46 protein-coding genes, 2 tRNA genes and 3 rRNA genes (1 of these 51 running past the window's edge) are annotated in these 57,671 nt (G+C 47.6%); 37 read left to right on the top strand and 14 right to left on the bottom strand.

All coding sequences use genetic code 11. The features are described 5' to 3' along the window. The first annotated feature begins 98 nt into the window (after nucleotides 1-98). Both AC0KH7_RS08040 and AC0KH7_RS08035 read left to right on the top strand, forming a co-directional pair. Nucleotides 99-608: a hypothetical protein gene (locus AC0KH7_RS08040; protein ID WP_472372355.1), complete on the top strand. Its 510-nt coding sequence runs from the start codon at nucleotides 99-101 to the stop codon at nucleotides 606-608. Between the two features lie 123 nt (nucleotides 609-731). Further along, the gene (locus AC0KH7_RS08035) at nucleotides 732-1,775 is read left to right on the top strand and encodes an NADP(H)-dependent aldo-keto reductase (RefSeq protein WP_472372353.1); all 1,044 of its coding nucleotides are present in this window, start codon (nucleotides 732-734) and stop codon (nucleotides 1,773-1,775) included. Nucleotides 1,776-1,808: 33 nt separating this feature from the next. On the opposite strand, the gene AC0KH7_RS08030 is transcribed toward AC0KH7_RS08035, so the two are convergent. After that, nucleotides 1,809-2,345, bottom strand: a complete 537-nt coding sequence (locus AC0KH7_RS08030; protein ID WP_472372351.1) for a hypothetical protein — start codon at nucleotides 2,343-2,345, stop codon at nucleotides 1,809-1,811. A gap of 298 nt (nucleotides 2,346-2,643) precedes the next feature. Here AC0KH7_RS08030 and AC0KH7_RS08025 point away from each other — a divergent pair, with 298 nt between their 5' ends. Next, entirely contained in the window at nucleotides 2,644-3,030 is a 387-nt protein-coding gene (locus tag AC0KH7_RS08025; RefSeq protein WP_472372349.1) for a hypothetical protein, read from the top strand. A gap of 27 nt (nucleotides 3,031-3,057) precedes the next feature. On the opposite strand, the gene AC0KH7_RS08020 is transcribed toward AC0KH7_RS08025, so the two are convergent. Continuing rightward, nucleotides 3,058-3,492 (bottom strand): acyl-CoA thioesterase, encoded by a 435-nt coding sequence (locus AC0KH7_RS08020; protein ID WP_472372347.1) that lies wholly within the window; start codon nucleotides 3,490-3,492, stop codon nucleotides 3,058-3,060. Between the two features lie 110 nt (nucleotides 3,493-3,602). Here AC0KH7_RS08020 and aroC point away from each other — a divergent pair, with 110 nt between their 5' ends. The 7 genes from aroC to ppnP all read left to right on the top strand — a co-directional run bounded on the left by aroC (nucleotide 3,603) and on the right by ppnP (nucleotide 9,212). After that, complete coding sequence (aroC, locus tag AC0KH7_RS08015; RefSeq protein WP_472372345.1) at nucleotides 3,603-4,703, top strand: chorismate synthase; 1,101 nt, start codon at nucleotides 3,603-3,605, stop codon at nucleotides 4,701-4,703. Nucleotides 4,704-4,846: 143 nt separating this feature from the next. Beyond that, nucleotides 4,847-5,998: an MFS transporter gene (locus AC0KH7_RS08010; RefSeq protein WP_472372343.1), complete on the top strand. Its 1,152-nt coding sequence runs from the start codon at nucleotides 4,847-4,849 to the stop codon at nucleotides 5,996-5,998. A gap of 454 nt (nucleotides 5,999-6,452) precedes the next feature. After that, nucleotides 6,453-7,730 (top strand): O-acetylhomoserine aminocarboxypropyltransferase/cysteine synthase family protein, encoded by a 1,278-nt coding sequence (locus AC0KH7_RS08005; RefSeq protein WP_472372341.1) that lies wholly within the window; start codon nucleotides 6,453-6,455, stop codon nucleotides 7,728-7,730. A gap of 33 nt (nucleotides 7,731-7,763) precedes the next feature. Next, nucleotides 7,764-7,937 (top strand): hypothetical protein, encoded by a 174-nt coding sequence (locus tag AC0KH7_RS08000; RefSeq protein WP_472372339.1) that lies wholly within the window; start codon nucleotides 7,764-7,766, stop codon nucleotides 7,935-7,937. Between the two features lie 9 nt (nucleotides 7,938-7,946). Next, a complete protein-coding gene (gloA, locus tag AC0KH7_RS07995) occupies nucleotides 7,947-8,342 on the top strand; it encodes a lactoylglutathione lyase (protein WP_472372337.1) in 396 nt (131 codons plus the stop codon). Between the two features lie 34 nt (nucleotides 8,343-8,376). Then, nucleotides 8,377-8,832, top strand: a complete 456-nt coding sequence (locus AC0KH7_RS07990; RefSeq protein ID WP_472357080.1) for a DUF2721 domain-containing protein — start codon at nucleotides 8,377-8,379, stop codon at nucleotides 8,830-8,832. Nucleotides 8,833-8,897: 65 nt separating this feature from the next. After that, nucleotides 8,898-9,212: a pyrimidine/purine nucleoside phosphorylase gene (ppnP, locus tag AC0KH7_RS07985; RefSeq protein ID WP_472357089.1), complete on the top strand. Its 315-nt coding sequence runs from the start codon at nucleotides 8,898-8,900 to the stop codon at nucleotides 9,210-9,212. 79 nt (nucleotides 9,213-9,291) lie between these two features. On the opposite strand, the gene AC0KH7_RS07980 is transcribed toward ppnP, so the two are convergent. Next, entirely contained in the window at nucleotides 9,292-9,465 is a 174-nt protein-coding gene (locus AC0KH7_RS07980) for a hypothetical protein (protein WP_472357092.1), read from the bottom strand. 134 nt (nucleotides 9,466-9,599) lie between these two features. Here AC0KH7_RS07980 and AC0KH7_RS07975 point away from each other — a divergent pair, with 134 nt between their 5' ends. After that, complete coding sequence (locus AC0KH7_RS07975; protein WP_472372335.1) at nucleotides 9,600-11,180, top strand: SulP family inorganic anion transporter; 1,581 nt, start codon at nucleotides 9,600-9,602, stop codon at nucleotides 11,178-11,180. A gap of 422 nt (nucleotides 11,181-11,602) precedes the next feature. Here the strand turns inward: AC0KH7_RS07975 and AC0KH7_RS07970 are convergent, their stop codons facing one another. From AC0KH7_RS07970 to trpS, 3 genes are all read right to left on the bottom strand, one after another. Beyond that, on the bottom strand, nucleotides 11,603-14,755 hold the full coding sequence (locus AC0KH7_RS07970; protein ID WP_472372334.1) for an efflux RND transporter permease subunit: 3,153 nt from the start codon (nucleotides 14,753-14,755) through the stop codon (nucleotides 11,603-11,605). 2 nt (nucleotides 14,756-14,757) lie between these two features. Further along, nucleotides 14,758-15,978 (bottom strand): efflux RND transporter periplasmic adaptor subunit, encoded by a 1,221-nt coding sequence (locus tag AC0KH7_RS07965; RefSeq protein WP_472372332.1) that lies wholly within the window; start codon nucleotides 15,976-15,978, stop codon nucleotides 14,758-14,760. Between the two features lie 337 nt (nucleotides 15,979-16,315). Next, nucleotides 16,316-17,320: a tryptophan--tRNA ligase gene (gene trpS / locus AC0KH7_RS07960; protein ID WP_472372330.1), complete on the bottom strand. Its 1,005-nt coding sequence runs from the start codon at nucleotides 17,318-17,320 to the stop codon at nucleotides 16,316-16,318. Between the two features lie 297 nt (nucleotides 17,321-17,617). Here trpS and pcnB point away from each other — a divergent pair, with 297 nt between their 5' ends. The 6 genes from pcnB to AC0KH7_RS07930 all read left to right on the top strand — a co-directional run bounded on the left by pcnB (nucleotide 17,618) and on the right by AC0KH7_RS07930 (nucleotide 23,029). After that, nucleotides 17,618-19,060, top strand: a complete 1,443-nt coding sequence (pcnB, locus tag AC0KH7_RS07955) for a polynucleotide adenylyltransferase PcnB (RefSeq protein WP_472372328.1) — start codon at nucleotides 17,618-17,620, stop codon at nucleotides 19,058-19,060. Between the two features lie 11 nt (nucleotides 19,061-19,071). After that, nucleotides 19,072-19,563 (top strand): 2-amino-4-hydroxy-6-hydroxymethyldihydropteridine diphosphokinase, encoded by a 492-nt coding sequence (folK, locus tag AC0KH7_RS07950; RefSeq protein WP_472372326.1) that lies wholly within the window; start codon nucleotides 19,072-19,074, stop codon nucleotides 19,561-19,563. Between the two features lie 50 nt (nucleotides 19,564-19,613). Beyond that, complete coding sequence (gene panB, locus AC0KH7_RS07945; RefSeq protein WP_472372324.1) at nucleotides 19,614-20,405, top strand: 3-methyl-2-oxobutanoate hydroxymethyltransferase; 792 nt, start codon at nucleotides 19,614-19,616, stop codon at nucleotides 20,403-20,405. After that, on the top strand, nucleotides 20,402-21,256 hold the full coding sequence (panC, locus tag AC0KH7_RS07940; RefSeq protein WP_472372322.1) for a pantoate--beta-alanine ligase: 855 nt from the start codon (nucleotides 20,402-20,404) through the stop codon (nucleotides 21,254-21,256). Before panB ends, panC begins: the two co-directional genes overlap by 4 nt. Nucleotides 21,257-21,527: 271 nt before the next feature. Further along, nucleotides 21,528-22,292 carry a motility protein A gene (locus tag AC0KH7_RS07935; RefSeq protein WP_472372320.1) on the top strand — a complete coding sequence of 255 codons (765 nt, stop codon included), beginning with the start codon at nucleotides 21,528-21,530 and terminating at the stop codon, nucleotides 22,290-22,292. Next, the gene (locus AC0KH7_RS07930; RefSeq protein WP_472372318.1) at nucleotides 22,292-23,029 is read left to right on the top strand and encodes an OmpA/MotB family protein; all 738 of its coding nucleotides are present in this window, start codon (nucleotides 22,292-22,294) and stop codon (nucleotides 23,027-23,029) included. Before AC0KH7_RS07935 ends, AC0KH7_RS07930 begins: the two co-directional genes overlap by 1 nt. Before the next feature lie 77 nt (nucleotides 23,030-23,106). On the opposite strand, the gene panD is transcribed toward AC0KH7_RS07930, so the two are convergent. From panD to AC0KH7_RS07905, 5 genes are all read right to left on the bottom strand, one after another. Beyond that, nucleotides 23,107-23,496 carry an aspartate 1-decarboxylase gene (gene panD, locus AC0KH7_RS07925; protein ID WP_472372316.1) on the bottom strand — a complete coding sequence of 130 codons (390 nt, stop codon included), beginning with the start codon at nucleotides 23,494-23,496 and terminating at the stop codon, nucleotides 23,107-23,109. Nucleotides 23,497-23,620: 124 nt separating this feature from the next. Next, complete coding sequence (ppc, locus tag AC0KH7_RS07920; RefSeq protein WP_472372314.1) at nucleotides 23,621-26,410, bottom strand: phosphoenolpyruvate carboxylase; 2,790 nt, start codon at nucleotides 26,408-26,410, stop codon at nucleotides 23,621-23,623. 383 nt (nucleotides 26,411-26,793) lie between these two features. Continuing rightward, nucleotides 26,794-27,729 (bottom strand): LpxL/LpxP family acyltransferase, encoded by a 936-nt coding sequence (locus tag AC0KH7_RS07915; RefSeq protein WP_472372312.1) that lies wholly within the window; start codon nucleotides 27,727-27,729, stop codon nucleotides 26,794-26,796. Then, nucleotides 27,722-29,461 carry a lipid A export permease/ATP-binding protein MsbA gene (msbA, locus tag AC0KH7_RS07910; protein WP_472372310.1) on the bottom strand — a complete coding sequence of 580 codons (1,740 nt, stop codon included), beginning with the start codon at nucleotides 29,459-29,461 and terminating at the stop codon, nucleotides 27,722-27,724. The genes AC0KH7_RS07915 and msbA overlap by 8 nt, the downstream gene beginning before the upstream one ends. A 1-nt stretch (nucleotide 29,462) precedes the next feature. After that, a complete protein-coding gene (locus AC0KH7_RS07905; RefSeq protein WP_472372308.1) occupies nucleotides 29,463-30,125 on the bottom strand; it encodes a fused DSP-PTPase phosphatase/NAD kinase-like protein in 663 nt (220 codons plus the stop codon). 100 nt (nucleotides 30,126-30,225) lie between these two features. Between AC0KH7_RS07905 and rfaD the strand changes: the two genes are divergently transcribed. From rfaD to AC0KH7_RS07845, 12 genes are read left to right on the top strand one after another with little or no spacing between them, the layout of a single operon-like run. Further along, the gene (rfaD, locus tag AC0KH7_RS07900) at nucleotides 30,226-31,194 is read left to right on the top strand and encodes an ADP-glyceromanno-heptose 6-epimerase (protein ID WP_472372306.1); all 969 of its coding nucleotides are present in this window, start codon (nucleotides 30,226-30,228) and stop codon (nucleotides 31,192-31,194) included. Between the two features lie 14 nt (nucleotides 31,195-31,208). Then, nucleotides 31,209-32,243: a lipopolysaccharide heptosyltransferase I gene (gene waaC, locus AC0KH7_RS07895; RefSeq protein WP_472372305.1), complete on the top strand. Its 1,035-nt coding sequence runs from the start codon at nucleotides 31,209-31,211 to the stop codon at nucleotides 32,241-32,243. A gap of 8 nt (nucleotides 32,244-32,251) precedes the next feature. Continuing rightward, on the top strand, nucleotides 32,252-33,367 hold the full coding sequence (locus AC0KH7_RS07890; protein ID WP_472372303.1) for a polysialyltransferase family glycosyltransferase: 1,116 nt from the start codon (nucleotides 32,252-32,254) through the stop codon (nucleotides 33,365-33,367). Nucleotides 33,368-33,375: 8 nt separating this feature from the next. Continuing rightward, a complete protein-coding gene (locus tag AC0KH7_RS07885) occupies nucleotides 33,376-34,293 on the top strand; it encodes a glycosyltransferase family 2 protein (protein ID WP_472372301.1) in 918 nt (305 codons plus the stop codon). A gap of 18 nt (nucleotides 34,294-34,311) precedes the next feature. After that, the gene (locus AC0KH7_RS07880) at nucleotides 34,312-35,379 is read left to right on the top strand and encodes a polysialyltransferase family glycosyltransferase (RefSeq protein WP_472372299.1); all 1,068 of its coding nucleotides are present in this window, start codon (nucleotides 34,312-34,314) and stop codon (nucleotides 35,377-35,379) included. Beyond that, complete coding sequence (locus tag AC0KH7_RS07875; RefSeq protein WP_472372297.1) at nucleotides 35,372-36,397, top strand: polysialyltransferase family glycosyltransferase; 1,026 nt, start codon at nucleotides 35,372-35,374, stop codon at nucleotides 36,395-36,397. Before AC0KH7_RS07880 ends, AC0KH7_RS07875 begins: the two co-directional genes overlap by 8 nt. A 3-nt stretch (nucleotides 36,398-36,400) precedes the next feature. Beyond that, nucleotides 36,401-37,459 carry a lipopolysaccharide heptosyltransferase I gene (waaC, locus tag AC0KH7_RS07870; protein WP_472372295.1) on the top strand — a complete coding sequence of 353 codons (1,059 nt, stop codon included), beginning with the start codon at nucleotides 36,401-36,403 and terminating at the stop codon, nucleotides 37,457-37,459. Then, nucleotides 37,452-38,492, top strand: a complete 1,041-nt coding sequence (locus AC0KH7_RS07865; RefSeq protein WP_472372293.1) for a polysialyltransferase family glycosyltransferase — start codon at nucleotides 37,452-37,454, stop codon at nucleotides 38,490-38,492. The genes waaC (AC0KH7_RS07870) and AC0KH7_RS07865 overlap by 8 nt, the downstream gene beginning before the upstream one ends. 44 nt (nucleotides 38,493-38,536) lie before the next feature. Further along, complete coding sequence (locus AC0KH7_RS07860) at nucleotides 38,537-40,348, top strand: carbamoyltransferase N-terminal domain-containing protein (protein ID WP_472372291.1); 1,812 nt, start codon at nucleotides 38,537-38,539, stop codon at nucleotides 40,346-40,348. Beyond that, nucleotides 40,332-41,663, top strand: a complete 1,332-nt coding sequence (locus tag AC0KH7_RS07855; RefSeq protein ID WP_472372289.1) for an O-antigen ligase family protein — start codon at nucleotides 40,332-40,334, stop codon at nucleotides 41,661-41,663. The genes AC0KH7_RS07860 and AC0KH7_RS07855 overlap by 17 nt, the downstream gene beginning before the upstream one ends. 33 nt (nucleotides 41,664-41,696) lie before the next feature. Then, complete coding sequence (locus tag AC0KH7_RS07850) at nucleotides 41,697-42,869, top strand: nucleotide sugar dehydrogenase (protein ID WP_472372287.1); 1,173 nt, start codon at nucleotides 41,697-41,699, stop codon at nucleotides 42,867-42,869. Continuing rightward, on the top strand, nucleotides 42,869-43,879 hold the full coding sequence (locus tag AC0KH7_RS07845) for an NAD-dependent epimerase (protein WP_472372285.1): 1,011 nt from the start codon (nucleotides 42,869-42,871) through the stop codon (nucleotides 43,877-43,879). The genes AC0KH7_RS07850 and AC0KH7_RS07845 overlap by 1 nt, the downstream gene beginning before the upstream one ends. 24 nt (nucleotides 43,880-43,903) lie before the next feature. Here the strand turns inward: AC0KH7_RS07845 and AC0KH7_RS07840 are convergent, their stop codons facing one another. Continuing rightward, nucleotides 43,904-44,302, bottom strand: a complete 399-nt coding sequence (locus AC0KH7_RS07840; protein ID WP_472372284.1) for a hypothetical protein — start codon at nucleotides 44,300-44,302, stop codon at nucleotides 43,904-43,906. 114 nt (nucleotides 44,303-44,416) lie between these two features. On the opposite strand from AC0KH7_RS07840, the gene AC0KH7_RS07835 reads away from it, so the two are divergent. From AC0KH7_RS07835 to rrf, 8 genes are all read left to right on the top strand, one after another. Beyond that, entirely contained in the window at nucleotides 44,417-44,995 is a 579-nt protein-coding gene (locus tag AC0KH7_RS07835; protein ID WP_472372282.1) for a Maf family protein, read from the top strand. Nucleotides 44,996-44,997: 2 nt separating this feature from the next. Continuing rightward, nucleotides 44,998-46,470 (top strand): ribonuclease G, encoded by a 1,473-nt coding sequence (gene rng / locus AC0KH7_RS07830; protein ID WP_472372280.1) that lies wholly within the window; start codon nucleotides 44,998-45,000, stop codon nucleotides 46,468-46,470. After that, nucleotides 46,470-50,294, top strand: a complete 3,825-nt coding sequence (locus tag AC0KH7_RS07825) for a YhdP family phospholipid transporter (protein WP_472372278.1) — start codon at nucleotides 46,470-46,472, stop codon at nucleotides 50,292-50,294. The genes rng and AC0KH7_RS07825 overlap by 1 nt, the downstream gene beginning before the upstream one ends. A 419-nt stretch (nucleotides 50,295-50,713) precedes the next feature. Then, nucleotides 50,714-52,257 (top strand): 16S ribosomal RNA (locus tag AC0KH7_RS07820). Between the two features lie 78 nt (nucleotides 52,258-52,335). Next, nucleotides 52,336-52,412 (top strand) — tRNA-Ile (locus AC0KH7_RS07815). A 245-nt stretch (nucleotides 52,413-52,657) separates the two neighbouring features. Next, nucleotides 52,658-52,733, top strand: a tRNA-Ala gene (locus tag AC0KH7_RS07810). A 432-nt stretch (nucleotides 52,734-53,165) separates the two neighbouring features. Next, a 23S ribosomal RNA gene (locus AC0KH7_RS07805) occupies nucleotides 53,166-56,021 on the top strand. Nucleotides 56,022-56,215: 194 nt separating this feature from the next. Further along, nucleotides 56,216-56,330, top strand: a 5S ribosomal RNA gene (gene rrf, locus AC0KH7_RS07800). Together the 16S, 23S and 5S rRNA genes with 2 tRNA genes alongside form the textbook arrangement of a ribosomal RNA operon. A 364-nt stretch (nucleotides 56,331-56,694) precedes the next feature. Here the strand turns inward: rrf and AC0KH7_RS07795 are convergent. Both AC0KH7_RS07795 and AC0KH7_RS07790 read right to left on the bottom strand, forming a co-directional pair. Beyond that, nucleotides 56,695-57,414 (bottom strand): TIGR04211 family SH3 domain-containing protein, encoded by a 720-nt coding sequence (locus AC0KH7_RS07795; protein WP_472372276.1) that lies wholly within the window; start codon nucleotides 57,412-57,414, stop codon nucleotides 56,695-56,697. After that, on the bottom strand, nucleotides 57,392-57,671 hold the end of the coding sequence (locus AC0KH7_RS07790) for a valine--tRNA ligase (RefSeq protein WP_472372274.1). Its footprint extends 2,495 nt past the window's final position; the window shows 280 of its 2,775 coding nt (coding positions 2,496-2,775); its start codon lies off the right edge, out of view — the gene reads right to left on this strand; the stop codon is at nucleotides 57,392-57,394. The genes AC0KH7_RS07795 and AC0KH7_RS07790 overlap by 23 nt, the downstream gene beginning before the upstream one ends.

Here is a 57,671-nt window from a genome sequence, read left to right as displayed (position 1 = left end):
TGATTTTCGTTATTGGTGCGGGCATGAATCTGCTACAATAAATTTCTTCCTTCCTATGTTTTATGGCCCGGTTCTCGGGTGTTAAGGTGTTTTAAAAGATGTCATCACTGTATGCGTTTTTGAAAAAGGCTAATCACTTTTTTCAAGAAGATTTTGAGGAGCAACTCAAAAAGTCCGTCAATGTGTTGCGAATCATTCTGACGATTTTTATGATTGTGTATCTGGCTGCGTGCCTGTTCAGTATTTCGAGCAAGTTGTTCGAGTTTTTATCGCATCAAGGCGCATTGAATTTTCCGTCGATGAAAATTCTGCTGACGGATGCATTGTTCACGCTGATCGTTCTGGCGATTGTGAAGGCGCTGTTTATCAAGGACAGTTTCGTGTATGCACTGACGTTTTTGGAAATCGCCTTTGTGGTGATTATCCGAAAACTGATTCTGCTGGAAACGGTGCCGGCGGAGAATTGGACTTTGTTGATTCTGGGCGTGGTGTCCACGGCGTTTTTTGTGTTGTTGATTTACATCCATAACCTGATTCGCCGTTGGCGGTTGGAAGACCGCGAACGTCGCGGACAGGAAGACGAACCGACCGGCATTAAAATGCCTTGATTTTGACCAGGCCTGGCTGTTTCATAGATAAAGCGGTTGGGTGAAAAGTCGTTATTAATCAAGCAAAATTCAGCCAAGTTCGATAACGATTCAAACCAAAGATTCAACTCATTAGGAGGCGTCATGCTTTACAACGCGTTAGGACATTCCGATATTCAGGTCAGCCGCATTTGCTTGGGCACCATGACCTGGGGCGAGCAAAATACGCAAGAAGAGGCGTTTGAACAGATGGATTACGCTTTGGATCAGGGCGTGAATTTCTGGGATACGGCCGAATTGTATGCCGTGCCACCACGTGCTGAAACCTATGGCCGAACCGAGGAAATCATCGGTAACTGGCTGGCGAAGACCGGCAAGCGAAATGAAATCGTCTTGGCGTCGAAAATGGCGGGGCCGTCGGAAATTTCACAACACATTCGCGGTGGCAAAAGCCGTTTCAACCGCGAGCAGATTACGCAGGCCTTGGATGCGTCTTTGAAGCGTTTGAAAACCGATTATCTGGATTTGTATCAACTGCATTGGCCGGAGCGCAACACCAACTTTTTCGGTCAGTTGGGCTATGAAGCGGGGGAAGACCCGAGCGACCTGACGCCAATGGAAGAAACGCTGGAAGTGCTGACGCAGTTCGTTAACCAGGGCAAAATCCGCCACATCGGTTTGTCGAACGAAACGCCGTGGGGCACGATGAAATTTTTGCAGTTGGCCGAGCAACATGATTTGAGCAAGATTGTGACGGTGCAGAATCCGTACAGTTTGTTGAACCGCAGTTATGAAGTGGGGCTGGCGGAAGTGTCGCACCGCGAAAACGTCGGTTTGTTGGCGTATTCACCCTTGGGCTTCGGGGTGCTGAGTGGCAAGTATTTAAACGATTCGGCGGCGGCGAATGCGCGTTTGAATTTGTTTCCGCATTACGACCGTTATTCCAACGACAATGCGGTGAAAGCGACCGAACTGTATGCGGCCTTGGCGCGCGGTAACGGTTTGACGCCGACGCAATTGGCACTGGCGTTTATCAACAGCCGCCCGTTCTTGACGGCGAACATCATTGGCGCGACCACCATGGAACAGTTGAAAGAGAACATCGACAGCATTCACGTCCAGTTAAGCGATGAAGTGTTGTATCAAATCGAGCGTATTCACGCGCAATACACCATTCCATCGCCTTGATGGTCTAATCGTTCGCGTTGGGATTAACCGGTTTTAAGGTTGGTCCAATGCGCCTAAACGCGCCACGTCATAGGCACCGGATGCGGTATCGAGTTGATAGATATTGAAATTGGTGTCGAGGTCGAAGCCTTGTAAACGCTTGGCGTAGTTGGTGGACAAACTGCCTTCCGGTGAATGCACGCGGTGGAAAACATAAGGTTCCCAGCCGAGAATGGCGGCGCCGTCGTGAATTTTATCGCCGTTGTGATAGACCGCATCGGCGGTGACTTCAAAGCGTTCCACCTGACCGTGCTTTTCCGAATACAACTCCACTAAACGCTTGCCTTGATGCACCACCAGTTTATCTTCTTGGTCGGTGTGCATGTACCAATACCAGGTGTCGTCACCGGCAATTAATGGGCTTTTTCCGCCCGGTTCGTGAATCACCAAATCCACGCCCGCCAGGCCGTCGGTGACGCCTTCAACGCTGAAAAACTGCACATTGGGGGTATTGCGTAACGGTTTTAAGGGGATGATAAAACACAGGTGTTCGATGTAGGTTTGGCGTGCGCCGGGTTCAATGCTTAACATGCTCAGTCTCTTAATGATTCGATTATAAAAACCGTTTTGTCGGACGAGTCTGGCGCCGTTGCCGCTGTCGTGGGACTTTCGGTTAAAGTGTAAGCAATCGTTTACGTCTTGCCAAGAGAATCTTTTAAGAAATCAAATGCTTTGAGGGTGTCTGCATACGGCTTATTACGAATACTTATTAGTATCTCATTATATTCTATTATCTTTTTAAAGTCGGGCGGCGTTAGGATAGGTTTGGTATCGCTGTATTCAGTGTTGACGACTTAAAGCGATTTTGAATTGATTACAAGGAGCGGTTATGGGGTTCAAACACTTAGGCATTGGGATGGTTGTGAGTATGCTGGGGTTGCCGGTGGCGGTTGAAGCGGAGGAAACGAGAGCGATTTTTTTGAATGGTCTTTACGGGGATGCTACACCGCAAAATCCGTTGCCGGTGAAACTGGAAGTGATTAACGGTAAGGCGAAAGGGTGCATTATCGAGGGAACGGCGGTGTTGAATAAGCGTCATCGACGTTATGAGTATACCTTGCAGACGCCGCAGTGCCAGTATGAGGGGCAAACCGTTCCGGTGGGTACTTTGGTGCGTGGGCAGCACAATATTCCGGGCACCATGGCCAACAGTGGCATGGGGCGTGGTTATTGGTTTTCCAATAAAGGCTTAATCGTGACCTTGTCTGAGCAATAAATGAGCAATAAATGAGAGTATGCCGCATTACGGCGATTCATACGGCGTAATGAATTCCGGTGGTACTTTGCAGGCCTGGTGGGTTTTGAGATTCATGCAGGCCCATTGTGTGTGGCCGAAAAACACTTCCTGACCATCCGATAGGCGGAAAATCTGATAGTAGCGCCGACGTTGGCAGCAGCCGATCTGCTCGCCGACCCAAGTGCCAATTTGCAATTCGTCGTCCAGGTAACAGGCGGCACGGTAGTTGAGTTCATGCTGGCGCACCACCATGATTTTTCCGACTTGGCGTTGTACCGACTCGTCGATGCCTACCGCCAGACTGTGTTGCCAGGCGATGTGTTCCATCCAGTTTAAATAGACTTTATTGTTGACGTGATTGAGAAAGTCAATTTCGTCTTCGGTGACGATATGGTTTTCGATAAAAGGCTTGGGATGCCGCCATTTGAGCGATGAGTTCATTGCGTTGGCCTGACTAAGCTTAAGGTTCATTCTTGTGGTTCATTGAGGTAATTTGGCGTGACTCCTAGTATAATGCAGAATTCCATGAAAGAAATTCGAGAAAGTAAATTATGTCGGGCAATACGTTAGGGAAAAATTTTTGTGTGACCACCTTCGGTGAAAGCCATGGAATCGCGTTGGGTGCGATTATCGATGGCTGTCCTCCGGGACTGGAATTGACAGAAGAGGACATTCAGGTTGAATTGGATCGTCGCAAACCAGGCACGTCAAAACACGCCACGGCGCGCCGCGAAGACGACAAGGTGCAGATTCTTTCCGGCGTGTTCGAAGGCAAAACCACCGGCACGCCGATTGGCTTGCTGATTCATAACACCGATCAGCGTTCTAAAGATTATTCCAAAGTGGCGGAAACCTTTCGTCCGGCGCATGCCGATTACACTTACACTCAGAAATACGGCGTGCGTGATTATCGCGGCGGCGGGCGTTCTTCCGCGCGTGAAACCGCCATGCGCGTGGCAGCCGGTGCGATTGCTAAGAAATATTTAAAAGAGCGTTTGGGCATTGAAATCAGAGGCTATCTGTCACAGTTGGGGCCGATTACGGTGGAAAACGTGACTTGGCCGTTCGATAACGATAACGAATATTTTTGCCCGGACCCGGTCAAAAAAGAAGAAATCCGCGAATACATGGACAATCTGCTGAAGCAGAAGGATTCCGTCGGCGCGAAAATTTCCATCGTGGCGAAGAATGTGCCGGTTGGGTTGGGCGAGCCGGTGTTTGACCGTTTGGATGCCGATTTGGCGCATGCGCTCATGAGCATCAATGCGGTGAAGGGCGTGGAAATCGGCGATGGGTTTGCCGTCGCTGCGCAACGCGGCACCGAACACCGCGATGAGATGACGCCGGAAGGCTTTGATTCCAATCATGCCGGTGGCATTCTGGGCGGTATTTCCACTGGGCAGGACATCATTGCGCACATCGCTTTGAAACCGACGTCCAGCATTATGACGCCGGGGCGCAGCATTAACCGCGACGGCGAAGCAGTCGAAATGGTTACCAAAGGCCGTCACGACCCTTGCGTGGGTATTCGCGCCACGCCGATTGCCGAGGCGAAAGTGGCGTTGGTGCTGATGGATCATTTTATGCGAAACCGTGCCCAAAACGGAGATGTGGTGCCGCCGATTATGGATTTGGCGCATCCGGAAGCCTAATTTCACCTAATCTCAGCTCATTGAGTTTTATTTTTCTATTTCAAATTCGGCTCGAGCCAATGATGTTTTATAAATCTCGATCATGGTTCGAGACGCGCCCGTTGCAAACGGGTGTGATGTTTTCGAGTCTCTGAGGAGCTTGCATGCCGGAACAGCTTTATCGACAAGCCTATCCAAAGCTTTCCAGTTTTTACTTTTTCTATTTCATGTTGTTCGGCGGCCTGATTCCGTATATCGGCTTGTATTATCAGTCGCTGTCTTTCAACGCCATTCAAATCGGCCAACTGATGGCGATGTTCATCGCTACTAAAATCGTGGCGCCGAATGTCTTAGGCTGGTTGGCGGATAAAACCGGCCGACCGATTTTCTGGTTGCGCTGGACGGCGTTTTTAACCGTGGTGTTCTCAGTTGGCTTTGTGACCACCGATTCGTTTCTGGGCTTGTTGTTGACGGTGTTTGGCTTCGGGTTCTTTTTTCATTCCGCTTTGCCATTATTTGAATCCTATACGTTCACCACCTTGAAAGGCGTGAAGGAACGCTATGGCTTGGTGCGGCTGTGGGGGTCGGTCGGGTTTATTGCAGCCGTGTTATGGCTGGGGTGGCAGATAGAGGCCTGGTCGATCGCGACCTTGCCGTGGACCTTGGTGGGCTTGGCCGTGGTGATCTGGCTGGCGACCTTTGCGGTGCAGGAACATTCCATGGTGCGGCACGAAGACCACGCCAGTTCATTTTGGGCGATTATCAAGCAACCCTGGGTGGCGAGTTTGCTGGTGGCGAGTATTCTGATTCAATTCTCGCACGGCACCTATTACAGCTTTTACAGCATTTTCTTGGACGAACACGGTTACAGCAAAAATGCCATCGCCTGGTTGTGGGCTTTGGGCGTGCTGGCGGAAATTGTGGTATTTTTCTGGATGGTGCCGTTGTTCCGGCACTTTCGGGTCAAAACGCTGTTAATGGTCAGCCTGGTGTTGACGCTGTTGCGCTGGGGGATGATTCCTTTAGTTCCCGACAGCTGGCCGTTGTTGGCGTTTGCGCAATTGTTGCATGCCGCCAGTTACGGTCTGTTCCATGCCGCGGCGATTTATCTGATCGACCACCATTTTTATGGTGATAACCAAAGCAAAGGGCAGGCGATTTATGCCTCCGCCAGTCATGGATTGGGCGGGGCTTTGGGGATGTTGGCGGCCGGTTATGCCTGGTATGCCGGCGGCGCGGATTGGGCCTTTGGCGTGAGTGCGCTGGCGGTGGTGTTGGCCATCGGCATTGCGCAAAAATGGGTGACAAACCCTTGATGGTGCCTAATGCGGTTTTGCCCAGGCCTGGTGGTTTTTGGGGTGGATGATTTGGCAAGCAGCCTGTCGGACTTAAGCCAATCGGCTGCAAAAAAGCTGGACTTGACCATTTTTGGCCCAATTTTTCGTTCAATAGCGGGCTATTCGCCTCAAAATTGAACGAAAACTGACGCAAGCCAGACTTTCTTTCGCATCGATCATTTAAGTCCGACAGGCTGCTAGAATCCATTTGACAGATTACGGAAATATCACTAGTATTAAGGGTATTTAAAATATCTATGTTATTGAAAATAAAGTATTAATTTTTATCGTGTTGAGATGAAAATTTTTAATATAGGTTCACTGGCATGGCATTGAAAACAATAAAATAATTGCAATAACAATGTCTTAACCGGCTTTCCATTCCGAGTGGGTTAAGGTATGGCATTGCCTCGCTAACTTATAAAGGATCAATATGAAACTGGAATCCATCGCTCTGCATCACGGGTATGAATCGGAAAGTACGACGAAATCGGCCGCTGTACCTATTTACCAAACCACGTCTTATACCTTTGACGACACGCAACACGGTGCGGATTTGTTTGATTTGAAAGTGCCTGGCAATATTTACAGCCGTATTATGAACCCGACGTGTGATGTGTTGGAAAAACGCATGGCGGAAATGGAAGGCGGTGTGGCAGGGTTGGCGCTCGCCACCGGTATGGCGGCGATTACCTATGCCATTCAAACCATTGCCCAGGCCGGGGACAACATTGTCAGTACCAGCCAGTTGTATGGCGGCACTTATAATCTGTTTGCGCATACGTTTCCGCGTCAGGGGATTGAAGTGCGAATGGTGAAGGCGGACGATTACGACGCTTTTGAAGCGGCGATTGACGATAAAACGCGTGCCATTTTCTGTGAATCCATCGGGAATCCGGCCGGTAATGTGGTGGATGTGGCACGCCTGGCGGAAATCGCGCATAAGCACGGTTTGCCGTTGATGGTGGATAACACGGTGGCGACGCCGTATTTGTGCCGTCCGATTGATTTGGGCGCGGACATTGTCATTCACGCTTTGACCAAGTTTGTCGGCGGGCACGGCACGACCTTGGGCGGCATTGTCATTGATTCCGGAAAATTCGACTGGGTGGCGAATAAAGACCGTTTCCCGATGTTGAATGACCCGGATCCGTCTTATCATGGCGTGAGTTATACGCGTGACATTGGTGCGGCAGCCTTTATTGCCCGTTGCCGCGTGGTGCCGTTGCGCAATACCGGTGCAGCTTTGTCGGCGCACAGTGCCTTCTTGCTGTTGCAGGGCTTGGAAACCCTGGGGCTGCGCATGGAGCGCCATTGTGAGAACACCCTGAAAGTGGCTGAATATTTGAAGAAACACCCAAAAGTGTCCTGGGTGAATTATGCGTCTTTGCCGGATGACAAATATCACGAAGTCTGTATGAAGACTACCAAAGGCTCCGGTTCCGGTATTTTGAGCTTTGGCATTAAAGGCGGGCGCGAAGCCGGCGGTCAGTTTATCGATGCCTTACAGATGATTCTGCGTTTGGTGAATATCGGCGATGCCAAATCGCTGGCGTGCCACCCGGCGACCACCACTCACCGCCAGTTGAGTCCGGAAGAATTGGAAAAAGCCGGGGTGTCGGAAGATTTGGTGCGTTTGTCCATTGGCATTGAGCACATAGATGATATCATTGCGGATATCGAGCAAGCGTTGGAGAAAGTCAGCGTTTAAATCGGCCGCTTCTTGAACTAGGAGGGCGTTAAAATGCATTTACTATGGTTACTGTTGCTGCTGGTTATCGGCATTATTTGCATGAAGCTGGCGGAAATGAAAGGGCGCTCTCCGTATGCGTGGGCGGTGCTGGGTATTTTATTCGGCCCGTTGGCGCTGGTCGTATTGCTGTTTTTGAAACCGAAAAATGAAAACGAATTAGTGTGAGGAGTTTGCATGCGTTTATTGCATACCATGTTGCGAGTGGGTGACTTGGAAAAATCGATTCAGTTTTATACCGACGTCTTGGGAATGAAGTTATTACGCCGTAAGGATTACCCGAAAGGCGAATTCACCCTGGCCTTTTTGGGGTATGGGGATGAAGAGAACAACACGGTTTTGGAATTGACCTATAACTGGGACGTTTCCTCGTACGACTTGGGGGAAGGGTATGGACATATCGCCATTGAAGTGGACGATGTGTATCAGGCGGCGGACGCGGTGAAAGCGGCGGGTGGCAAAATCATTCGTGAAGCGGGGCCGATGAATGCTGGTAGTACCATTATTGCATTTGCCGAAGACCCGGATGGCTACCAGATCGAGTTTATCGGTGCGGATCATCAACGTTGGTAAGGCGTGTTCTTTTTAAAGCATAGATAGGGATTTCATGACCGAGTTGTTTTCCGATGCCGTGCCTGTGAATACGGTGTCACATTTGATTCAGCTTTCCGTGGCGCCGGTGTTTTTATTGGCCGGTATCGGTAGCTTGCTCGGGGTGTTAGTCGGGCGTTTGTCACGCATCGTATCCAAGTCGGAAGAATTGAGTAATATTCTGATGATGGAAAAAGCCCAAAGCCCGATTGACCGGCGTTCCAGCGAAATTCGCCAGCGGTTGGACTTCCTGGAACGGCGTCGTCGTTATCTCAATCATGCCATTCTGGCCTGTACCATGACCGCTTTGTTGGTGGCGCTGGTGATTATGATCATGTTTCTGAGCGCGTTCTTCGCGTTCAACGGTTCGTTGTTCATCGCGGTGTTGTTTATTTTGGCGATGGCATCCTTGATTGTGGGGTTGCTAATTTTCCTGCGTGAGATTTATTACGCTTCCCATTCGTTGCGTTAACGTCTTTTTCTGAATGGCTTCCGCTATAATACGTTTCTTTTTTGTGTCTGAAATAAGGATGGGCCATGTCTCAGTTTGAAAACGTTACCGCTGTCAAAGCGGCGAATATTTACTACGATGGAAAAGTGACCAGCCGTACGTTGCTGTTTGCGGACGGCAGTAAGAAAACCTTAGGTATCCTATTGCCGGGTGAGTATGAGTTTGGCACGGAAGCGGCCGAGATCATGGAAATGCTGGCTGGAGAAGTTGAAGTGTTGTTGCCGGGTGAAACCGAGTGGCAAACATTGGTTGGGGGAGAAACCTTTAATGTGCCGGCCAACTCGAAATTCGGCATCAAAGTGAACACCGTTGCCGATTATTGCTGTTCTTACATCGAGTAAGTTTTCGTTTTAACGACGGGATTCAGCGTCGTATTTTCGTTATACCAAAAACGCCCAGGCCTGGGCGTTTTTAATCAACCTATTCGTTAGGTTCCTTGTCCGACGGCGGGCTCGAGTCCGTGGCCGATGCGGTTTTTTGTTGTTTGGCTTTTTTGCGTTTGACGGACTTAAAGTAGAAGTGCAGTCCGAAATGCGCGGCGATGAGCAGGATGAAAACGCCCATCATGATTTCACCGATATGGTTAATCCACATAAGATGCCCTTTGTTTTTCCATTTGTTTTTAAAGGTTTTTTGCGGTTTGGTTTTAAGCCTTGACCGGGATAAAACGCATCATTTTACGCTTTTTCTGTTAGAATTTGCGCGGTTTTCAAAAGAAAGGATTCAAGATGACTCAGTCTCCCTCAAGCGCCTTTGATTGGCGTAAATACAAAGCTGACACTTTGTCGGGCATTACCGTTTCGCTGGCTCTGGTGCCGGAAGCGGTGGCCTTTGCTTTCGTCGCTGGAGTTCACCCTTTGGTTGGGTTATACGCCGCCATTATTGTTGGTTTTATTACGTCCATGTTCGGCGGCCGGCCGGGTATGATTTCCGCGGCGGCCGGTTCGCTGGCGGTGGTGATGATGCATTTGGTGATGGAACACGGCGCCACCTATTTGTTTGCGGCGGTCATTATGATGGGGGTGTTTCAGATATTCATCGGTTGGATGAAGTGGGGGCGGTTTATCCGCATGGTGCCGAGTCCGGTCATGCTCGGGTTTGTTAACGGTTTGGCACTGGTCATCTTGATTGCTCAGTTCACCCAGTTTAAGGATTCGGATGGGGATTGGTTATCCGGTAACAGTCTGTACATCATGATGGGGATTATTGCGGCGACCATGGCGATTATTTACTTGCTGCCCCGTTTGACGAAGGCGGTGCCGTCGGCTTTGGCGGCGATAGTACTGGTCACCTTGGCGGTGATTTTCTTTGATATGAATACCGTTACGGTGGGCGATAAGGCGGCCGTGTCGGGCACCTTGGAATCGCTGGTATTCGGTGATGGGACGGAAAACGGTTTTCAGGGCATGACCTGGATGATGGCTTTGCCGGACAACTTTTTCAGTTTGGAAACGCTTTGGATTATTTTGCCATATGCGATTATTTTGACCATTATCGGCTCGGTGGAGTCGCTGTTGACGATGACGTTGATTGACGATATTACCGAAACCCGCGGCAAAGGTAATCGTGAATGTATCGCGCTGGGGGCGGCTAACTGTACCGCGGGTACGTTTGGCACCATGGGGGGCTGTGCCCTGATTGGCCAGTCGATGATTAACGTCAGCTCCGGTGGTACCGGGCGCTTGTCCGGTATTACGGCGGCGCTTGGCTTGCTGGTGATCGTGTTAATTGCGGCTCCCTGGATTGAGATGGTCCCGATTGGTGCCTTGGTTGGTTTGATGTTTTTTGTGGTGATTGCCACTTTTAACTGGTCGAGCTGGAATATCATGCGCGGCATGAGCAAGATGGATGCTTTTGTGATGGTGTTGGTAACCGTTTTGACGGTGATTTTCGACTTGGCGGTGGCGGTGATTGCCGGTGTGGTTGTGTCGGCATTGGTATTCGCATGGCAGCACGCGCAAAGAGTCATGGTGGAAACCTCGGAAATGACGTCCGAAGACGGTCGACAAGGCAAAATCTATAAGGTTTACGGGCCTTTGTTCTTTGCTTCGTCCCAGAACTTTATTGATATGTTTAATCCAAAAAACGATCCGGAATGTGTGCATATCGATTTTCAGCATTCCCGAGTGTACGATCATACTGGGGTGGAAGCCATTGATAGCCTGACGAAAAAATACAAAGCGGAAGGCAAGAAAATCGTACTGAAGCACTTGAGTCCCGAGTGCCAAAATCTATTGGACGAAGCCCGAGACTTGGTGGAAGTCAATGTGTCTGAAGACCCACACTACCATGTGTCACTTGGCAAATAAATGCGTCTGAGCTAACGTTTAGTCGCCGGCTATCTTATCCATGAACCCCGTAGGCGTTATCGTCTACGGGTTTTTTTATATCTGCTAGATAAAGGTCGGTTCCTACTCATCGGGGCTTATCGTTTATCAGACGAGAGGGAGAAAAGGTGGGGCATAGGTTTAAAGTCGTGCGATGCCATTATTACGAAGGGGCGGGCTAGTCAGGACGGTAAGGTTGTCTTGGGTGATTCTTGGCCCATGTCTTAAGCCGGTTAAGAATGAGGGCTTTCGGTTTGCGATGGCTGCCGGGCCAATCCGTTACGGTGTGTGATTGAAAAGGGGGTATAAAAAAGCCCATCAAAAACCACCACACCCTAAAGGGTATAAAGGCCTGGCGGTTTTTGACGGGCAATCGAAAGAAAACTTAAAACTGTCTGCCTTCGTTATTCCGCGGCCGGCTTGCTCAATTTCTTGGCAAACCATTGCTGCATCACAACGAAGAACATTGGTACCAGGAAGATACCCAGTGCGGTGGCACTGACCATTCCGCCCAATACCCCGATCCCGATCGCATGGTGCGCACCGGAACCGGCGCCCGAACTCAACGCCAATGGTAGAACCCCGAAACCGAAGGCCAGAGAGGTCATCAGAATCGGTCTTAAACGCATTTTTGCGGCTCGGATACTGGCTTCAACGGCTTCGACACCGTCTTCCACCAATTCTTTAGAGAACTCGACAATCAGGATGGCGTTTTTGGTCGCCAGACCGACGATTGTCAATAAGCCCACTTGGAAATAAATGTCGCTCGGCATCTGGAAGAAGTTCGCGGCCACCAGGGTGCCCAACGCACCTAAGGGTACAATCAGCATAACCGAAACCGGCAAACTCCAACTTTCGTACAGGGCGGCCAAACACAGGAAGACCACCAGAATCGACAGAGCATAAAGCAGGGTGGCTTTGGAACCGGCCGCTTTTTCTTCGTAAGACAAACCGGTCCATTCGATGCCAATGCCTTTCGGCAGGGTTTGTGCAATTTGCTCGACCGTTTGCATGGCCTGACCGGAGCTGATGTTGGGTGGCGACATCCCGAGGATTTGCAAAGCAGGCACCCCGTTATAGCGTTCCAATTTCGGCGATTCCTTGGTCCACTGAGTGGTCAGGAAGGCGGTGGCCGGAATCATTTCGCCCTGGTCGTTGCGAACGTACCAATCCTGCATATTCTCCGGAAGCATCCGGTAAGGCGCATCCGATTGCACGTAAATTTGTTTCACTTTGCCTTGCTTGATGAAGTCATCCACATAAGCACTCCCCCAAGCGACGGACAGCGCCGTATTGATGTCTTCGATTTTCAAGCCTAAAGCTTCGGCTTTTTGTTTGTCGACTTTCATTTCCAGTACCGGCGCTGGTTCCTGGCCGTTCGGGCGAACACCAATCAGGTCCGGGTTCTGGCTCGCCATGCCCAGCACCTGGTTTCGGGCATCGTAGAGTTTATCGCGTCCAAGACCGGCATTGTCCTTCACGTAGAGGTTGAAACCGGTAGCATTCCCCAACTCTAGAACCGGTGGCGGGCCGAATGCGAATACCATGCCTTCCTTGATTTGGCCGAACTTGGCCATGGCGCGTCCGGCGATGGCTTTGACGCTTTGTGCCGGGCTGGAACGTTCCGACCAAGGTTTCAAGTTGATAAAGGCGATGGCCGTGTTCTGACCGGTGCCGGAAAAGTTAAAGCCAAGTACCGTGAATAGACTGTCGATGTTCTCGCGTTCTGTGGTCAGGAAGTGGTTTTCCACTTGCTTGACCACCTCAAGCGTTTGTTCACGTGTGGCGCCGGACGGCATCATGATTTGGGTGAACATAAACCCTTGGTCTTCATCCGGTAAGAAACCGGATGGGGTTTTCATGTACAAGTAGCCGGTTGCGCCCACGATCAGCGCGTAAACCAACATAAAGAAATAACGGCGTTTGATAATGCCCTGAACGCCACGGCCATAACCGTTGGTGGCGCGCGCGAAATTGCGGTTAAACCAACCAAAGAATCCACGGGCTTCTTTTTCCTTATCCACGGGTTTTAGAATGGTGGCACACAAGGCCGGCGTTAAAATAAACGCCGCCATGACCGACAGGACCATAGCCGATACGATGGTGACGGCAAACTGTTGGTAAATGACCCCGGCGGACCCCGGGAAGAAGGCCATCGGCAGGAAGACGGCACTCAGAACCAAACCAATGCCGATTAGGGCACCGGAAATCTGGTTCATGGAACGGCGCGTCGCTTCTTTGGCCGGGAGCCCTTCTTCGTGCATCACCCGCTCGACGTTTTCCACCACGACAATGGCGTCGTCCACCAGGAGCCCGATAGCGAGGACCATGGCAAACATGGTGAGGGTGTTGATGGAGTATCCGAAAAAGGCCAGGACGCCAAACGTTCCCAACAATACCACGGGCACGGTAATGGTTGGAATAAAGGTGGCACGGATATTCCCAAGGAACAGGTACATGATCAATACCACCAGAATCACGGCTTCAATTAAGGTTTGAATCACCGATTCGATGGAAATTTGAATGAATGGCGTGGTGTCGTAGGGTAAGAGGTAGTCCATACCTTCCGGGAAGATTTGAGATAATTCCGCCATACGTTTTTTGACGCGCTCGGCTGTTTCCAATGCATTGGCGGAAGGAGTGATTTTAACCGCAAAACCGGCGGCCGGAGTCCCTTCATAACGCGCCAGTTTGCTGTAAGTGTTCGCACCGACTTCCACGCGACCAATATCGCCAACGGTAATGGCCGCTCCATTTTCATCGGTTTTGATGATGACGTTGCGGAAATCGTCCACCGACTTCAAGCGGCTTTGCAGGTTGACGGTTACGTTAATCGGTTGATCTTTAACCGCTGGAATGGCCCCCAACTGCCCGGCGGTGACCACGGCATTGTTCGCCCGGATGGCATTGACGACATCGGTTGACGTTAATTTATATTTCGCCAGTTGGAGAGGGTCGAGCCAGACGCGCATGGCGTATTCGGCACTGAACTGTAAGGTTTCGCCCACCCCTTCGACACGGCTGATCTGGTCAATGATATGAGTGGCGATATAATCGCCGAGGTCGATTGCCGTCAGGCTTTTATCGGGCGAGACCATGGCCACGACCATCAAAAAGTTGCGTGCGGTTTTGGCAACTTGTATCCCTTGCTTTTGAACGGCTTCTGGGATGGAAGACATGGCCGATTGCAGCTTGTTTTGAATCTGCATTTGGGCGATGTCGGCATCGGTGCCATTTTTAAAGAAGAGTTTGATTTCAGCTTGCCCAGTCGATTCACTGGTTGAAGCCATATACAGTAAGCCGTCCAAACCTTTCATTTTATTTTCGATAACCTGGGTTACCGTATCCTCAATGACTTGTGCAGAGGCACCAGGGTAGGTGGCCTGAACGCTGATCATCGGCGGTGCGATGGACGGAAACTGGGAAACTGGCAAGCTTTTGATGGAGATTACCCCGGCAATCATGACCAAAAAAGCGATTACCCAAGCCGTGACCGGGCGGTCAATGAAGTGGGTCGCAAAGCTGCGACGGGTTTTACTAAGCTTTTCTGATGCCATGTTTATTTCCCTTCCTTAGCATTTTGCGGTGCTGTGTCGGCTTTTGGTTCAGCAGCGGGTTTTGCTCCCATAACGGCCGCCTTCACGCCCGGACGGATAAATTGCAGGCCTTTGATAATGACTTGATCCCCTGGCTTTAAGCCGTCAGTGATCACCCAGCTTTCTTGATATAAGCCATCTTCCTTGACCGGGCGAACGGTGACGGTACCGTCTTGTGCCAAAACCATTACAAAGGCATGACCTAGAGCATCGCGACTCAATGCCAATGACGGTACAAGATAAACGTTTTCGCGGTAGCCGGTCATCACCGAACCACGGATAAACATGCCGGGTAGCAATTGTGTGTCCGGGTTGTCGAATTCGGTTCTGAGAATGATGGTGTCGGTGGATTCATCGACACTGAATTCGGAGAGCTTGATGTGCCCGGTGTGCTCGTATTTATCGCCGTTATCGAACTTGATCGTGACTGGGAATTTTTCGATATTCATGTCAGGATTCTTTTTCATTTCACGTTTTAGAATCGCGGCGTAGTAAGACGGCAGGGAGAAGTCGACGTAAATCGGGTCAAGCTGTTGGATCGTGGCCAAAACTTCTGGTTGGTTGTTCATGACCAGCGCCCCCTCGGTGAAGGTTGAGCGTCCAATCATGCCGGATACCGGCGCTTTGATCTTGGTTCTGGCCAGGTTGATGGCGGCGGTTTTTAAAGCGGCCTTGTTGGCTTCCAGGTTGGCTTTGGCTTCCCGTAATGTCGCCATGGCATCGTCCAGCACCTGTTCGCTGACGGCATTAATCTTGACCAGGCGGCGATTACGTTTGACTTTCAATTCTGCATTGGTCAATAAGGCTTGAGATTTTTCGATTTCAGCCTGGGCATTGTCATACAGCGCCTGATAGGTTTCATCATCAATTTGGTATAAAACCTCGCCTTTTTTCACATGCTGGCCTTCCTCAAAAAGACGCTCGGTGATGATGCCGTCTACCTGTGGGCGAACTTGGGCAATGGTCGATGCCACCGCCCGGCCGGTAAATGAAAGCGAGTTGGGAACTTGGGTAGGTTCGGCTTTTTGAATGCCGACTTGTGGCATACGGTGCATGCCAGCACCGGCGTTTTTCTTGGCGTCACCACCCGTCAGCATGTCACATCCGCTGAGTGTTACCGCAAGACCCGCGGATAAAACCAGGGTACTGAATTTGAGTGCTGAGCGAGATGTAAAACTTTTCATTATTTTACCTACCATTTGTTATGTTCTTGAAATGAGGAATCAGAGCAATTACGGCATCGACTGTATTGCCCGGCGTTCAATCTGAACCGGGCAGAGGAGGCCAAAAATAAAACTGTTACTGGATTATAAATTATATGCGTTACTAATGTGTAACATTTTAGGCGAAAAAAGTAGAAAGAATCAAGCCTGAAAAATGTAGGGTTAAATGAAGCCGTACTTTATATGGCGTTGCAGTGTTTATTTCGACCTAGAACGCGGCGGGGGAAGGCGCTTTTGATTCCGTCAAAACGGCCAGGCCTGGCTATTTCGACGGAATTAAGGATCGCGCGCTATCGCGCTATGGTAATACGAAACCAATGGCTTCTTGAACGTCGCGCAGAGTTTTTTGTGCGCTTTCACGTGCGGTGTCAGCCCCTTTTTTCAAAATGGCTTTCAGCTCGGTCTCGTCATTGCGAATGGTGTGGTAACGTTCCTGGATCGGTTGCAAATAGTCGACGACCAATTCACCCAGTTCGACTTTCAGGTGACCGTACATCTTGCCTTCAAACTGTTTAACCACCTCGTCAATGGACTGCCCGCTGATGACCGAGTAAATGGTGAGCAGATTGGACACGCCGGGTTTGTTTTCCACGTCGTAAGTGATTTCCGTGCCGGAATCGGTTTGGGCCTTTTTGAATTTTTTGATAATGGTTTTCGGGTCGTCCAATAACGCGATGAAATTATTTTTGTTTTCGTCGGATTTAGACATTTTTGATGTCGGGTCCTGTAAGCTCATAATGCGCCCACCGGACGTCGCAGGTGGGATGAACGGCTCCGGTACCTTGAACATTTCGCGGTCGAAGCGGTTGTTGTAACGCACGGCCAAATCACGGGTCAGTTCCAAATGTTGTTTTTGGTCTGCACCGACCGGCACCATTTCAGTCTGATACAGTAAAATGTCTGCCGCCATTAGAACCGGGTAGTCAAACAGGCCGACATTGATGTTCTGGGCGTGTTTTTGTGACTTGTCCTTGAACTGGGTCATGCGGTTGAGTTCACCCATGTAGGTAGAACAATTTAATAACCAGGCCAGTTCGGCGTGCTCCGGTACGTGCGATTGGATGAAAACGGTGCTTTTTTCCGGGTCGATGCCGCTGGCCAGATACAAAGCGACAAAATCCAGACTGCGCTTCGCCAGCGCTTGAGGGTCTTGTTCAACGGTGATGGCGTGCATATTGACCAACGAAAATAAACAGTTGTAATCATCCTGCATCTGCACCCAGTTTTTGATGGACCCGATGTAGTTGCCAATCATAAGGTCGCCTGAAGGCTGGATGCCGCTGAATAATGTCGGTTTGTTCATGGTGTTTTCCGTTGGTTGAGTTAAAAATGTCCGGTGATTTAAAGCAAAAAATGTGTATTGACCTGTTGCCTGCATGTTTTTATCTGAACTCAGGCTTGGTCATTAAACTATTTATTTTCGCACTTTTGCCGTGAAAAAGCGAGTGCTCGGGGCCTATGTGGGCGCTTGGGCGGGTGAATAAGCGTTTTTATTTACCGTGCTTTGAAGGTGAAACGGGTGCTTCTTGATTGCAGTCTGTGGAAAAGTCGTTAAAATGTTTGCTTTAACCACTCGAAAATCCTATCTTTTTTAAAACATATGCAACGATTGATTCATAAAATAAAAACCTTTTTCTCTGCCTCTGATTCAGATTCCGCATTTCAATCGCCTTCCGAACTCAAGATTATTGAACGCAAACAGCACGGCATTTCCCGTAAACAAATTGATAAAGAAGCCTTGGATGTGCTCTATGGTTTGAAACGCGCCGGTTACGATGCGTATTTAGTCGGCGGCGGGGTGCGCGACATTTTGTTGGGGTTGGAGCCAAAGGATTTCGATGTGGTGACGAATGCCGAACCGGAACAGGTTAAGGGTGTTTTTAAAAGCCGTTGTCGTTTGATCGGGCGGCGTTTCCGGTTGGCTCATGTGTATTTCGGACGAAATGCGATTGAAGTGGCCACGTTTCGCGGGGCGGGTGAAGGGCATCAGTCCGGTAATCGCAAACAGGTGAACAATACCCGTGCGGTAGATGATTCCGGGCGCTTGGTGCGCGATAATGTTTATGGCACCATTGATGAAGATGTCTGGCGTCGCGATTTCACCGTTAATAGTCTTTACTATGATATACACAATTTTTCAGTGGTGGACTACACCGGTGGCATGGAAGATTTGCGTAAAGGCCAATTACGTTTAATTGGGGACCCGGAAACCCGTTATCGGGAAGACCCGGTTCGGATGATCCGTGCGGTGCGTTTTGCCGCTAAATTGGGCTTTGAAATTGAGCCACGAACCAAAGCGCCGATTTACGAGCTTGGACACTTGCTCAAAGATGTTTCGCATGCGCGGATGTTTGAAGAGGTACTCAAACTGTTCCACAGCGGCGTGGCGGTTGAAGTGTTTGAAAAGTTACGTCATTTTGGTCTGTTCACTTTTTTGTTCCCGCAAACACACCACCTGTTGTCACAAGAGTCGGAAGGCTTTCCGCGTATGTTGGTGATTGAAGCTTTGAAAAGCACCGATGCGCGCATTCAATCCGGTAAGGGCGTCAACCCTTCCTTCTTGTTTGCGGCCATGCTGTGGGAGCCGATGCTGCAAAGGATGGAACAGCATTTGGCAGAGGGCTTCGCGCGCCAGGATGCTATGTTTGCAGCGGCCAGCGACGTGATTGATCAGCAAATTTATTCCACCTCGATCCCGAAACGTTTTATTTCTCAAATTAAAGAAATCTGGAGTCTGCAGTTTCGTTTATTGAATCGTCATGGTAACCGGCCTCAGCGTTTGTCTGAGCATCCACGTTTTCGCGCGGCCTATGACTTTATGGGCATTCGTGCCGCGGCCGGTGATGAAAGCGATTTAAAAGAAGTGTTCGATTGGTGGACGGAATACCAAAAATTGGATTCAGTTGACCAGGTGGCCTTTGCCAATAACGTGGAAAAACCGAAAAGCCGCCGCCGTCGCCCAAGACGTAATCGAAACCCTTACCGCAAGCGTAGTCAGGGGCGGGATGAACATGCTCAAACGGTTTCGTCGGACGATAGCTGACAGACACCGCGATGAGCATGGCTTTGGAAATCGATGTTTTTATCGGTATTGGCAGTAATCTGGATGATCCGAAACACCAGGTGTTGACGGCGATTGAACGTTTGAAAAAACTGCCGGATAGTCGTTGGCAAGGGGTGTCCAGATTGTATGCTTCTCGGCCGCAAGGGCCTCAGGATCAACCGGACTTTGTGAACGCTGTCGCCTGGGTTAAAACGCAATTAGCTCCGCTGGCATTGTTGGACGCATTGCAGGACATCGAACAAACGCAAGGTAAAGTCAAAAAGCGCCATTGGGGTGAACGGTTAATTGATTTAGACGTGCTGTTGTATGGCGATCAAGTCATTGACAATGCACGCTTACGGGTACCGCATCCGTTTATGACGGAACGCGATTTTGTCCTGTTGCCGCTGATGGATCTTTTGCCGGATGGGCGGATGCCGAGTGGCCGCACCTTTAAAGAGCTGGCCGAGCGGGTATCGGACATTTTCGTCAAGCCGATTTAATTTCAGAAATCGGTTTCCAAAATCGGTTTCCAAAATCATTAGGAATCACTATGAAAACCTTATCCAAACTCAAAAAAATGAAAGTCGAAGGCGAGAAAATCGCATGTCTGACGGCCTATGAGGCCAGTCAGGCATATTGGTCGGTGGAAGCTGGTGCGGATGTCTTGTTGGTCGGGGATTCGCTTGGTATGGTTGTGCAAGGGCATGACAATACTTTGCCGGTGTCTCTGGATGAAATGGTCTATCACACCCAGATGGTGCAGCGTAAAAACCACCAGGCCTGGTGTGTGGCGGACTTACCGTTTATGGCCGATGCGGATGTTTCGCAAGGCCTGGCGGCGGCGGCACGTTTGTTGAAGGAAGGTTTGGCGAACATGGTGAAGGTGGAAGGCGGTAAGCGTGTCTTATCATTGGTGCGAGCCTTGACCGATCTTGGGGTGCCGGTTTGCGGGCATCTGGGCTTATTGCCGCAATCGGTGCAGTTGAAAGGCTATCAAGTCGCCGGGCGAGAAAAGCATACAGCGCAGAAACTGCTTGATGACGCGATTGCCTTGCAGGAATCGGGGGCGGAAATGTTGGTGCTGGAATGTGTGCCATCAGGCCTGGCGAAAACCATTACGGACCGTTTGTCGATTCCGGTCATTGGTATTGGTGCCGGTTTGGAGACGGACGGGCAAGTCTTGGTGTGGCATGATGTCTTGGGCTTAACGCTTGGGAGAGCGCCGAAGTTCGCCAAAAACTTTTTGCAGGAAGCCGATTCGGTTCAAACCGCTTTGGCGCAGTACGTTGCGGATGTCAAACATCAGCGTTTCCCAACACCGGAACACTGTGTGGGGGAATGATGCTTCAGTTCGATCAAGTCGCGTCTTTGAGAGAGACCCTGGCGAAATGGAAATCAGCTGGTGAACGTGTGGCGCTGGTGCCGACCATGGGGAATTTGCATGCGGGTCATCTGAGCTTGGTCGAGTTGGCGAAAAACACAGCGGACCGGGTGGTCGTCAGTGTGTTTGTCAATCCGTTGCAGTTTGGCCCGAATGAAGATTTTGATCGTTATCCGCGAACCTATGAGCAAGATTGCGCGTCTTTGCAAGAAGCAGGAGCGGACGCGGTGTTTGCTCCGTCTGTTGATGAAATGTACCCGAACGGGCAAGTTCAAACATTAGTCACGGTGCCGGCCGACTTGACCGGTATTTTGGAAGGTGCGACACGACCGGGCCATTTTGACGGTGTGACGACGGTGGTGAATAAGCTGTTTAATATGGTTCAACCGGACGTGGCGATATTTGGTCAGAAAGATTTTCAACAGGTGGCGGTCTTGAAACGCATGGTTGAAGACCTGACTATGCCGATTGAATTGGTCTGCGCCGACATCAAACGAGACGAAGACGGTTTGGCGTTGAGCTCACGAAATCAGTATCTGAGCGAGTCGCAACGCCGCATCGCACCGAAATTGTTTGTGGTGTTGCAATCGGTTCGCATGGCGATTGAATCGGAAAATGATGACTTTGAAGCGATGGAAGTCACTGCGAGTCAGCAGTTGCTGACGGACGGTTTTGATTCGGTCGATTATGTGAAAATTTTGCAGTCGGAGACACTTCAGCCTGTTAAAGCTGTCGGCGAAAGGTGCGTTATTGTGGCAGCAGCTCGGTTAGGTACAACGCGTTTGCTGGACAATATTGTGGTGACGCCTTAACCGAAATAACGCTGTCAATCACCTGAAATTAACCAGGCCTGGTCAGAACGGGCCTTTTCATAACGATTTAAAATCGAAATACGATAATATAAATAAGATGAGAGCTTTGCCTGAGTGGGGCGCGATAGAAAAATGAGATAAAATTTTTTTGAATTAGGCGGAAAACGCAGCGAATAGCAGGCTATTCGCCAGTTTTTCAACGACATTCAGGGGAATTTTAGCCATTTTTATCCGTGCCTCCATCTCGTGCAAGGCTCTCAAGGTATAAATCATGAGTTTTTCAACCTTCATAGGCCTTTTTCTTGGGGTCGCCATTGTGCTTGTCGCCATGTCGATGGGCTCTTCTATTCTAATCTTTATTAATATCCCCGGGTTGATGATCGTGATTGGCGGTACGATTGCCGCTACCATGATTCGCTATTCGTTTCATGAAGCCATGCACGCTATTGCAATGTCGTTTCGCATCTTGATGCCGACGACGGATATTAAAGATAAAAACGAATTGATTGATTTGACCGAAGATTTGTTGAGAACTTCACGTTCCAAAGGCTTTTTAGCGCTGGAAAATATGGAAATCAATCATGAGTTCTACCATCGCGGCGTTCGTATGCTGGTGGACGGTTATTCCAAGGATTTGGTTCGCCAGACGCTTCTCGAAGAAAATAAGTTGTTGGTGGAGCGGGCCGAAACCAGTGCGGGTGTCTTTGCATCCATCGGTGGCGCGGCGCCGGCATTTGGGATGATTGGTACTTTGGTGGGTTTGATTCAAATGTTGTCGAATTTGTCGGACCCGGCGTCCATTGGTCCGGCGATGGCGGTGGCGATGTTAACGACGCTTTACGGTGCGATGATCGCCAACCTGTTTGCCTTGCCAATGGCCGATAAAATCAATACTTGGGGGCAAGAGGAGTCCTTGCGTCAACTAATGATTATTGACGGTTTGGAAGCCATCAGCCAGGGACAAAACCCCAATATCATGCGAGACATGCTGTCGCCGTATTTGGAAAAAAGACCGTCTATGGAAGAAGAACTTTAATGGCCCAGAAAAAATGTAATGATGCGCCTTGGTTGGCCACATTTGCGGACTTAATGTCGCTGTTAATGGCCATTTTCGTGTTGTTGTTTGCGATGTCGACATTGGATGCACATAAGTATGAGGCGATTGTTAAATCCCTGACGCATACGTTGGGTCATGGTTCGGATTTGACTCAGACTCAGGTGCAGTATTTCAAGCAGGTGGATGAACAACGCAAGGCGGAACAGAATCAAGACGGTGAAACACCGATTGAAAACCTCAAGCCATTATATGAAAGCCTGGTGGAAACCTATGCCATGGCCAGTCAGCAAAGTGATGTTCAGGTGTCTTTTGATCCTGAAAAAAAGCGGGTGCGTATTTCTTTTCCTGAAAGCATTTCCTTTCCAACCGGCCGGGCGGAGTTAAAGCTAGGGTTCTCTAATTATCTCAATAAGTTACAACCTTATATTCATGAAACGGCTAGGATCCAAGCCGTTGGCCACACAGATAAGCGTCCGGTGACGGGCGGGCGTTTTAAGTCCAATTGGGAGCTGTCCAGCGCCCGTGCCGCAGCGGTTGTTCAAAAGTTGATTCTGGATGGCATTATTCGGCCGAGTCAGGCTGAGGTCATTGGCGTGGCCGATACATCGCCGTTATCGTTGGAAGAAACGGAGGAAGCCTTTGCCATGAATCGTCGGGTGGAAATCATTATTGAACCGAATTATTTTGACGAAAACACGGTTGAGAGTTCGAATTAGAGTGGGTTTTTGTGTGGATAAAAAAATAGCCCGGTGAGGGCTATTGATGATGGTAAGATTTTGGCGGTTAACGCTTTTTATGCCAGTTGCTGCATTTGAACCGGAATGGTGTTCCGAGTATGCGTAATCTGGTTATCCTGGTCGAAATACACCATGATCGGTTTATGTTCATCGGCGTCTTTTTCTTCCATGGTGGCGTAGGTTGCAATAATCAGCAAATCGCCCGGCGAGGCTTTATGCGCCGCCGCGCCATTGACGGAAATGATTCCGCTGCCATCTTCCGCGCGAATGGCGTAAGTCGTAAAACGGTTTCCGTTGTTGACGTTATAGATCTGAATCTGTTCGTATTCTCGAATCCCTGCCACTTCCAAAAAGTGGCCGTCAATCGCGCAGGAACCTTCGTAGTCCAGTTCCGAATGCGTGGTGGTAACCCGATGGAGTTTGGATTTTAGCAAGGTGATTTGCATGCTTACCCTTCCTGTCAATAAATCAGCTAGCTCGGTATTATAACCGATTTTGGTAAAAGTTGTTTAGTCAAGCATGCGCTTTGCGCTGATTGCGCAGAACACTGTGCTTGATTTGAAACCCGGGTTAACCGGTATTTCGCATACCCGCTGCAATCGCGTTGATGCTGTTAAGAAGTGGTGTCAACCAGACTTCTCTTTCTTCTTCGGATGTATTTTCATCCTTGTAGCGTTTCAGAACGGCGATTTGAATGTGGTTCAACGGCTCCAAGTAGGGTGTTCTTCTTGACAAAGATAGCGCCAGCGATGGCGTGTCCGCCATTAAGTATTCGTTACCGCTGATGTCCAGACAATTTTCCACTGAACGGATATGTTCGGCCGCAATCATGTCGTAGATCTTCTCTGATTGCACTTTGTCATGGCCCAATTCGCTGTAATCTTTACCAATGACCAGGTCGGTTTTGAACAATGACATTTGGATATTGCTCAATAAGGCGCGGAAGAACGGCCAGTTTTCATACATATCTTTCAATTGGGCATCGTCCTGCGCTTTGATCCAGTTGTCCAGAGCAAAACCGGTTCCGTACCAGGCCGGGAAGGTCAAGCGCGCCTGCGCCCAACCGAAAATCCATGGAATGGCTCGGATGGAAGACTTGGATAAGTTTCCTTTTTTACGGTGAGACGGACGAGAACCGATGTTCAGGAGGCCGATTTCAGTAACCGGTGTCGCTTCATAGAAGAACTTGAAGAAGCCTTCGGTATGGTCTGTCAAATCGCGGAAAGCCTGTTCGCCTTCTTTGGCTAGCTTTTGCATGGCTTCCAAGTGCGCTGGGTTGTCTTCCTGTGGCTTGCGTACCAAGCATTTACTGGCTTTCATCAAGCCGGTAATGCCCATCGACAATTCATACATGGCGGTTTCAGCGTTGCTGTATTTGTAAGATAGCACTTCACCCTGTTCGGTGAATTTGATTTCGCCGCGAACCGTGCCGGTCGGCTGCGAAAGAATGGAGCTGTGAGTTGGGCCGCCACCGCGACCGACCGTGCCGCCGCGTCCGTGGAACAAGCGGCAGTCGATACTGTATTCGTCGGCCAATTTCATGATTTGCTGCTGGGCCTGGTAAAGTGTCCAGGCCGAGGATAGGTTGCCACCGTCTTTAGCGGAATCCGAGTAACCCAGCATGATTTCCTGCTGGTTGCCGGAGGCTTTCAACAAAGCATGGTAGGTTGGGTTTTCGAAGAGCGCAGAGGTGACGGGTACGATGTGCTCTAAATCCTGAATGGTTTCGAACAACGGCGAGACGCGAATTTTACAGTAAGGCTCGCCGGCATTGTAGCCCGCCAGGCCGGCTTGGTGAGCCAGGAACAACACTTCCATCACATGACTGGCTTCGTGCGTCATGGAGATGACGTAGTTATTGAAAGCTTTTTCACTGATTTCTTCGCGCATACGACGCATGACGTGGAAGACTTCCAATACTTCCAACGTCATGTCTTTTAAGTCCAGGTGCTGGGTGTCGATAATGGTCGGGGAAGATACCTGGTGCGACAGCAGGTCCAGGCGTTCAGCTTCCGAAAGACTCATGTAGTCGATGCCAAGGTGCGACAACAGATCGGCAACGGCATCGGTATGCACGGTGGATTCCTGACGGATATCCAAGCGCATCAGGTAGAAACCAAAGGTTTGGACCAGACGAATCAGGTCTTTTAAGTTGGCGTCGGCCACTTCCTGATCGCCGTGACCACACAGTGAATCGTAAATCAATTGCAGGTCGTCGAGGAAATCTTGTTCGTTTTTATAGCCGAATTTCGGTTTTTCCGTCGGTTCATCGTTCAACTGCGCTTCAATATAGGCCAAATTGTCCTGCAAACGCCCGTGCATCAAATACAAGAAGCGGCGATAAGGTTCGTCGCGAAAACGGTCGGCCCGTTTGTGGAAAACCCGCTCTTGAAGGTCGGCATCGATAATGGTCGCTCGGTTAATGACTTCTTGTTTGATGTCGGAAATATAACGCGATTGCGTCAAATGCGTGCTGAGCTCAAACACGCGGCGTTGGTATTCATAGATGGCGGCGCGGCTTTGCATTAACAGAGCGTTAACCGTGGTTTCGTGGGTGACGAAGGGGTTGCCGTCGCGGTCGCCGCCAATCCAGGAGCCGAAGGTTAAGAAGTTCGGCGTTTCGATATTATCTTCTGGGTAGTGTCGGGCTAAAGCGCGTTCCATGTATCGGTAAACACGTGGCACGGCTTTGAATAACGATTGGCGGAAATAGTAGATGCCGTTGCGGATTTCGTCTTCGACCGTTGGTTTCATGCGGCGGACTTCGTCGGTTTTCCACAGCACTTGAATTTGGTACTGCAGCCGTTTAATGACTTCTTCCTGAGCGTAAGGATTATTGTAAGCTTCCGCTTCGTTCAATTCGCCTAAGGTGATAAAGATACGACGTAAATTTTCCATGACCGCACGACGTTTTGATTCAGTCGGGTGTGCCGTGAATACCGGAATGTAGCACAGTTTGTTAATCAGTGTTTCCACTTCCTGTGCGGAAAGGCCTTCTTGCTTGAATTCGCTGATGGTGTTCAGAACCGAGCCCATCCACAGTGGGCCGTCGGACTTCAACTGGCTTTGTCTTTCGTGGTATTGATGTTCTTCTTCGGCCAGGTTGACCAAACTGAAATAGAGGTTGAAGGCTCGGATGATGAGAATAAGGCTTTCAGGCGATTGTTCTTCGATGAATTGCTTGAGTTCTTGACGAAGTTTTGGGTCGTCTTCCTTGTGGAGTTTGATGTAACCTTTTCGGAGGGTTTCCACGGCGTCGAGTGTGGATTTTCCGACTTGGGTTTCAATGACTTCCCCCAGAAGAGACCCCAGTAGTTTGACTCGAGATCGAAGTTGCTTATCGCGAAGTTCCTTTGCCATATTCTTTCCGTTTATGATTAAAATTCTAAAAATATTGATGATATTATAGCATTTTTCAATGGTTAAATATCAGCGCGTCTGATGTATTCCTGTCGGCTTACGTGTTTTTAGGGAACCTCTGATTGAATCGGTTTGGCTTCTGGCAACGCCAAATTTTCCAGATCAAGGCGTGAAGTTGAAGTAATGTCTAGACCTTACAAAACTTCACAACGCTGAGCTGGTAATTTTGGCTAAGCCCCTGAGGGCGAGGCTTAAAGCCGACCTCTTCGTTGTTGTGACCCTTGACCTTAGAATGACTAAGGTCGGCGAGCCACGCCTAGAATAGGTAGGCTTTAAGTCCCGCAGAAACTCAAACCGATTCAATCATAGGTTCCTTAGTAAGCCTAAAAATCCTTTCCTTTCTTCAAGCTCCAGCGGTTGTGGCTCCACAGATATTGGGCGGGATTTTCCCGGATTTCGGCTTCGTATAATGCATGCAATCGCAAAACATCCTGATAATCGTCTCCAGAGGGAAAATTGTCCAGGCCTGGTAAAATCGTCATTTCATAATCGATGCCGATGCGACGGGTGAAAACCGGCAAGACTTTGGCGTTACCAAGCTTGGCCAGTTTACAAATGCCAGGGTTGCTGGGGGCGTTTTTTCCGAAGAAGGGGACGTCAACCTTGCCTTTCGCACGATAGCGCTGATCCGGTAAGATCATCATGGCGTCGCCTTTTTTGAGTGCTTTGATCATGGCGCGCGTGTCGGTATTCATAAGCGGTTTGACGGTATCGCCTTCATCCGTGACTAATGTGCGGCTTTTGGTGATGAAATATTCCATTAAGGCGTTGTCGTGTTTTCGGTAAATCGGACGAAATGGAATGACTTTTGAGAGCATTAAGCCCGTTGTTTCGATGGTGGTAAAGTGTGGCACCACTAATAGCACGCCTTGCCCTGAAGCGTTTTCCAGGTTTTTCAAACCGGTGAAATGAAAGTGCGGGTTTGGTTGGTTGTGATGCGAGGTGTTACGGTGTTCGCCCCATAGGTTTATGCTGGTTTCGATCAGGCTGATGCCGAGCGACTCAAAGTGATCTTTGACAAGCGATTCGAGGTCATTATCGTGTTTTCCCGGAAAGGCGATGGTCAGATTTTTGCGCACTAGGCGTCTGCGACTCGGTGCCACTCGGTAAAGTAAGCGGCCAATGGCCTTTCCAACGGTGAATTTGGTTTGATAGGGGAGCCACCCTATCAGACGGAGTAAGCCATAACCCACCCATATTCCCCAATACCTTGGGCACAAAAAGCTTAGCCGAAAGGTGTCTGGACGGGGGTTACTCACTTAAATTTCCTTGGGTGTACAGTTGATAATAAATGGCGTTTAAAGCCATTAGTTCATCGTGATGGCCTTGTTCCTGCAAGATGCCATCCTGCAGTACGACGATTTTATCCGCATTTTCAATGGTACTGAGCCGGTGAGCGATGATGATGACGGTGCGGTTTTTACGCAGTGTATTCATCGCGTCTTGAATCAGTTTTTCACTTTGATTGTCCAGTGCCGAGGTGGCTTCGTCCATAATCAGGATGGGGGCGTTTTTCAAAAATGCTCTGGCAATGGCAATGCGCTGGCGTTGGCCGCCTGATAGCAAGGCACCATTGTCGCCGATGGTCGTATAGAGGCCTTCGGGAAGGGTTTGAATGAATTCCCAGGCATGAGCGGCTTTGGCGGCGGCGATAATCGCTGTTTCATCAAACTCATCATGGCCGTAGGCGATGTTGGCCGCTATTGTATCATTAAACAGAACCACATTCTGGCTGACAAAGGCAATGTTCTGCCGAAGGTTGCTTAACTCAATCGTGTTGAGCGGTATGTCATCCAGGGTGATTTGGCCGTCGGTGACGGTGTAAAACCGAGCAATCAAATTCGCCAGTGTGGATTTGCCACTACCGGATTGGCCGACCAATGCAGTGGTTTTTCGGGCCGGGATCGTCAGGTCCAGTTGGGTGAGCGTGGGTTTCTCGGCACCGGGGTAGGTGAAGGATACTTTTTCAAAGCGAATGCACCCTTCAATCTGCCCCAATGTTTGAGTGCCATTGTTTTCTTCGCTTGGCGCATCGAGAATGGTGAAGATGCTTTTGGCGGCGGCCATCCCTTTCTGGACGGTGGCGTTGATGTTGGTGATGCGGCGGATGGGTTCGAAAATCAAGCCCATGGCGGTGACGTAGGTGATTAAGTCACCGGCACTCATGGTACCCGCGTTGACCATTTGCACGGCGACGTAAACCACAATGGATAACGCAATGGCGGCGATGACTTGCACCAACGGCACGTTCAAGGCGGAGACTTTGGTAACTTTCATGGTGTTTCGGCGAAGGGATTCGGCCGACGTCTTGAAGCGATTAAGCTCGTAGGTCTCTGACCCGTAAATTTTAACGTCTTGATAGCCTTTCAGGCCTTCCTCCAAGCTGTGAGTGAGTTGGCCCATGTCATCCTGCATATCGGTACTCGATGTTCGCATCAGTTTGCCGGCCCGGTCAATAAAGAAGGCGACAATTGGACCAATCACCAACATGACCAGCGTTAGCTGCCAGGAGTAATAGATTAAAGTGGCCAGTAAGGCGAGAATGATCAAACTGTCGCGCGTGATGACGATCCAGGCTTCGGACAAGGCATTGCCGGTTTGGGTGACGTCGTAGGTGATTTTCGACATCATGCTGCCGGTGGAGGTTTCATTATAGTGTGACTTGGGCAGGAAGAGCATTTTGCTGTAGAGTTCGGATCGGATGTTCAAAATCGCTTTTTGTGCAATCCAAGTGCTCATCACTTTACTGAAGTATTCGGCGATGCCTTTTAAAATGAAGACGCCCGCCAATTGCAGTGGCAGGAGCACAAAGGAATTAGGGTCTTTTTCAATCAGGCTTTCATCGACCAAGTTGCCGAGAATGATAGCACTCAACGGTTCCATGGCGGCAATCACGGCAATGGTGATCAGGGTGATGAATATGGCCGCTTTGTAGTCGCGAATGTATCGCAGCAGTCTTCCGTAGAGTGACAGCGTTTGTCGGTCTAACATATTACTCTCTTTTTAGAATGCGATTGACGACGATGTTGGCCCAACCGGCGGCGTGGAATGCCTGATTCAGTTTGGGTTTATCATAATGGTTTTCGACCCATTCGATAAAGGTGGTGTCGGGGTTTTCTTTTTCATAAGCCAAAAAAGTGTCGAAAAACACGTCCAGCTTGCCGGTGTCAGCCCAGCGAAAATGACCGTATTTCATGCTCAGTTCGGACAAGGCTTCCGAGATCGGTTGTTTAAGAATGAAATGTTTGTAAAAAACGCTCATCATGCCAGCCCGATCCGCGCCTGATTTGCAATGAATTAAAATCGGGTATTTTGCGTTTTCCAGTATGTCTTTGGCTTGGAGGATGCGGTCTACATCTGGAAAGCTTCTGGATGACATAGGATGATTGATGAGCGTTATGCCATGTTTTTCACAGGCTTCTTTTTCCAGTTGGTACTGCCCCGTCTTGTCGGCACGGCGCAAACTGATAATGGTATTGATGCCATGTTTTTGCTTCAGTTTTTTAATGAAAGCCGGTGACGGGTGGTTACTGCGGAAGGCGTTTTCTGACAACCGATGAAAGTTGCGATAAAAGAATCGCAGGATTTCGTGGTCGACCAGCCATGCTTCGATGTGCGCTTTGAAGCGCCCCCATTTTGTTTGCAGTTTTTCCATGTGTCGCGTCTGTGTTTTTGGCGCCTATTCTACCTTTTTTCGCAACTGGCGTGGGGTTAATGATAGAATTCTCATGATTTGAATTGAGAAGGAAAGATTCATGATTGTGGTCACGGGCGGCGCCGGGTTTATCGGCTCGAATATTGTCAAAGCTTTAAATGCACAAGGGCGCAGCGACATTTTGGTGGTGGACAACCTGAAGAACGGTAAAAAGTTCATCAATATCGCGGATTGTGACATCGCCGACTACTTGGATAAAGAAGACTTTCAGTCGCGTATTTTTGCCGAAGAAGGCTTGCCGGATATCGAATGTGTGTTTCATGAAGGGGCCTGTTCGGCGACCACCGAGTGGGATGGTAAGTATGTTATGGACAACAATTATGAGTATTCCAAAGATTTGCTGAATTACTGCCTGAATCGCAAAATTCCCTTCCTATATGCGTCGTCGGCCGCGGTTTATGGCGACGGGCCGACGTTTGTCGAAGAACGTGAATACGAAAAGCCGCTGAATGTTTACGGTTATTCCAAGTTTCAGTTCGATCAGTATGTTCGCCGCGTGCTGCCGCATGCGGAAAGTCAGGTCGCCGGGTTCCGTTATTTCAATGTGTACGGGCCGCGCGAGCAACATAAAGGTGATATGGCCAGTGTGGCGTTCAAGTTGCATAACCAATTACTGGCCGGAGAACCGTTGAAATTGTTCGGCGCCTACGATGGTTATGAAGCCGGTATGCAAACGCGCGATTTCGTTTATATCGACGATGTCGTGAACGTGAATCTATGGTTTATGGAAAACCCAGAACAGTCGGGCATTTTTAATTTAGGGCCGGCGGCGGCAGAGCCATTTCAGAACATCGCCGAAGCGGTCATCCAGTTTCACGGTCAGGGTGAAATCCAATACATTCCATTCCCCGAGCATTTGAAAGGGGCTTACCAGAGTTTTACCCAAGCGGATAATACCCGTTTGAGAATGGCCGGTTACGATAAGCCTTTCCATTCCGTGGCTGAAGGTGTGGCGAAATATCTGGCTTGGTTGTCGGAAAACCCGCGTGTATTGGATTTTGTTCGGTAATCGCGTCGAAGTCAATGCGGATACTGTTAATCAAAATGTCCTCAATGGGGGATGTCTTTCATACCTTTCCGGCCTTGAGTGATGCGCTTCAGGCCTGGCCGGATTTGCAAGTCGACTGGGTGGTGGAAGAAGCCTTTGCCGAAATTCCGCAATGGCATCCGGCCGTCAATCAAGTCTTTCCCATCGCGCTGCGACGTTGGCGCAAAAACTTCTGGCAAGGGTCTACCCGCCAAGAAATTCGAATGTTTTTTCAAACGATTAATCAAACCCATTATGACGTGGTACTGGACGCACAAGGCTTATTGAAAAGCCTTTGGGTCCTGCGCAAAATTCGTAGCGGTGAGCGTGTCGGAATGGATTGGCAAAGTGTGCGTGAGCCGCCCGCAAGCTTGGGGTATCAACGAAAAATTTCGGTTCCGAAGGCGCAACACGCGATCGTGCGGTTGCGGCAACTGTTTTCTGCGGCATTGGAGTATGAAGATGTCTCTGCGTCACCGGTTCAGTATCGACTGGATACCTCGAACTGGCAAGGCCCCGACAGTTTGCCGGCGGACTTTCAAAATAATTCTTATTATGTGTGTTTGCATGGCACGACTTGGGAGACCAAGCTTTGGCCGGAGGCGTATTGGCGAGACTTGCTTGCAAAACTGGTGGCTTCAGGACAAAAAGTGGTGTTGCCCTGGGGAACCGAAGCGGAGCACGAACGGGCTTTGCGATTGGCGAAATCCCTTAAAAACGACCAGGCCTGGGTGCCGGATTCGTCTCTGGGGTTGAATGCCATGGCTCGGCTGTTGAAGTTTGCGGACGGTATCGTGTCGGTGGACACCGGTTTGTCGCATGTGGCGGCGGCTTTGGAGACTCCGATGGTGGTGCTGTACCGGGTTACCGATCCCGAGTTGGTCGGAGCATTGGGGGCGAATGTTCTCCGTTTGGCTTCGCCCTGTGCGCATCAGTATCTGAAACGTTTTCAGTCTGAAGAGCTGGCCGAACAATCACTTGAACACCTGCGGCCAGACGACGTGTTAAATGCGTTGGAGAGGGCTGGGTGACAACGAATATGACAAAAAAAACGGCCTACTACCTAGTCTCCACGCCGTTGCACTTATTGGTGTCTCTTGCCGTGGCGTTATCCCGCCGTGATGAGGAAGAGGCCAAGCTCTTTTTTGTCGCGCAAGAAGCGGATAACCGCCGGATGGATTTCTTTCGAGAATCCATGCAGGCCTGGCAAAATTCGCCTTTTGTGGATACGAAAACGTTTTTCCGGCCGAGCGGGAAAGGGTGGGATAAAGTCGCCAGCCGAAAGCGTTTGTTTGAGGAGTTGAAATCGGAAGTGGGCGCTTTCAAACCGGAACGAGTGTATGTCGGTAACGATCGTCATCTGGAATTTCAGTGGATCATGCATCAATCTCGAGAATTGGGTGTTAAAGCGCAAGGTATTTATCTCGATGAAGGGCTTTACACCTATGTCGGCCGTAAGGCGTCCAAACGCTTTTCAGATCGGGTGGTCGATGATTGGCTGAAAAAGCTGGTTTACGGTTTTTGGTGGCAAACACCGCCGACTATCGGTGGCAGCAAATGGATTGATGGGATGATTGTAGCCTATCCTGATTGGGTGACACCTTTATTGAAAGAGAAGGTTGCCGAGCTCTTGCAGTCCAGTTGGTTTGAAGATAAACGCTTGCAGGAAATGACCCAGGCCTGGTTAAAATCCTTTGCTATTGACCAAGCGCGTCTTGCACACTGCCAGTTGGTGCTGACCCTGCCGGAAACCAATGATATGCGCCAAGTGCCCGGTTATGAATTGGAGGCGCGGGATTTGTTGACCAGACTTTCCAGTAATGGTTGGCAAATTGCCGTAAAATACCACCCAAAAGATCTGGGAAATGACGTATTATCCGTGTTGTCGTTGCCCGGTGTGTTTGAAATTCCGGCCAATGTACCGTTTGAGGTCATTCTGCCGTCGCTGCCGGCCAACTGTTTTGTACTGGGAGATATGAGTACAACGATCCTCACGACGCGATTGTTTCGCCCGAGCGTGCAAGTGATGGTCATGCAGTTGGGGGAATCGTCCGGCCACTTCGATCAGTTCTTGGGCTTTTATGAAAAGCTGGGATTAACGCCCAAAAAATTGCCGGAATTAGTTGAGCGCCTTGGCGTAACAAAGCGTACTTAGGAGAGCGAGTGTACCTTAGAAATTTGAAGTTGTTTACCTGGCGTCAGTTCTCAGGAAAACCGATTCGATTGGCCATGACGTACATGGTCAAAAACGAAATAGATATCATTGAAAGCAATATTCGTTTTCATGCCGCCAAGGGCGTAGATTGTTTCGTGGCGGTTGATAACGGCTCAACAGACGGTACGTTGGAAAAACTGCAAGCACTGGTATCGGAATTTGATTTGCATGTGATTTCACGCCCGATTACCGATTATCGCCAAAGTGATTGGCGCACGGAAATGGCTTTGATTGCCCGTGAGGACATGCAGGCGGATTGGGTGATTTCCAATGATGCCGATGAATTCTGGTTGCCGAAAGAAGGGCAGGATTTGAAAACCGGGTTGACGCGCAGCAAGTCCATCGTGCATTGTCGGCGCTATGACATGCAGCTGGATTGTCATTCGGAAAACAAGCCGTTTTATGAGCGAGTTTACCGGACGTTGTTTCCAATCGATTACGGAAAGGGCACCGAGTTAAAACAGGATAATATGTCGGTTCAATTGAGTAAGATTCACGGTAAGGTGATGGTCAACCTGCAAGGTTTTTTACGTGCTAAGGGTGGAAATCATCGAGCCTGGCATTTGTGGAGTAAGTTGAATTACGCCGAAAGCGATTCGGTGGAAGTGTTTCATTATGCCATTGGTAGTCGTCATCATTTTGAAACGCATGTGGAAAACCGTAAACCGTTGTTGAAAATCGGTGCCCGAATGGGAAATCATTATCGCCGTTGGGTAAGAATGTCGGAAGAAGGCCGTTTGGATGAAGAGTGGAAACGCCTGGTTTTGGATGATGAGGCCATTCAGGTGTTGACGAAATACGGCGTGGTAGTGAAAGACGACCGTGCTCGTGATGCGATTAAAGCAGTGTTGGTAGATAATGGCTAGACTCAAAATGGGGATGTTTTGAAACACGCATTGTATTTGCCTTCCACACCACTGAATGTATTGCTGGCGGCCGCACATGCGGTTGAACAGCGACATGAGCAGTCGGCGGCGCTTTGGTTGATTGACCAGAAACGGGTGAATGAAAACCCTTATTATGAGGTGTTGCAGGCCTGGCCGGATTCACCATTCGAGGACGTTAATCTCTTCAGCGGTACTGCAGTTGGTTGGCGTAAACTGACAGAGCGTCGAGAAAATTTCCAACGAATGAAACCGCTGTTGGAAAGTCGTCATTTTTCCGATGTCTTGGTGGGGAGTGACCGTCGTGTGGAGTTTCAATATATTATGCATCTTCTGAAGCAAGCCGGGTATCCTGCGAAAGGGCATTATCTGGATGATGGATTGTATTCTTACGCCGGCCGGCCGCACCATCCCTTGAAAGATCGTATTAATGCGGGATTGAAAAAACTGTTTTACGGTGCCTGGTGGCAAGAGCCCAATACCATCGGTGCATCGGAATGGATCAACGATGTTTGGGTGATGGCGCCTGACTTGGTGTGTGATCCGCTTAAGGCTAAGAATTGTCATCGATTGCGGCCGACGCTTTTTACCGCGCCGGAGCTCGCCACTTTGAGTGAGGCGTTGTTGGCGCATTTCGGCGAGTCACCAGAAGACTATCGATCGCTTGATGTGGTGATATTGCTGTCGCACCCGAACAATATTCAAAAAATGCCGGGCTATGAAACGAATTTGAAAGGGATGATCGAACATTTTATCCAAGACAAACAGCGAGTCGCGGTTAAGTATCACCCCAGAATGGAAGGTGCAGATGCCTTTGAACTCAAAGCGCTCGGGGTGGAAAAGGTGATTCCGTCCAGTATTGCATTTGAATTTTTATTGCCTCTGTTTAAGCCGAACGCCAAGTTGTTTGGTGATGTTGGCAGTTCGCTGTTAATGGCAAAATGGCTGAGACCGGATTTGGATGGAACGGCTATTTTGGATGAACATAACGCTTTTCAGCGCCGCTTTTTGACGCTGTTTCAGCAGGCTGGGCTGGCTGTTAAAGCACCGGGAGAGGGTTTTGTCTAATCTGTTTATCGTCAGTACGCCAAGGCATTGGTTGATTAGTGTGTTTTTACGATTGACCCGTTATCAAGACGAATCGGCCATGATTGTATTCGAGCCTAGCTTCCCAAAAAGGATGGCGGAAGATGCAATTAATTTAGACTATTTTTCGAATGCGGAAATCTTGCCATCAGGCTCTGAAAAAGTCCAAATTCGGGCGATGGCGAAACTTCTGGATGGGCATCGTTTGAACCATGTTTTAACAGGGTCGGTTAATGAACCTTTCGTACAGTTTGCGATTCAGGCGGCTAAAATTCAAAACCCGAATTTGGCATCGTATTTATTGGATGATGGGCTGTTCAGTTACCAGGCGACGAGTCGAAAACCGATGTCCGCGTTACGCCTATTCAGCCGAAAACTGAAATACGGTTGGTGGTATCAAGAGCCGAACCCTCTTAAAATTAATGCGCCGTGGATAGACGGTGCATTTTTGTTTTTTCCGGAGAAGTTACAAGGAGCGTTGCCGGAAAAAAATGTGTATGGCATTGATTCAAATTGGTTGTCCGTGTTGGACAACGCCGAGGTTTTAACAAAATTAAATGAAATTTATGGTTTGGCACCTCAGTTAGCTGATATTGATGTGGTGGTGATTTTGGATATTTATCGAAAAGCGATTGAAACATCGCAAGACTATCCAGAAGACGTGGTGCATTTTTTGACGAAGTTGGATCAGAGCGGAAAACGTTTTTTGTTGAAATATCACCCTCGGGATAAAGCCAACGACCCACTGGAGATTCAAAAACGTTTTCCGAAACAAACTGTTTTGCCGGGTGAAATCCCGTTTGAACTGTTGCTGCCGAACTTAAATGAGGATGTAATGTTTACCGGCGACATTTCCACGATTTTGCTGGAAGCCAAGTCGTTTTTGCCCAATGCGAATGTTACCGTTGTATTGATTGGAAGCCATGATCGGACGCCGTTACCGATGTTAAGAAAGGCGGGGGTTAAAGTTGTGGATGTTTATCGAGATTTACAGGTTTAAGTTATGAGAATTTTGATTATTAAACCTTCTTCGTTTGGGGACATCATCCATGCATTTGCCGCAATATCGGATTTGAAAAAAAACAATCCGGCATTTGAAGTAGATTGGTATGTTGATGAACAATATAAAGATATTCCTTGCTGGAACCGCTACGTTGATGGGGTGTTTTCGATTAATCGAAAGCGGTTTAGAAAATTAAATAAACTTTTTTTTGGTTTGGCGGCTCATCGTTTGATTAAAAAGTTGAAACGTCGGCAATATGATGTGGTCGTTGATTTGTATTTTGGCTTTCAGGATGCGTCTTTGTTATCCCGATTAGGAGTACCCGTTATAGGGCCATCTTTGGCAGCACTTTCAGAAATGGTTCAGGATAAACGGTTATCAAATATTTATTCTCGAGATATTGCATTGGATGTATCGAAAACTTTAGTCGATGTTCATCGGCAACTGTTGTCAAAAACTTTTGGTTATTCGTATAGCTCCTCGACTGTGGATTATGGTGTTGAGCATGCGTCTATCTGTAAGCAACGACAGCCAGATGAATTGGCGCCATACCTGATTTTTGTTCATGCGACAAGTGGTGAAGTTAAAAATTGGCCTGAACCTTATTGGCAGAGTCTTTTGAAAATAGCCAGCCAAAACGGTTATCAGGTTTTATTGCCTTGGGGAGATGAAAATGAAAAAAAGCGCGCTCAACGAGTCGCCACAGAATCCCCTGAAAAGGCGCGAGTTTTGGACAAAATGCCATTGAGTGATTTGGCGTGTTTGATTGCGACTTCAAAAGGGGTTGTTGGTGGTGATACCGGTTTGACACATATTGCTTCGGCACTGGGGGTCCCAACGATAAGGCTGTTTGGTGCGACAAGTGCACAAGCGGCGATTCCTGCAGCGAACGGTATTGATATTAGCTCTGATCTGGAATGCGCTCCGTGCATGAATCGAAATAATTGCGTAAGAGAGGAGATTAAACAGTTTAGTGTTTTCCCACCATGTTATGAAGAAATAACACCGGATTTGGTTTGGAAAAAGTTTCTTCAGTTAAGGGGGGGAGGCAGTGAATAACTTATTTATTGCATCTACTCCAAGGCACTGGTTACTTAGTGTTTACCTGACCCAAAAACATTGGCCTCAAAAGCCTTCCGTTCTGTTTTTGGACCCCCAGTTCCCTAAAGACGAAATATATTTGCAGTTAAGTGAGAAATATTTTGATCACGTTGTTCAACTGCCTACTGGAGGAAGCAAAAAAAGGCTCAAAACGATTAAAAGAATCTTTAATCAGTTTGCCGTTGATAACGTGATTTCAGGTTCAATTATTGATCCATTTATACAATATGCATCCCACCTGTTACACAAATCAAAGGGGAGAACGTTTTATTTGCTTGATGATGGTTTATCAAGTTATCACCCTACTAATCATGTTAAATTAAGCCGGTTTGAGGTCTTTAATAGAAAGTTACGGTTTGGTTTTTGGTATCAGGCACCTGTCGGACATAACTTAGCATCTCCTTGGGTGGATGAGGCATTTTTATTAACTCCAGATGCGGTCAAACCCACTGTCAATAAGAAAATTACAGCACTTGATCCAGAATGGTATCAAGTACTATCTGAAAAAGATTTAACTCAGTTTTTTGAAGCTTTCCATGTTGATTATAAGGTTCTCAAAAAAGTGGAAGTCGTTATTGTTCTAGGCTTGTTTAAAGACGGTTCCGCACATCATCCAAAATATGCAGAAGATGTTTTAGAATTATTACATTATTTTAATGGGAAGGGGATAAAGTTTGCTGTGAAATACCACCCTCGAGAAAAACGGTTTGATCCATTGACAATTAAAGAGACTTTCCCTAATCAGCTAGTTTTGCCGGGATCTTTGCCTTTTGAAATTTTGATTAGAGCTTTAAATATTAAAGGGCTTTTGGGTGATGTTTCAACCGTATTGTTAGAAATGAAAAAGTTAAATGTTGATATGGATGTATATGCTTCTATGAGGGGAACCGCTTACGATGCTCCACGATCTTTTTTGGAGAATGCGGGCGTGCGGGTATTGAACAGTTTTTCAGAATATAAACTTCTTGATGAAATGAATTCATTAAAATAAAAAATGATATAGCAGAACCAAAACAAAAGAAAAGGATGTGTTAAGTGAAGATTTTAGGCACTAAATTTTACGGGCATGATAATTCGGTTTTTTATTTAGATACCGAAAAAAAAGAAATTTTTGCGGTATCAAATGAGCGTATTACCCGTATTAAACATGACAGAGCCTCTGTTCGGAAAACAGTAGAAGCCTATCCGTTCTTAAAAGAGGTTGATTGGGTTATTAGTGGTTATGAAAAGCAGGATAACCGTAAATATTATTCAGACCTGTATTGGTATGATTTTCTTTATCAAGTCTGTAAACCTAAGTATATAAAAGAGTTGGTTGCCATTCAAAAGAAGCCTTTTTTAGGTTTGCAACTGTTTTCTAAACTGTTCTTGAGGTCGAAAGAGTATCGTCGTTGGTTGTGGGATCACTTTTTATACAAGAAGTTAAAACTTTCTTTCGATTTCAAGAAAGCCAGATCAAAAATTGATTTGTATTATCAAAATTTGATCGGCGTATCGTCAGATCAGGTTGATCATAAAGACCATCATCTATGCCATGCGATGTCAGCTTATGCTTTCTCACCCTTCTCGAATGAAGAAGGTATTTTATCTTTCACGATTGATGGTATTGGTGATGATGCTTTTTCAAAGCTATATCGCTTCGATAGCCTGAACGAATACGAATGTTTAGCGACTTCTGTGTCTGATCCGATTGAAAATGGAAGGCATGACGGGACGTCTATTGGATTTATCTATAATGATTTTACTTCGGCGATGGATTTAATCCCGAATAGTGATGAAGGTAAAGTGGAGGCCTTGGCCGCCTATGCCAAAGCTGACCCAGACTTTTTAAATTACATGAAAGGAATGGTTTCATTCGAAGGGTTGAATATAAAGTTGGATGTCGAGTCGTCAAAACAATTATCCAATGATCAATTTTTAAGAAGTAAGCGTGCGGAGCTAGGGGATGAGGTGTTTGCCGCGACGGTACAGACATGGCTTGAGGATGTAATTGTCGATTATTTAAATAAAGTACATCAGCAGACAGGCGCAGATAAAATTTGTTTTTCAGGTGGTGTTGCAGCCAACATTATTATGAGTTTGAACGTCTATGAGCGTACGCCGTTTAAAAATATTTATGTATTTCCTGCGATGGGGGATGATGGGATTGCCGCCGGCGCAGCGATTTTAAAAGCAGTTGAGTTGCAAGAAGATGTGACTTGGCTTAAAGATTACTATATGCCATATTTTGGCGCTTCTTATTCAAAAGAAGAAATAGAAACAGAACTCACGAATCGTTCGAACGAAGTCTCTTTTGAGTATATCGGAGAAGATTGGCCTGAAAAAGCCGCGGGATCCATTGCAGAGGGCAAGATTGTATCGCTATTTCACGGCCGTGAAGAATATGGCCCTAGGGCCCTGGGGAACCGGAGTATTGTTGCGAACCCTCGACTATCGGACGTGACCAAACGTATTAACTCAACGGTTAAAAGAAGACCTCTTTATCAGCCATTTTGCCCGTCTATTTTGGAAGATGAACGAGAACGTTTATTTGAGTCCAGCTTTAAACATAAGCATATGGCCATTGCTTTTCGGATGAGAAAAGAGTTCTGGGACGATTTGCCAAGCGCGATTCATGTTGATGGAACGGCTAGACCGCAATTTGTTGAGCCTCAAGATAATCCAAACTATTATCGATTATTGAAAGCTGTAAAAGCACAGACCGATTATGGCGTGATTATTAATACCAGCTTTAACTTACATGGGCGTACGATGGTGCATTCACCCGCCGATGCCGTGACCGATTTTATTGATTGTAATATTGATGAACTTTATATCGAAGGATTTAAAGTTGAGCGAAACAAATAATACGTTAAAGTTCATTTTTTTAGGGTGTAGTTTCTTTTTTTTGGGAAGCCTTATTGCGAGTGAAAGTTTCGTTATTCCTCATGAATTACCTATTGTGTGTTTAGTGCTACTGTTTTTTTATCAAAAATGGGTACATCGAAATTCAGAACGCTCACTCAGCCCATTTTACAAGTCATGGTTATGGTTTCTGTTGATTTTCTTTATTTTGAATATTATTCCGAGTGCAATTCATGCTGTCATGGAGATGGCTTATGGAGATCGACTGAAACAGTATGTGGAGAATTTGCTCCATTTAGCATTTTTTGCGATTTGGTTTTTTTTAGCGGTTAAGGTAAATGTTTCCGTTGTTCAGCTGTGGAAGTTTTTAATTCTTTCAGTGGTTTGGGTTGTTTGGGTTTTATTTTATGAAACCTATACTCTTAATGGGTTTGAAAACTTGAGCTCTTTTATTGTTTTACATCGTTATGGAGATATTGGATCTAGTTATGTCATCGATTTTGGAATTTATGCAAATACGTTATTTTTAATTTTATTAGGTGGGCTGTTTTGGCTAAGAAGGCTAGGATGGCTTTGGGGCCTAGCTTTATTTGTTGCTTTAGCAGTTGCTTTGACTGGGGCCATATTGTCGCAATCCCGTACCGCTTGGATTGGTTGGCCTGAAGCCATTATTGCATGGACTATTTTTTACAGTTTTTACCTATGGAAAAATCAAAAAAAAGGGGTGCTTTTCGGTGGAACCGTGACTGTAATAGCCGTAGTGATTTTGTTGACGCAGTCCAGTTTATACAGCTTGGTGGAAAAAAGAACTGTAAAAGCAATAACGGATGTAGAGGATTATATAGATGGCCGCCCATTAACCAGCTTGGGGCAGCGTTTTGTGATGTACGAGGCAGGGTGGAATTCATTTAAAGAGCATCCTTTGATAGGGGTTGGGCCAGATGAATTTCCGAATGAATTAAAAAAGCAAACAGAGGGCATTTTTTCTGAGCAGTTTGGGATTCAGAATAAATATTTGTCATTTGGACAGATTCATAATCAGTTTTTGATGTCGGCGATGGAAAGTGGAATTTTTGGCGTTTTTAGTTTAATTTTATTGTTTTTGTATTTATCCGTTATTTTTATTCAACAGACAAAAAATCTAAATTATTATAGTAAGTCCTTAGGTGTTGTTGGACTTGTGTTTATGATTGCAAGTTTTTTGTCGTTTATGCCAGAAGTTCCTTTATATCAAAGAAAACAATTTTTGTTCTTTTTTTTCGTCACTAGTTTGCTTCTTGTGATGCTCAGGGCTCCAATATCGAATGATGGAAAATAATTACCATTTTGTTGAAATTATGAGAAGATTTTTATGAAAATCGCTGTGGCCGGTACAGGGTATGTAGGGTTGTCTTTGGCGGTGTTGCTGTCGCAGCATCATGAAGTGGTGGCGTTGGACATTGTCAAAGAAAAGGTCGATTTACTTAATAACAAAAAATCGCCGATTGTCGATGCTGAGATCGAAGAGTTTCTGCTGAGCAAAGAGCTTAACTTTTCCGCGACTCTGGATGCGGAAGAGGCCTACCGGGACGCGGAGTTTGTCATTATCGCAACGCCTACCGACTATGATACGGACACCAATACATTCAATACGCGTTCGGTTGAGGCCGTAATTGCGGATGTGGTTCGAATCAACCCTGAAGCGGTGATGATTATCAAATCGACGATTCCGGTCGGTTATACCCAGTCGGTCAAAGAAAAATTCAATACCGATAAAATTGTGTTTTCGCCAGAGTTTTTGCGCGAGGGCAAAGCACTTTACGATAATTTATATCCATCGCGCATTATTGTGGGTGAAGAGTCCGAGCGCGCGGAACGCTTTGCGCAATTGCTTGTCGAAGGCGCTGCTAAGCCTGCCGAAGAGATTCCGGTTTTGTTTACCCATTCCACTGAAGCGGAAGCGGTGAAACTGTTTTCAAATACCTATCTGGCGATGCGGGTCGCTTACTTTAATGAGTTGGACACCTATTGTGAAACCCATGGTCTCAGTACGCGTCAGGTGATTGAAGGGGTGGGGTTGGACCCGCGCATTGGCAGTCATTACAATAACCCTTCGTTCGGTTATGGCGGCTATTGTCTGCCGAAGGATACCAAGCAGCTATTGGCCAATTACGACCAAGTTCCCAATAACTTGATTAAGGCGATTGTCGACTCCAATACGACCCGTAAAGACTTTATCGCGGACTCGATTATTCGTAAGCAACCGAAAGTCGTCGGTATTTACCGCTTGGTGATGAAATCCGGTTCGGATAATTTCCGCGCGTCGGCCATCCAGGGCGTGATGAAACGGATCAAAGCCAAAGGGATTGAGGTGGTGGTCTATGAACCGGTGCTGACGGAAGACACCTTTTTCAATTCGCAAGTAGTGCCATCTTTGGAAACGTTTAAAGCCATGTCGGATATCGTGTTGGCCAACCGTATTACCGATGAGATTAAAGATGTGTGTGATAAAGTCTACACACGTGATTTATTTGGACAGGATTGATGAAAGTATTGGTGACCGGCGCGGCCGGGTTTATTGGTTTCTATGTTACGCTCGATTTATTGAAAAAAGGCCATGAGGTCGTTGGGCTGGATAACCTGAATGATTATTATGACCCAGGGTTGAAGCGTGCACGGCTGGCGGAAATCGAGCGCTTCTGCGCCGAACAGTCGGTTTTGGAGGCCTTTGAGTTTGTGGAAATCGATATTGCCGACCGAGCCGAGACTCAAGCGCTATTTGAAGCTCAAGCCTTTGATCGTGTGATTCACTTGGCCGCTCAGGCGGGGGTGCGTTATTCAATTGAAAATCCGCATGCTTATGTGGATTCCAATCTGGTCGGTTTTGTGAATATTCTGGAAGGTTGTCGCCATCAAAAAACGGCGCATCTGGTGTATGCCTCTTCAAGTTCGGTGTATGGCATGAATACCAAAATTCCATTTTCAACCGACGACCGGGTGGATTTTCCGATTTCTCTTTATGCCGCGACGAAAAAATCCAACGAATTGATGGCGCATACGTATAGCCATTTGTATGGGATTCCAACGACTGGATTGCGTTTCTTCACTGTGTATGGTCCTTGGGGGCGTCCGGATATGGCGTATTTTTCGTTTACCCGCAAGATTTTGGCCGGGGAGACCATTGATGTGTTTAACCATGGCCAAATGGAGCGGGACTTTACCTATATCGATGACATTGTCGAAGGCGTTGTGCGGGTGATGGATCATATTCCGGTGATGCACCAATCAGACATTACCACGGCGCAAGCCCCTTATAAAATCTACAATATCGGCAATAATCAACCGATTACCTTACAACGTTTTATCCAAGCCATTGAAACGGCGACGGGCCAAAAAGCCGTTCAAAACCAATTGCCGCTGCAAGCGGGCGATGTGCCGAGAACCTATGCGGATGTGTCGGATTTGATGGCCGATGTCGGTTTCAAACCGGCGACGGAAATTGAAGGTGGGATTGCGCGGTTTGTGCAGTGGTATCGTGATTTTTACCAGGACTGACGGCTTGGGTTTCAGTGTCAATTTTTAAGCTTGGGCAAAATACTGTTCCAAGCACGTTTTAAACCGCTCAATCATCGACACGTCTTCTGTTAAATCCAGCCCCCAGATGGTTTCCGGCCAGGCCTGGTCGTTTCGGTTTCGCATCACTAGGTGAATGTGGTAATAGGGCAGCTTATTGCCGATTTTGGCGATGTTGTAGTGTTCGCCAAACCCTTCCGATCTTAAATATTCCGCCAGCGCAACCATTTCAGCATAGAGTCGCCCAGCATAGGCTGGGTCAACCGGCCGGTTTGGGATGAATTGCAACCAGGGAATTTCCGTACTTTCACACATGATTGAATAATCGCTGTTCTGATAGAGGAAGTGGTTTTCAAATTTATCTTCAAGGTTTTCCGGCGAATGGTCTGTAATGATAATATCCATGGATAAACTCCCTCAGTAATCTTACGAAAGCGTTAGAATAAGTGTAATTTAATGGATAATCATATCCGATATTTCGTCGCGGTTGCGCCGAGAATTGGATGCTTCGAGAGATTTATGAGTAAGAAAGTGTATTTGGCGTCGTCCTCGCCAAGGCGACGAGAACTGTTGGAACAAATCGGGGTGGATTTTGAGCTGGTTGAAGCACCGGTTGAGGAGACCTTTTTACCGAATGAAAGCCCGGAATCGTTTGTGATTCGGATGGCAATTGAGAAAGCCTTCTCCGGCTTTAATAAAGTGCCGGAAAAGAAAGCTTGGGTGATTGGCAGCGATACAGTGGTATTGAAAGACGGCAAGCTTTTTGGCAAGCCGCGCCATAAAATGGATGCCCAGCGAATGATGAGGGCGTTATCCGGCGCACAGCATGAAGTGTTAAGTGCGGTGGCTGTGGTGTACGACGGCCAAGTGTTTTCGAAATTGTCCCGAAGTAAGGTGACATTTCGAGCCATCTCCGACGCGGAGTTCGAGGTCTATTGGAAAACCGGTGAGCCGGAAGGAAAAGCCGGCGGTTACGCTATTCAAGGGCTCGGTGCAAAGTTTGTTTCGCAGTTGCAGGGCAGTTATTCGAGCGTAATGGGACTGCCTTTATACGAATTGGATCAATTGTTGACCGAATCAGAATTTTATTTGGATTAAACATGTATAACGAAGAAAAAATATTGGTGAATGTCACGCCGTCCGAAACTCGGGTCGCTTGGGTTGAAAACGGTGCTTTGCAGGAGGTCTGGATTGAACGGGCCAATAACCGTGGCTTGGTGGGCAATATCTATATCGGTAAAGTCGACCGGGTGCTGCCGGGAATGCAAGCGGCTTTTGTCGATATCGGGTTGGAACGAACGGCTTTTTTGCATGTATCGGATATTTGTAAACGCTCAATCGGCAAGCAAGCCGATGAAGATTGTGAAGACATTACAAAATTCCTGCATGCCGGGCAACAGGTGATGGTTCAGGTCGTCAAAGATCCCATCAGTTCGAAAGGAGCACGTTTGACGATGCAAGTCACGATTCCTTCTCGAATGCTGGTGTATATGCCGGATGAGAAAATGATTGGCGTATCGCAAAAAATCGAAGACCCGGAGGAACGTGATCGATTGCGGGAAGTGATTAATGCCATTCCGGAGGTAAAAGACTCGGAAGGTGGTTACATTGTCCGAACCGTGGCCGAGGGGGCCGAATTTCATGAGATGCGAGCGGATTTGGTGTATTTGCAACGCTTGTGGAAATCGATACAGGATAAATCCAAAAAGGTTCGAAAATCAGCTTTGATTTATGAGGACTTACCGTTGTATTTGCATATTCTGCGAGATGTGCCCATTGATCGCATCGAAAAAATTCGAGTCGATTCGTCGGAAACCTACAAAAAAATGGTCGAATTTTCGGAAAGCTATGTCATGGACTTGTCCGACAAACTGGGACTTTATTCCGGCGAACGCCCCATTTTCGATTTGTATAACATCGAAAACGAAATTCAGCAAGCTTTGGAAAAACGCGTGGAGTTGAAGTCCGGCGGTTATCTCATTATCGATCAAACCGAAGCCATGACGACAATTGATGTCAATACCGGGGGGTTTGTCGGACATAAAAATCTGGAAGAAACCATTTACCGTACGAACCTGGAAGCTACGCAAGCCATTGCACGACAGCTTCGGCTTCGCAATCTAGGCGGGATTATTATTCTGGATTTGATTGATATGGACGACGCTGAGCATAAATCGATGGTGTATTCCGCTTTGCAGCGCGAACTATCTCGTGACCGGGTCAAAACGACCATTACCGAAATTTCCAACTTGGGATTGGTGGAAATGACGCGCAAACGCACTCGTGAAAGTTTGGAAAGGGTGTTGTGTGAACCTTGTCCGGTCTGTAACGGCCGCGGAACCGTGAAAACACCTGAAACTATTGCGTTTGAAGTGTTTCGTGAAATTACGCGCATGGCGAAGTCGTTTGATGCCGACTTTTACCGGGTTATCGCTTCCGAACCCGTGGTGTCTTATATTTTGGATGAAGCTTCCAGTAATGTGGCCGAGTTGGAAACGTTTCTGAATAAGGGAATTCGTTTTCAGGCCGAAAGTGGTTACTTTATCGAGCAGTTTGATGTGGTGATTTCCTGATGTTGAAACGGCTTCAACAGCTTTCTTTTTTCTTACTGGCCTTGTTTGTCATTTACTTGCTGGTGGTCAGGCTGTTGATTTCCTGGGTGCAATACGCCCCAGACCATTTTCTATCCTATGTCGAAAAACTCAATGATGCCAAGGTTCAAGTTGAGCATATTGAAATCGAGCAAAACTGGCTGGGCTTGCGGTTTGATTTGCGCGAGCTTCGTTACCATGATGCCTCTGTTACGGCTGTCTTAAAAGAGGCTAAGGGGGATCTCAATATTTTTTCCCCTTTTATTTATGATGTCAGTTATGGTCGAAAACTACACGTTACCGGGTTGAAATTGGACTTCTCGGAAAATAGGCGGAGTGGTTTGACGCCTCAGAATGATTCATTTCAATTGAACGCCTTGAATATCCCGTTTGCAAAGCTGTGGCGCTCAATCACTCTAAAAGATATTTCATTTGATGTTCCGGTTTATGAAGGCGTTGGTGGACACTTTTCGATTGAAACGTTTCAGGCGTATCGTGGCTTGAAGTGGTCATTCGGTGGTGTTGCAGGATTAACCAATCCACAGCAAGAAACGTCGCGTCTGCAATTGAAAGGGGATTTTGTGATCGACAGTTGGGGGCGGTTGACCGAAGGGGAGATGAATGCGAATCTTCTGACGCCTTTGATTCTGGAAAGCATGTATCAAGTTATGCCCCAGGCCTGGTCAAAAAAGCTACCGACGGGCGAATTGTTAGGCGATTTAAACCTTCAAATGCGGCGTGGGCAATTATCGAAATTAAAAGTAACCACTCATGCACAAGATTTGACGTGGCCGCAAAATGATGATCTTTTACCGAAAAGTTTGGGCTTAGCCTTGAATTGGACGGCGGAAAATCAATTTAAAGGCGGCGCGCTGGAAAACTGGCGCTTTGAAGTTGAACGCATTCGTTTAGGGCCGCGTTACGTGAAAAGTGTTTCGCCTATTTTTGTCAGTTTGACGGACAACAAGACATTAAAGTTTGAAGCGCAAAAACTCGATTTCCAAGTGGTCAAACCTTTGTTTAATGTGTTGTTGGCGAACCTGAACTATGAAGGGTTTGGCGATAATTTAGAAGCGCTGCAACTGCAAAATGTTAAGGGTGAGGTTGATCTGGAGAAGATTGCATTTTCATCCCTGACCCTGCAAATTCCCAGCCTGGAATTGCCGGAAAATGAAAATATCCCTGGCCTGGCGTTAAAAGACTTATTCATTGATAAGCATGGCGAAGATATTTGGTTGAAAACGGATGAGCCCATTGCATGGACGGTGTCGATGGTGCATGACGAACTGATTCAAATGAAGTTACCAAATGGCTTTCATTTCCAACTTTTAGGCGGTTTTAAAGGCTGGTCGGTTCCGAATGCGAATTTTACATTGGATGGTATGCCGGTAAAGGTGTCGGCAAAAGGCGATTTTAGCGGTCAAGTGGATGGCCGTATCGACATTGAGCCGAAACAATTGAGTTTTGTAAAAGCCTATTTGCCTTATAAATTAATGACGCCGGACCTGGAAGAATGGCTCAAAACGGCTTTGGTGTCGGGGGATGGTGCGACCGCCAATTTAGTTGTAAAAGGGAACCTGAATGATTTTCCGTTTAAAAACGGCGAAGGAGTCTTTAAAGCGACCGGGACCGTCCACAATACGGTTTTGAAGTTTCAGCCGGATTGGCCGGCCGTGGAAAAATTTACGGCACATTTAGAGTTTACGCCTTACGATCTACGAATTTCAGCGGACAAAGCGATGCTTCAGAATGCTAAAGCTCGAAATGTTGTGGTGGATATCAATCACCTTAATACGAAAAATATTGCGGTTCAAATTTCCGGTGATGCTGAAGCTTCCGCAGTGGATGCCAAGCGTTTTTTGTTGAGTTCTCCGGTGGCGGAAATGGCTGGCATTGACGGTTTTTTGCAGGAAGACCTGGATATGACTGGCCGAGTGTCCGTGTCTTTGCCGAAAATTTGGATTCCAGTGTACGGTTATGCCAAAAAAGGTGAAACGGTGGATGGCGTGATTCAGTTTCATGGTGTGAATGCAACACTGTTTGATCGCTTGAAACTGAAAAATGTCGTTGGCCCCTTAAGGTTTTCTGAAAAAACGGTTGCCTCAAAAGGCCTGACCGCCGAGTTTGAAAACGGCCCTGCGAATATTCGGGTGGTGACGCATAAAAAAGAAGCTCAGATAACGGCATCCGGCCAGGCGCATTATCAAACGGATTTATATAAAGGCGACTTGCCTTGGAAGGCGGATGTCAGCATCCCATTTAGTGATGGTGCCGCTCCTAAGGTTAACATGCGTTTGGATTTAACGGCCATTCAAAGTCGCTTACCAGCGCCGCTTAGCGAAGCCGCGATGGCCGAAAGCGGCTCTCGCCCTAAAACGCTTGAAGCGCAATTCGTGGTTCAAGAAGGGCGGCAATTGGCCATTTCCGCTTCTCTGGGGTCGTTAATGGCGATGAACGGTTTGTATTCCTTGGATAAGGATGTCTTACAACGCTTATCCATCGCTTTTAACGAGCAGCCACTGGTTCTGAAAAAAGACGGTTGGCGAGTGAACGGGCAGTTTGATCGTTTGGATGTGACAGGCTGGCAGCAGGCCTGGCCGAAAATCAAACAAGAGTGGTTTTCAACAGAAAGCACGCCAGCTGATGAACCGCGGAAAAAAGCACGTTGGTTGCCGTCGGCCGTTCGATTTAAAAGGGTTGACGTTTTAGATTATCGTTTGAAGAACGTTACGGCCGGTTGGCAGTCTGTTGCAGGGTCGCCTTATGTTGAGTTGCAAATTCATAACCCAAATATGGATATGGTTATCAATCAAACATCGCCAAACGATTATAGTGTGAATCTGGACAAGCTGAGATTGAAGGTTGATCCCAAAAAACCGGAAGAAACACAAGTCGAAGCTCCGTGTCCGAAAGAAAGCATTAAGCCCCAGGAAAATACCAAAATTATTTTTAGAGGGAAAAATATTCAAATCAATGATCGTCAGTTGTCACGGGCCGATTTTATATTGTTGGATAGTGCATCGGAAACGTTGGTTAACGATATCATCGTGCAACCAAAACAACTAAAGGAATCATTTAAAGGCTCTTTTCGATATGACAAAGCAAAAAATAGAAGTTTCTTAAATGCATCTATTAAAAGTAAAAATGCTGAAGCTCTGGTTGATTTCATAGGGGTTCGAAAAGGTTTTAAAGGGAACTACGCCTGGCTTGATGCGAAATTGCAATGGCCGGGCAGTTATGCCTGCTTATCAAAAACACGTTTAGTCGGAGATTTGGACGTTGAATTCAAGGATGGGGTGATTAAAGATGCCGAGCCGGGGATAGCTAGAATACTTGGCTTACTTAGTTTTGAATCATTGGCAAGGCGCTTGAAATTGAACATTCAAGATGTAACCGATGCCGGCTTAGCCTATGACGATATAAAAGGAAAAGCCACTTTTAATCAAGGTACACTGGATTTAACCGAATTGAATTTAAAAGCCCCAGCCGCTAAAGCACAGGTGAGCGGTGCAATTGATTTGGTGAAGAGTGAACTGGATTTATCGGCTCGTATTACGCCTGCTATTGGCAGTACGCTCCCGGCGATTGCCGCGATCAGTGGTGTGGCGACGCCTTTGGCGGGGTTGGCCGCTTATGCGCTGATGAAGCTTGTGCCGATTGTTAATGAAGACCTCGTCACTTATCGTTATGAAGTCACTGGCACCTTTAAAGATCCGAAGATTGAAGACAAAGGGCTCAATTTGGAACCGTTGAATTTAGACACACCTCCAAAGAGCCAAAACAACTCTATTTTGGACATGGAATAAATTTTTTTCAAAAAAACTGCAAAAAGCTATTGCAAAAAACTGGAGAGGCTATAGAATACGCATCTCTTTCACGGAGACGCCAAAACGACAACGGAAACGAAGTTGATAAAGGCCGAAGCGGGAAAGAAAAAAAGCGTAAAAAAAGCTTGACGGAAACAAAATCAAGCGCCTATAATACGCGGCTTACCGAGACAGGGTGCAGCGCACTGAGTTAAGGAAAAGCAAGACCAAGAGTTCTTTAAAAATCAGGTAATTCAGAGATAATTTATGTGGAAGTTACTTAGGTAAGTAGCTGTCCAAAAATAAATATCTCGACAACTATGTATATGGTTAATCACATTTATGTGAAACATGTACCTGTTAATTTCGAGTGTTTAATACGTGCAGACAAGCACACAAAAAAATCGAGTAAAAAGATTAAACTGAAGAGTTTGATCCTGGCTCAGAATGAACGCTGGCGGCAGGCCTAACACATGCAAGTCGAACGGAAACGATGAAGAGCTTGCTCTTCAGGCGTCGAGTGGCGGACGGGTGAGTAACGCGTGGGAATCTACCCTTTAGTTGGGGACAACATATGGAAACGTATGCTAATACCGAATATGCTCTACGGAGTAAAGGTGGCCTCTACTTGTAAGCTATCGCTAAAGGATGAGCCCGCGTTAGATTAGCTAGTTGGTGGGGTAAAGGCCTACCAAGGCAACGATCTATAGCTGGTTTGAGAGGATGATCAGCCACACTGGGACTGAGACACGGCCCAGACTCCTACGGGAGGCAGCAGTGGGGAATATTGCACAATGAGGGAAACCTTGATGCAGCCATGCCGCGTGTGTGAAGAAGGCCCGAGGGTTGTAAAGCACTTTCAATTGTGAGGAAAGGTTAGTTGCTAATAACAGCTAACTGTGACGTTAACTTTAGAAGAAGCACCGGCTAACTCTGTGCCAGCAGCCGCGGTAATACAGAGGGTGCAAGCGTTATTCGGAATTACTGGGCGTAAAGCGCGCGTAGGCGGACTGTTAAGTCGGTTGTGAAAGCCCTGGGCTCAACCTAGGAATTGCATCCGATACTGGCAATCTAGAGTTTAGGAGAGGGAAGTGGAATTCCTGGTGTAGCAGTGAAATGCGTAGATATCAGGAGGAACATCAGTGGCGAAGGCGACTTCCTGGCCTAAAACTGACGCTGAGGTGCGAAAGCTTGGGTAGCGAACGGGATTAGATACCCCGGTAGTCCAAGCCGTAAACGATGTCAACTAGCTGTTGGCCTTATTAAAAAGGTTAGTAGCGTAGCTAACGCACTAAGTTGACCGCCTGGGGAGTACGGTCGCAAGATTAAAACTCAAAGGAATTGACGGGGGCCCGCACAAGCGGTGGAGCATGTGGTTTAATTCGATGCAACGCGAAGAACCTTACCATCCCTTGACATCCTGCGAACTTTCTAGAGATAGATTGGTGCCTTCGGGAACGCAGTGACAGGTGCTGCATGGCTGTCGTCAGCTCGTGTCGTGAGATGTTGGGTTAAGTCCCGCAACGAGCGCAACCCTTATCTTTAGTTGCTACCATTTAGTTGAGAACTCTAAAGAGACTGCCGGTGATAAACCGGAGGAAGGCGGGGACGACGTCAAGTCATCATGGCCCTTATGGGATGGGCTACACACGTGCTACAATGGAGGGTACAAAGAGCAGCCAACTGGCGACAGTGCGCGAATCTCATAAAACCCTTCGTAGTCCGGATCGGAGTCTGCAACTCGACTCCGTGAAGTCGGAATCGCTAGTAATCGTGAATCAGAATGTCACGGTGAATACGTTCCCGGGCCTTGTACACACCGCCCGTCACACCATGGGAGTGGGTTGCAAAAGAAGTGGGTAGTCTAACCTTCGGGAGGGCGCTCACCACTTTGTGATTCATGACTGGGGTGAAGTCGTAACAAGGTAGCCCTAGCGGAAGCTGGGGCTGGATCACCTCCTTTAAGACAAAGACGGCCACGAGCCTAAGCTAGCTTTCACATAAATTGTCTCTGAATTACTGAGAAAAACGAGAACGACCTGGGTCTGTAGCTCAGTTGGTTAGAGCGCACCCCTGATAAGGGTGAGGTCGGTGGTTCAAATCCACCCAGACCCACCAATTTTGTCCTACTCTGCGTTAAATGTTTACTCGCTTATTGTTAATAAGCTTCGCAAATATTTGCCTTGATTAGAACAAAATTAAAAACTTATTAGGGAAGGCAATCCTAATTAACACAAGCTTAGAGCAAGAGATTTTAGGCTTAGACGAGGCACTTGAGCAAAGAGCGCCGGGAGCTTACAGTAGTAAGTGACCAAGCGATGCGCGAAAGTAACGAAGTATAAGGCAAAATATCGACGCTATAAGGGGCTATAGCTCAGCTGGGAGAGCGCCTGCCTTGCACGCAGGAGGTCTGCGGTTCGATCCCGCATAGCTCCACCACTACACCTGTGAATAGGTTTTGCTTTAAAAGACAAAGCAGAGGTTATTCACAGTCGTATTGGTGACAATAGACTGAAAAGCAAACGCCGAAAGGCCAAGCGAAAAAGATCTTTAACAATTAGGAAAAATCTCTAAGTAATTGTTGAGTGTTATTTTTAAATAACGCCCGACAAGTAGTTAGAACATACAGAATACCGACATATTCTGTATGATTGACATTCAAACCACTCCAACGGTTTGAATGCCAAGGTAACAATGTATCTTAAAGAGTTCAAACACACGCAAGTGTGATGATACAAACTCAAGCGAGAACATGTCAGCGTAAAACTTTTAGTCATGGCAACGAAATAGGCTTTGATTGAGACATGGTTTTTTATGAATTTAAAAAACGATGAATCAACACAAAAGGTCAAGGTTATTTTTGAGTTGTATAGTTAAGTGACTAAGCGTACACGGTGGATGCCTAGGCGGTAGAAGGCGACGAAGGACGTAGTAACTTGCGATAAGCCTCGGGGAGCTAGTAAACAAGCTTTGATCCGAGGATTTCCGAATGGGAAAACCCATCCTTTATGGATATCCCCTTGTGGGAGGCTAACCCGGAGAACTGAAACATCTAAGTACCCGGAGGAAAAGAAATCAATCGAGATTCCCCAAGTAGCGGCGAGCGAACGGGGACCAGCCCTAAAGCATTTATTAAGATAGCAGAACACTCTGGAAAGTGTGACGATACAAGGTGATAGTCCTGTATGCGAAATCTTATTAAGTGTTATTCGAGTAGGACGGAACACGTGAAATTCTGTCTGAACATGGGGGGACCACCCTCCAAGGCTAAATACTCTCTACCGACCGATAGTGAACCAGTACCGTGAGGGAAAGGCGAAAAGAACCCCTGAAGGGGAGTGAAATAGAACCTGAAACCGTGTACGTACAAGCAGTAGGAGCCCTTCGGGGTGACTGCGTACCTTTTGTATAATGGGTCAGCGACTTACGTTATGTTGCAAGGTTAACTGAATAAGGGAGCCGTAGGGAAACCGAGTCTTAAATGGGCGATTAGTAGCATGGCGTAGACCCGAAACCGGGCGATCTATCCATGGCCAGGTTGAAGGTGCCGTAACAGGTACTGGAGGACCGAACCCACGTATGTTGAAAAATGCGGGGATGAGCTGTGGATCGGAGTGAAAGGCTAATCAAGCCCGGAGATAGCTGGTTCTCCTCGAAATCTATTTAGGTAGAGCCTCATGTCTCACTGCTGGGGGTAGAGCACTGTTATGGTCTAGCGGGCCGTCAAGGCTTAGCAGCCCATTGCAAACTCCGAATACCAGCAAGTGCAATCATGGGAGACAGACTGCGGGTGCTAACGTCCGTAGTCAAGAGGGAAACAACCCAGACCACCAGCTAAGGTCCCTAAACACTACTCAGTGGGAAAGGATGTGGGAAGGCTCAGACAGTCAGGAGGTTGGCTTAGAAGCAGCCATCCTTTAAAGAAAGCGTAATAGCTCACTGATCGAGTCGGCCTGCGCCGAAGATTTAACGGGGCTAAGTAGTGTACCGAAGCTGTGGATGCCGTAAGGCATGGTAGAGGAGCGTCGTGTAAGCCTGCGAAGGGGTATTGTAAAGTATCCTGGAGGTATCACGAGTGCGAATGCTGACATGAGTAGCGATAAAGGGAGTGAAAAGCTCCCTCGCCGAAAGACCAAGGTTTCCTACGCAACGTTAATCGACGTAGGGTTAGTCGACCCCTAAGACGAGGCCGAGAGGCGTAGTCGATGGGAAGCAGGTTAATATTCCTGCACTTTTTATGACTGCGATGGAGGGACGGAGAAGGCTAGGCCAGCTTACTGATGGTTGTAAGTTTAAGGTAGTAGGCAGAGATCTTAGGTAAATCCGGGATCTTAATGCTGAGAACTGATGACGAGTCCTCTTTTGGACGAAGTGGTTAATGCCATGCTTCCAAGAAAAGCTTCTAAGCTTCAGGTCATAAAGAATCGTACCCCAAACCAACACAGGTGGTCAGGATGAGAATTCCAAGGCGCTTGAGAGAACTCGGGTGAAGGAACTAGGCAAAATGACACCGTAACTTCGGGAGAAGGTGTGCCCCTGATGGTGAAGCATTTACTGCGTAAGCTATTGGGGGTTGCAGAGACCAGGTGGCTGCAACTGTTTACTAAAAACATAGCACTGTGCAAAATCGAAAGATGACGTATACGGTGTGACGCCTGCCCGGTGCCGGAAGGTTAATTGATGGGGTTAGCTTAGGCGAAGCTCTTGATCGAAGCCCCGGTAAACGGCGGCCGTAACTATAACGGTCCTAAGGTAGCGAAATTCCTTGTCGGGTAAGTTCCGACCTGCACGAATGGCGTAATGATGGCCACACTGTCTCCACCCGAGACTCAGCGAAATTGAACTCGCAGTTAAGATGCTGCGTACCCGCGGCTAGACGGAAAGACCCCGTGAACCTTTACTACAGCTTTGCACTGGACTTTGATACTATCTGTGTAGGATAGGTGGGAGGCTTTGAAGCAGTGACGCCAGTCATTGTGGAGCCATCCTTGAAATACCACCCTGATATTATTGAGGTTCTAACCTAGGGCAGTGAATCCTGCTCAGGGACAGTGTATGGTGGGTAGTTTGACTGGGGCGGTCTCCTCCTAAAGTGTAACGGAGGAGCGCGAAGTTACCCTCAGCACGGTCGGACATCGTGCAATGAGCGCAAGAGTAAAAGGGTGATTGACTGCGAGACAGACACGTCGAGCAGGTGCGAAAGCAGGTTCTAGTGATCCGGTGGTTCTGTGTGGAAGGGCCATCGCTCAACGGATAAAAGGTACTCCGGGGATAACAGGCTGATACCGCCCAAGAGTTCATATCGACGGCGGTGTTTGGCACCTCGATGTCGGCTCATCACATCCTGGGGCTGAAGTCGGTCCCAAGGGTATGGCTGTTCGCCATTTAAAGTGGTACGCGAGCTGGGTTTAGAACGTCGTGAGACAGTTCGGTCCCTATCTGCCGTGGGCGTTGGAGAATTGAGAGGGGCTGCTCCTAGTACGAGAGGACCGGAGTGGACGAACCTCTGGTGTTCCGGTTGTCACGCCAGTGGCATTGCCGGGTAGCTATGTTCGGAAAGGATAACCGCTGAAAGCATCTAAGTGGGAAACCTGCCTCGAGATAAGTTCTCCCTAGACTTTAAGTCTTCTGAAGGGCCGTTAAAGACTATGACGTTGATAGGCTGGGTGTGGAAGTTCAGTAATGGATGAAGCTAACCAGTACTAATTACCCGTGAGGCTTAACTATACAACTCAAAAGTAACTTTGAAGTCATGACTGAAAGTGACGCAAAGACATGTTTGAGCTTGAGTAGATAAAGAACGCTTTAAGAACATTGTGACGGCGCTTACTAAAGTGCTAAGCAACTAAATAACTGCACGCTTAAGAGATTTTTCCAAATTCAGTGAGTTGTTTGAAAGAACAGCTTACATAACCCGATTGCTTGGGGACCATAGCGAGATGGAACCACCTGATCCCTTTCCGAACTCAGAAGTGAAACGTCTTAGCGCCGATGGTAGTGTGGGAGGTCCCATGTGAGAGTAGGTCATCCCCAAGCTTATATTCCTGAAAACCCATCTTTATGATGGGTTTTTTTTTGCCTGGAATTTTTAACATTTATCAATGCTCTCTGGTTCAGGCTTCTCCATTCTGCTATATTTTGATTGTTTCGGGTTAGTGTATGAGTTTTAAGTGGAGTTTAAAGCCACCAAGATTTGCCATAGTAGACGTGTTATAGGTGGGTGCCTTTCATCTTTGTAAGGGCTCTCTGAGACGGTTTGGTTGGGGCTTGAAGGTAAGGAAAGTTTGCCTCGCGTGGGTAAGCGCGGGTGCTTAGCAAGGTGAGAGTGTGACAATATCAATATAAAAAAACCGCCAGGCCTGGCGGTTTTTTTATTTGGCGAATTGTTTAAAAGCCCGGTTTATAGGGTATTCCACTTGTTTTTTCGATTTGGCATACGGAAAAAACGGCCAAGTAATAAGCCCAGTAAGAGAACGCCGCCACCGGTCAAGAACCATTGACGTTGAACCACGTCTTCCGCCTGATCGATTTGCTCTTTCATAATGGCATTCTCATTGTTTAATTGGTCGATTTCCTGAACCATGCGCTGATTTTCTTCGTTGAGCTTGATGGATTGACCGGAAATCGCTTCAATCTCTTCCAGTTGTTTGTTTAGCTCGAAGTTCTGCTGTTTAACTTCTTTCAGTTCATTGTCGGTATCAACGAATCGGTTTTGAAGTGTTTCTTTTTCGAGGTTGAGCTGGTTGAGCTGCTTTTCAATGCGAGCAATTTTTTTCTCTTTTTCCTGCAATTGCATTTTGGCAATAGGTTGGCTTTGTAGAACGCTGGACGGCATCCAACCTTCCGTTTCTTTACCGTTATATTTGTAAAGCAATTTTGCCCAGCCATCCTCATTCACTTCCAGGATGGTAACAGGCGACCCAGAGCGAACCATTCTCAGGATTTTATATTTGTATCCTGGGCGACTGCGGAGCGGGATTTCAACAGAGTCAGTTACGTAATGTGTGTAACCTGTTTGCAGCTCGGCTTGTGCATTCGGGCTGAAAAACAGTGGTACCGACAAGCTTGAAGCCAAGATAAGTGGCAGGAGTTTGAAATTAGATTTGGCTGATTTTTGCATGTTGATCCTTTAAGTTTTTCAATGCTATTTCAGTATCTTGCAGTTTTTGTTTCTCTTTTTCAACTACGGCCGCGGGGGCTTTGGATACGAAACTCTCATTTGAAAGCTTTCCGCTGAAACGTTTTACTTCGCCTTCCAGTCGAGATATTTCCTTATCAAGACGAGCCATTTCCGCTTCTTTATCAATTAAACCGGCCATAGGGATCAGAATTTTCATTTCGCCGACAAGGGCGACCGCCGATTCCGGTGCGGCATCC

It is taken from the genome of Hydrogenovibrio sp. (genome assembly GCF_965140365.1).
Lineage (GTDB): Bacteria > Pseudomonadota > Gammaproteobacteria > Thiomicrospirales > Thiomicrospiraceae > Hydrogenovibrio.
The sequence above is the reverse complement of the archived record's forward strand: the minus strand, read 5'-3'. Positions and strand labels throughout refer to the sequence as shown.

Coding starts and splice junctions, on each gene's coding strand:
- AC0KH7_RS08040 (WP_472372355.1), top strand. CDS start 99: ATGTCATCACTGTATGCGTTTTTGAAAAAGGCTAATCACTTTTTTCAA.
- AC0KH7_RS08035 (WP_472372353.1), top strand. CDS start 732: ATGCTTTACAACGCGTTAGGACATTCCGATATTCAGGTCAGCCGCATT.
- AC0KH7_RS08030 (WP_472372351.1), bottom strand. CDS start 2,345: ATGTTAAGCATTGAACCCGGCGCACGCCAAACCTACATCGAACACCTG.
- AC0KH7_RS08025 (WP_472372349.1), top strand. CDS start 2,644: ATGGGGTTCAAACACTTAGGCATTGGGATGGTTGTGAGTATGCTGGGG.
- AC0KH7_RS08020 (WP_472372347.1), bottom strand. CDS start 3,492: ATGAACTCATCGCTCAAATGGCGGCATCCCAAGCCTTTTATCGAAAAC.
- aroC (WP_472372345.1), top strand. CDS start 3,603: ATGTCGGGCAATACGTTAGGGAAAAATTTTTGTGTGACCACCTTCGGT.
- AC0KH7_RS08010 (WP_472372343.1), top strand. CDS start 4,847: ATGCCGGAACAGCTTTATCGACAAGCCTATCCAAAGCTTTCCAGTTTT.
- AC0KH7_RS08005 (WP_472372341.1), top strand. CDS start 6,453: ATGAAACTGGAATCCATCGCTCTGCATCACGGGTATGAATCGGAAAGT.
- AC0KH7_RS08000 (WP_472372339.1), top strand. CDS start 7,764: ATGCATTTACTATGGTTACTGTTGCTGCTGGTTATCGGCATTATTTGC.
- gloA (WP_472372337.1), top strand. CDS start 7,947: ATGCGTTTATTGCATACCATGTTGCGAGTGGGTGACTTGGAAAAATCG.
- AC0KH7_RS07990 (WP_472357080.1), top strand. CDS start 8,377: ATGACCGAGTTGTTTTCCGATGCCGTGCCTGTGAATACGGTGTCACAT.
- ppnP (WP_472357089.1), top strand. CDS start 8,898: ATGTCTCAGTTTGAAAACGTTACCGCTGTCAAAGCGGCGAATATTTAC.
- AC0KH7_RS07980 (WP_472357092.1), bottom strand. CDS start 9,465: ATGTGGATTAACCATATCGGTGAAATCATGATGGGCGTTTTCATCCTG.
- AC0KH7_RS07975 (WP_472372335.1), top strand. CDS start 9,600: ATGACTCAGTCTCCCTCAAGCGCCTTTGATTGGCGTAAATACAAAGCT.
- AC0KH7_RS07970 (WP_472372334.1), bottom strand. CDS start 14,755: ATGGCATCAGAAAAGCTTAGTAAAACCCGTCGCAGCTTTGCGACCCAC.
- AC0KH7_RS07965 (WP_472372332.1), bottom strand. CDS start 15,978: ATGAAAAGTTTTACATCTCGCTCAGCACTCAAATTCAGTACCCTGGTT.
- trpS (WP_472372330.1), bottom strand. CDS start 17,320: ATGAACAAACCGACATTATTCAGCGGCATCCAGCCTTCAGGCGACCTT.
- pcnB (WP_472372328.1), top strand. CDS start 17,618: ATGCAACGATTGATTCATAAAATAAAAACCTTTTTCTCTGCCTCTGAT.
- folK (WP_472372326.1), top strand. CDS start 19,072: ATGAGCATGGCTTTGGAAATCGATGTTTTTATCGGTATTGGCAGTAAT.
- panB (WP_472372324.1), top strand. CDS start 19,614: ATGAAAACCTTATCCAAACTCAAAAAAATGAAAGTCGAAGGCGAGAAA.
- panC (WP_472372322.1), top strand. CDS start 20,402: ATGATGCTTCAGTTCGATCAAGTCGCGTCTTTGAGAGAGACCCTGGCG.
- AC0KH7_RS07935 (WP_472372320.1), top strand. CDS start 21,528: ATGAGTTTTTCAACCTTCATAGGCCTTTTTCTTGGGGTCGCCATTGTG.
- AC0KH7_RS07930 (WP_472372318.1), top strand. CDS start 22,292: ATGGCCCAGAAAAAATGTAATGATGCGCCTTGGTTGGCCACATTTGCG.
- panD (WP_472372316.1), bottom strand. CDS start 23,496: ATGCAAATCACCTTGCTAAAATCCAAACTCCATCGGGTTACCACCACG.
- ppc (WP_472372314.1), bottom strand. CDS start 26,410: ATGGCAAAGGAACTTCGCGATAAGCAACTTCGATCTCGAGTCAAACTA.
- msbA (WP_472372310.1), bottom strand. CDS start 29,461: ATGTTAGACCGACAAACGCTGTCACTCTACGGAAGACTGCTGCGATAC.
- AC0KH7_RS07905 (WP_472372308.1), bottom strand. CDS start 30,125: ATGGAAAAACTGCAAACAAAATGGGGGCGCTTCAAAGCGCACATCGAA.
- rfaD (WP_472372306.1), top strand. CDS start 30,226: ATGATTGTGGTCACGGGCGGCGCCGGGTTTATCGGCTCGAATATTGTC.
- waaC (WP_472372305.1), top strand. CDS start 31,209: ATGCGGATACTGTTAATCAAAATGTCCTCAATGGGGGATGTCTTTCAT.
- AC0KH7_RS07890 (WP_472372303.1), top strand. CDS start 32,252: ATGACAAAAAAAACGGCCTACTACCTAGTCTCCACGCCGTTGCACTTA.
- waaC (WP_472372295.1), top strand. CDS start 36,401: ATGAGAATTTTGATTATTAAACCTTCTTCGTTTGGGGACATCATCCAT.
- AC0KH7_RS07850 (WP_472372287.1), top strand. CDS start 41,697: ATGAAAATCGCTGTGGCCGGTACAGGGTATGTAGGGTTGTCTTTGGCG.
- AC0KH7_RS07845 (WP_472372285.1), top strand. CDS start 42,869: ATGAAAGTATTGGTGACCGGCGCGGCCGGGTTTATTGGTTTCTATGTT.
- AC0KH7_RS07840 (WP_472372284.1), bottom strand. CDS start 44,302: ATGGATATTATCATTACAGACCATTCGCCGGAAAACCTTGAAGATAAA.
- AC0KH7_RS07835 (WP_472372282.1), top strand. CDS start 44,417: ATGAGTAAGAAAGTGTATTTGGCGTCGTCCTCGCCAAGGCGACGAGAA.
- rng (WP_472372280.1), top strand. CDS start 44,998: ATGTATAACGAAGAAAAAATATTGGTGAATGTCACGCCGTCCGAAACT.
- AC0KH7_RS07825 (WP_472372278.1), top strand. CDS start 46,470: ATGTTGAAACGGCTTCAACAGCTTTCTTTTTTCTTACTGGCCTTGTTT.
- AC0KH7_RS07795 (WP_472372276.1), bottom strand. CDS start 57,414: ATGCAAAAATCAGCCAAATCTAATTTCAAACTCCTGCCACTTATCTTG.